48 protein-coding genes and 1 pseudogene (2 of these 49 running past the window's edge) are annotated in these 57,357 nt (G+C 66.7%); 23 read left to right on the plus strand and 26 right to left on the minus strand.

Annotation, left to right across the window (positions count from 1 at the left end; all coding sequences use genetic code 11):
• The 3 genes in view from CXQ91_RS07775 to CXQ91_RS07785 are tightly spaced (at most 45 nt apart) and all read right to left on the minus strand, a layout consistent with a single transcriptional unit that may run on beyond the window.
• Positions 1 to 371, minus strand: the beginning of a protein-coding gene (locus CXQ91_RS07775; protein WP_104173342.1) for a carbohydrate ABC transporter permease. Its footprint begins 547 nt before the window's first position; 371 of the gene's 918 nt are visible here — the first part of the coding sequence; its start codon is at positions 369 to 371; the stop codon falls past the left edge of the window.
• On the minus strand, positions 368 to 1,321 hold the full coding sequence (locus CXQ91_RS07780; RefSeq protein ID WP_104173343.1) for a carbohydrate ABC transporter permease: 954 nt from the start codon (positions 1,319 to 1,321) through the stop codon (positions 368 to 370). Before CXQ91_RS07780 ends, CXQ91_RS07775 begins: the two co-directional genes overlap by 4 nt.
• A 45-nt stretch (positions 1,322 to 1,366) precedes the next feature.
• Positions 1,367 to 2,650 (minus strand): ABC transporter substrate-binding protein, encoded by a 1,284-nt coding sequence (locus CXQ91_RS07785; protein ID WP_104173344.1) that lies wholly within the window; start codon positions 2,648 to 2,650, stop codon positions 1,367 to 1,369.
• A gap of 183 nt (positions 2,651 to 2,833) precedes the next feature.
• Between CXQ91_RS07785 and CXQ91_RS07790 the strand changes: the two genes are divergently transcribed.
• Positions 2,834 to 4,903, plus strand: a complete 2,070-nt coding sequence (locus CXQ91_RS07790) for a beta-galactosidase (RefSeq protein ID WP_104173345.1) — start codon at positions 2,834 to 2,836, stop codon at positions 4,901 to 4,903.
• Positions 4,904 to 5,021: 118 nt separating this feature from the next.
• On the opposite strand, the gene CXQ91_RS07795 is transcribed toward CXQ91_RS07790, so the two are convergent.
• From CXQ91_RS07795 to CXQ91_RS07805, 3 genes are all read right to left on the minus strand, one after another.
• Positions 5,022 to 6,380: an ABC transporter substrate-binding protein gene (locus tag CXQ91_RS07795; RefSeq protein ID WP_104173346.1), complete on the minus strand. Its 1,359-nt coding sequence runs from the start codon at positions 6,378 to 6,380 to the stop codon at positions 5,022 to 5,024.
• 296 nt (positions 6,381 to 6,676) lie between these two features.
• Positions 6,677 to 7,630 carry a carbohydrate ABC transporter permease gene (locus CXQ91_RS07800; protein ID WP_104173347.1) on the minus strand — a complete coding sequence of 318 codons (954 nt, stop codon included), beginning with the start codon at positions 7,628 to 7,630 and terminating at the stop codon, positions 6,677 to 6,679.
• Positions 7,623 to 8,567 (minus strand): carbohydrate ABC transporter permease, encoded by a 945-nt coding sequence (locus tag CXQ91_RS07805; protein ID WP_104173348.1) that lies wholly within the window; start codon positions 8,565 to 8,567, stop codon positions 7,623 to 7,625. Before CXQ91_RS07805 ends, CXQ91_RS07800 begins: the two co-directional genes overlap by 8 nt.
• A 334-nt stretch (positions 8,568 to 8,901) precedes the next feature.
• Here CXQ91_RS07805 and CXQ91_RS07810 point away from each other — a divergent pair, with 334 nt between their 5' ends.
• The 4 genes from CXQ91_RS07810 to CXQ91_RS07825 all read left to right on the plus strand — a co-directional run bounded on the left by CXQ91_RS07810 (position 8,902) and on the right by CXQ91_RS07825 (position 16,153).
• Entirely contained in the window at positions 8,902 to 10,128 is a 1,227-nt protein-coding gene (locus CXQ91_RS07810; protein WP_258073875.1) for an acetylesterase, read from the plus strand.
• Entirely contained in the window at positions 10,125 to 12,263 is a 2,139-nt protein-coding gene (locus CXQ91_RS07815) for a DUF6807 family protein (RefSeq protein WP_104173349.1), read from the plus strand. The genes CXQ91_RS07810 and CXQ91_RS07815 overlap by 4 nt, the downstream gene beginning before the upstream one ends.
• Positions 12,260 to 13,393 carry a Xaa-Pro peptidase family protein gene (locus CXQ91_RS07820; protein WP_104173350.1) on the plus strand — a complete coding sequence of 378 codons (1,134 nt, stop codon included), beginning with the start codon at positions 12,260 to 12,262 and terminating at the stop codon, positions 13,391 to 13,393. The genes CXQ91_RS07815 and CXQ91_RS07820 overlap by 4 nt, the downstream gene beginning before the upstream one ends.
• Positions 13,394 to 13,765: 372 nt before the next feature.
• A complete protein-coding gene (locus CXQ91_RS07825) occupies positions 13,766 to 16,153 on the plus strand; it encodes a bifunctional SulP family inorganic anion transporter/carbonic anhydrase (RefSeq protein WP_104173351.1) in 2,388 nt (795 codons plus the stop codon).
• A gap of 115 nt (positions 16,154 to 16,268) precedes the next feature.
• On the opposite strand, the gene CXQ91_RS07830 is transcribed toward CXQ91_RS07825, so the two are convergent.
• From CXQ91_RS07830 to CXQ91_RS07855, 6 genes are all read right to left on the minus strand, one after another.
• On the minus strand, positions 16,269 to 16,550 hold the full coding sequence (locus CXQ91_RS07830) for a hypothetical protein (protein WP_258073876.1): 282 nt from the start codon (positions 16,548 to 16,550) through the stop codon (positions 16,269 to 16,271).
• A gap of 245 nt (positions 16,551 to 16,795) precedes the next feature.
• Positions 16,796 to 18,247, minus strand: coding sequence for an aldehyde dehydrogenase (NADP(+)) (locus tag CXQ91_RS07835; protein ID WP_104173353.1), 1,452 nt, complete (start codon positions 18,245 to 18,247; stop codon positions 16,796 to 16,798).
• A complete protein-coding gene (locus CXQ91_RS07840) occupies positions 18,244 to 19,374 on the minus strand; it encodes a mandelate racemase/muconate lactonizing enzyme family protein (protein ID WP_104173354.1) in 1,131 nt (376 codons plus the stop codon). Before CXQ91_RS07840 ends, CXQ91_RS07835 begins: the two co-directional genes overlap by 4 nt.
• Entirely contained in the window at positions 19,374 to 20,279 is a 906-nt protein-coding gene (locus CXQ91_RS07845; RefSeq protein WP_104173355.1) for a 5-dehydro-4-deoxyglucarate dehydratase, read from the minus strand. The genes CXQ91_RS07840 and CXQ91_RS07845 overlap by 1 nt, the downstream gene beginning before the upstream one ends.
• Positions 20,276 to 21,253: an NAD(P)-dependent oxidoreductase gene (locus CXQ91_RS07850; protein WP_104173356.1), complete on the minus strand. Its 978-nt coding sequence runs from the start codon at positions 21,251 to 21,253 to the stop codon at positions 20,276 to 20,278. Before CXQ91_RS07850 ends, CXQ91_RS07845 begins: the two co-directional genes overlap by 4 nt.
• 29 nt (positions 21,254 to 21,282) lie before the next feature.
• A complete protein-coding gene (locus CXQ91_RS07855; protein ID WP_104173357.1) occupies positions 21,283 to 22,731 on the minus strand; it encodes a Gfo/Idh/MocA family protein in 1,449 nt (482 codons plus the stop codon).
• Positions 22,732 to 22,910: 179 nt separating this feature from the next.
• On the opposite strand from CXQ91_RS07855, the gene CXQ91_RS07860 reads away from it, so the two are divergent.
• Complete coding sequence (locus CXQ91_RS07860; protein ID WP_104173358.1) at positions 22,911 to 23,945, plus strand: LacI family DNA-binding transcriptional regulator; 1,035 nt, start codon at positions 22,911 to 22,913, stop codon at positions 23,943 to 23,945.
• Here CXQ91_RS07860 and CXQ91_RS07865 read toward each other — a convergent pair.
• Positions 23,942 to 24,532, minus strand: a complete 591-nt coding sequence (locus CXQ91_RS07865) for a TetR/AcrR family transcriptional regulator (RefSeq protein WP_104173359.1) — start codon at positions 24,530 to 24,532, stop codon at positions 23,942 to 23,944. The genes CXQ91_RS07860 and CXQ91_RS07865 overlap by 4 nt on opposite strands.
• Before the next feature lie 109 nt (positions 24,533 to 24,641).
• Here CXQ91_RS07865 and CXQ91_RS07870 point away from each other — a divergent pair, with 109 nt between their 5' ends.
• Complete coding sequence (locus CXQ91_RS07870) at positions 24,642 to 25,925, plus strand: MFS transporter (RefSeq protein WP_104173360.1); 1,284 nt, start codon at positions 24,642 to 24,644, stop codon at positions 25,923 to 25,925.
• On the plus strand, positions 25,926 to 28,424 hold the full coding sequence (locus CXQ91_RS07875; RefSeq protein ID WP_104173361.1) for a beta-glucosidase: 2,499 nt from the start codon (positions 25,926 to 25,928) through the stop codon (positions 28,422 to 28,424).
• A 31-nt stretch (positions 28,425 to 28,455) separates the two neighbouring features.
• On the opposite strand, the gene CXQ91_RS07880 is transcribed toward CXQ91_RS07875, so the two are convergent.
• Positions 28,456 to 29,163, minus strand: a complete 708-nt coding sequence (locus CXQ91_RS07880) for a FadR/GntR family transcriptional regulator (protein ID WP_104173446.1) — start codon at positions 29,161 to 29,163, stop codon at positions 28,456 to 28,458.
• A 120-nt stretch (positions 29,164 to 29,283) separates the two neighbouring features.
• On the opposite strand from CXQ91_RS07880, the gene CXQ91_RS07885 reads away from it, so the two are divergent.
• From CXQ91_RS07885 to CXQ91_RS25720, 3 genes are all read left to right on the plus strand, one after another.
• Positions 29,284 to 30,666 carry an alpha-hydroxy acid oxidase gene (locus CXQ91_RS07885; protein ID WP_104173362.1) on the plus strand — a complete coding sequence of 461 codons (1,383 nt, stop codon included), beginning with the start codon at positions 29,284 to 29,286 and terminating at the stop codon, positions 30,664 to 30,666.
• A 265-nt stretch (positions 30,667 to 30,931) separates the two neighbouring features.
• Entirely contained in the window at positions 30,932 to 31,681 is a 750-nt protein-coding gene (locus CXQ91_RS07890) for a GAF and ANTAR domain-containing protein (RefSeq protein WP_258073877.1), read from the plus strand.
• 114 nt (positions 31,682 to 31,795) lie between these two features.
• Complete coding sequence (locus tag CXQ91_RS25720; protein WP_104173364.1) at positions 31,796 to 32,131, plus strand: YegP family protein; 336 nt, start codon at positions 31,796 to 31,798, stop codon at positions 32,129 to 32,131.
• Positions 32,132 to 32,393: 262 nt separating this feature from the next.
• On the opposite strand, the gene CXQ91_RS07900 is transcribed toward CXQ91_RS25720, so the two are convergent.
• Positions 32,394 to 32,972, minus strand: a complete 579-nt coding sequence (locus tag CXQ91_RS07900; RefSeq protein ID WP_104173365.1) for a helix-turn-helix transcriptional regulator — start codon at positions 32,970 to 32,972, stop codon at positions 32,394 to 32,396.
• A 153-nt stretch (positions 32,973 to 33,125) separates the two neighbouring features.
• Between CXQ91_RS07900 and CXQ91_RS07905 the strand changes: the two genes are divergently transcribed.
• Positions 33,126 to 33,620 carry a hypothetical protein gene (locus tag CXQ91_RS07905; protein ID WP_104173447.1) on the plus strand — a complete coding sequence of 165 codons (495 nt, stop codon included), beginning with the start codon at positions 33,126 to 33,128 and terminating at the stop codon, positions 33,618 to 33,620.
• A gap of 21 nt (positions 33,621 to 33,641) precedes the next feature.
• On the opposite strand, the gene CXQ91_RS07910 is transcribed toward CXQ91_RS07905, so the two are convergent.
• Positions 33,642 to 34,865: an acetoin utilization protein AcuC gene (locus tag CXQ91_RS07910; RefSeq protein WP_104173366.1), complete on the minus strand. Its 1,224-nt coding sequence runs from the start codon at positions 34,863 to 34,865 to the stop codon at positions 33,642 to 33,644.
• A gap of 104 nt (positions 34,866 to 34,969) precedes the next feature.
• On the opposite strand from CXQ91_RS07910, the gene CXQ91_RS07915 reads away from it, so the two are divergent.
• Positions 34,970 to 36,403, plus strand: coding sequence for a TrkH family potassium uptake protein (locus CXQ91_RS07915; RefSeq protein ID WP_104173367.1), 1,434 nt, complete (start codon positions 34,970 to 34,972; stop codon positions 36,401 to 36,403).
• Positions 36,396 to 37,082: a TrkA family potassium uptake protein gene (locus CXQ91_RS07920; protein ID WP_104173368.1), complete on the plus strand. Its 687-nt coding sequence runs from the start codon at positions 36,396 to 36,398 to the stop codon at positions 37,080 to 37,082. The genes CXQ91_RS07915 and CXQ91_RS07920 overlap by 8 nt, the downstream gene beginning before the upstream one ends.
• A gap of 10 nt (positions 37,083 to 37,092) precedes the next feature.
• Here the strand turns inward: CXQ91_RS07920 and proC are convergent, their stop codons facing one another.
• The 8 genes from proC to CXQ91_RS07960 all read right to left on the minus strand — a co-directional run bounded on the left by proC (position 37,093) and on the right by CXQ91_RS07960 (position 46,266).
• The gene (gene proC, locus CXQ91_RS07925; protein WP_104173369.1) at positions 37,093 to 37,926 is read right to left on the minus strand and encodes a pyrroline-5-carboxylate reductase; all 834 of its coding nucleotides are present in this window, start codon (positions 37,924 to 37,926) and stop codon (positions 37,093 to 37,095) included.
• 546 nt (positions 37,927 to 38,472) lie between these two features.
• A complete protein-coding gene (locus CXQ91_RS07930) occupies positions 38,473 to 39,774 on the minus strand; it encodes an RNA polymerase sigma factor (protein ID WP_104173370.1) in 1,302 nt (433 codons plus the stop codon).
• An 18-nt stretch (positions 39,775 to 39,792) separates the two neighbouring features.
• Positions 39,793 to 40,134, minus strand: a complete 342-nt coding sequence (locus CXQ91_RS07935; RefSeq protein ID WP_104173371.1) for a YciI family protein — start codon at positions 40,132 to 40,134, stop codon at positions 39,793 to 39,795.
• Positions 40,135 to 40,256: 122 nt separating this feature from the next.
• Positions 40,257 to 41,093, minus strand: coding sequence for a sugar phosphate isomerase/epimerase (locus CXQ91_RS07940; protein WP_104173372.1), 837 nt, complete (start codon positions 41,091 to 41,093; stop codon positions 40,257 to 40,259).
• 1 nt (position 41,094) lies between these two features.
• The gene (locus CXQ91_RS07945; protein ID WP_104173373.1) at positions 41,095 to 42,138 is read right to left on the minus strand and encodes a Ppx/GppA phosphatase family protein; all 1,044 of its coding nucleotides are present in this window, start codon (positions 42,136 to 42,138) and stop codon (positions 41,095 to 41,097) included.
• Positions 42,139 to 42,219: 81 nt separating this feature from the next.
• Positions 42,220 to 42,669: an SseB family protein gene (locus tag CXQ91_RS07950; RefSeq protein WP_104173374.1), complete on the minus strand. Its 450-nt coding sequence runs from the start codon at positions 42,667 to 42,669 to the stop codon at positions 42,220 to 42,222.
• Positions 42,670 to 42,790: 121 nt separating this feature from the next.
• Positions 42,791 to 45,520, minus strand: coding sequence for a type I DNA topoisomerase (gene topA, locus CXQ91_RS07955; protein WP_104173375.1), 2,730 nt, complete (start codon positions 45,518 to 45,520; stop codon positions 42,791 to 42,793).
• Positions 45,521 to 45,627: 107 nt separating this feature from the next.
• Entirely contained in the window at positions 45,628 to 46,266 is a 639-nt protein-coding gene (locus CXQ91_RS07960; protein ID WP_104173376.1) for a helix-turn-helix transcriptional regulator, read from the minus strand.
• A gap of 190 nt (positions 46,267 to 46,456) precedes the next feature.
• On the opposite strand from CXQ91_RS07960, the pseudogene CXQ91_RS07965 reads away from it, so the two are divergent.
• Positions 46,457 to 47,602 (plus strand): annotated as a pseudogene (locus CXQ91_RS07965) (MFS transporter); the annotation flags it as partial.
• Between the two features lie 198 nt (positions 47,603 to 47,800).
• Here CXQ91_RS07965 and CXQ91_RS25230 read toward each other — a convergent pair.
• Positions 47,801 to 49,450 (minus strand): methyltransferase, encoded by a 1,650-nt coding sequence (locus tag CXQ91_RS25230; protein ID WP_104173378.1) that lies wholly within the window; start codon positions 49,448 to 49,450, stop codon positions 47,801 to 47,803.
• A gap of 91 nt (positions 49,451 to 49,541) precedes the next feature.
• Between CXQ91_RS25230 and CXQ91_RS07975 the strand changes: the two genes are divergently transcribed.
• The 6 genes from CXQ91_RS07975 (at position 49,542) to CXQ91_RS08000 (ending at position 54,770) form a co-directional block, all read left to right on the plus strand.
• Positions 49,542 to 50,753 (plus strand): NYN domain-containing protein, encoded by a 1,212-nt coding sequence (locus CXQ91_RS07975; protein ID WP_181038820.1) that lies wholly within the window; start codon positions 49,542 to 49,544, stop codon positions 50,751 to 50,753.
• A 223-nt stretch (positions 50,754 to 50,976) separates the two neighbouring features.
• Complete coding sequence (locus CXQ91_RS07980; protein WP_104173379.1) at positions 50,977 to 52,134, plus strand: hypothetical protein; 1,158 nt, start codon at positions 50,977 to 50,979, stop codon at positions 52,132 to 52,134.
• Between the two features lie 72 nt (positions 52,135 to 52,206).
• Positions 52,207 to 52,668 carry a hypothetical protein gene (locus tag CXQ91_RS07985; RefSeq protein ID WP_104173380.1) on the plus strand — a complete coding sequence of 154 codons (462 nt, stop codon included), beginning with the start codon at positions 52,207 to 52,209 and terminating at the stop codon, positions 52,666 to 52,668.
• 42 nt (positions 52,669 to 52,710) lie between these two features.
• Entirely contained in the window at positions 52,711 to 53,577 is an 867-nt protein-coding gene (locus tag CXQ91_RS07990) for a hypothetical protein (RefSeq protein WP_146072310.1), read from the plus strand.
• Positions 53,577 to 54,125 (plus strand): hypothetical protein, encoded by a 549-nt coding sequence (locus CXQ91_RS07995; protein WP_104173382.1) that lies wholly within the window; start codon positions 53,577 to 53,579, stop codon positions 54,123 to 54,125. The genes CXQ91_RS07990 and CXQ91_RS07995 overlap by 1 nt, the downstream gene beginning before the upstream one ends.
• Positions 54,126 to 54,230: 105 nt before the next feature.
• Positions 54,231 to 54,770: a hypothetical protein gene (locus CXQ91_RS08000; RefSeq protein WP_258073878.1), complete on the plus strand. Its 540-nt coding sequence runs from the start codon at positions 54,231 to 54,233 to the stop codon at positions 54,768 to 54,770.
• A 15-nt stretch (positions 54,771 to 54,785) separates the two neighbouring features.
• On the opposite strand, the gene CXQ91_RS08005 is transcribed toward CXQ91_RS08000, so the two are convergent.
• Positions 54,786 to 55,679: a rhodanese-related sulfurtransferase gene (locus tag CXQ91_RS08005; protein ID WP_104173383.1), complete on the minus strand. Its 894-nt coding sequence runs from the start codon at positions 55,677 to 55,679 to the stop codon at positions 54,786 to 54,788.
• Between the two features lie 144 nt (positions 55,680 to 55,823).
• Between CXQ91_RS08005 and CXQ91_RS08010 the strand changes: the two genes are divergently transcribed.
• Entirely contained in the window at positions 55,824 to 56,516 is a 693-nt protein-coding gene (locus tag CXQ91_RS08010) for a GNAT family N-acetyltransferase (protein WP_104173384.1), read from the plus strand.
• A 63-nt stretch (positions 56,517 to 56,579) separates the two neighbouring features.
• Positions 56,580 to 57,357 carry the 5' portion of a DEAD/DEAH box helicase gene (locus CXQ91_RS08015; protein ID WP_258073879.1) on the plus strand. Its footprint extends 1,637 nt past the window's final position, so 778 of the gene's 2,415 nt are visible here — the first part of the coding sequence; the start codon lies at positions 56,580 to 56,582; the stop codon falls past the right edge of the window.

The following is a 57,357-nucleotide window of genomic DNA, read 5'->3' on the forward strand; positions in this document are numbered from 1 at the left end:
GCGAACGCATAGGCCGAGACGCTGGCGGAGAGGATGGTGCCCACCACGGCGCCGATGGCCAGGATCAGGGAGTTGGTGAAGAACTGCAGGGTGGACACCCCGCCGATCCCGTCCATGGCGGTGACGAAGTTGTCGAAGCTGAAATTGTTGGACCACAGGGAGGTGTTGGCCCCGCCGATTTCGGAGTTCGGCTTGAAGGACGACGCGACCATCCACAGTGCGGGGTAGAGCACCACACCGGTCAGGGCAAGCGCCACGACGTGGAAAATGGCGCTCTTGATGCGCTTGGCCCCCACGGACTCGGACTTCGGGTTGTACACGGGTGCCGGCGCTTCTGTTGCCGGTTTGGTGGGGGTTGCCATGGTTGTCATTTCGAATCACCGCTGTAGTGGACCCAGGACTTGGAGGTTTTGAAGAAGATGAGGGTGATGATGCCGACGACGATCACCAGGAGCCAGGCCATGGCCGAGGCGTAGCCCATCCGGAAGTCGCTGAAGCCGCGCAGGTAGAGGTAGAGGGTGTAGAAGAGGGTGGAGCCGGCCGGGCCGCCTTCACCGTTGGAGATGATGTAGGCCGAGGCGAAGATCTGGAATGCGTGGATGGTTTCCATCAGCAGGTTGAAGAAGATCACCGGGGAGAGCATCGGCCAGGTGATGTTGAAGAACTTCCGGACCGGGCCCGCACCGTCCATGGACGCTGCTTCGTAGAGATCGGCGGGGATCTGCTTGAGGCCGGCGAGGAAGATCACCATCGGGGCGCCGAACTGCCAGACGGTCAGCAGGATCATCATGGGCATGGTCATGGAGGGGTTGCCCACCCAGCCGCCGAGGTTGATGCCGAAGAAGGACAGGCCCTGGTCCACCGGGCCGGAATCGCCGAACATGGCCTTCCAGACGATCGCGATGGAAACGGACGCGCCGATCAGGGATGGGGCATAGAACGCCGAGCGGTAGAACCCCTGGCCCTTGCGCGCGCTGTTCAGGAGCATGGCCACGGCCAGTGCCGCGGCGAGCTTGAGCGGGGTACCGAAGACCACGTAGGACAGGGTCACGCCGACGGACCCCAGGAACCGTTCGTCCTGGAACAGGGTGGCGTAGTTATCCAGCCCGATCCACTTGGGCGGGTCGAAGAGGTTGTAGTTGGTGAAGGACAGGTAGAGCGAGGAAATCATCGGGCCCACGGTCAGGGCGATGAATCCCAGCAGCCAGGGCAGCAGGAAGGTGTAGCCGGCGCGGGCATCCGCCCCCCGCTGCCGCGACTTGCGCGGCTGCGAGGGAGCGGACGGCGTCGAACGCCTGCTCAGGGTTGGGCTTTGAGTCACGAGTTCAATCCGTCAGTTGTGAACGTCGGGCAGACAATACGCTGCTCAGGCGTTCTGCTTGATGAGGTCTTCGGCTTCCTTGAACCATGCGTCGGCGGCGCCGTCCACGGTGAGTTTGCCGAAGTTCAGGTCCGAGCTGATGCGCTTGAAGGAGGTTTCCAGCGTGCCGAAACCGACGATGGGCGGCTCGGGGGCGTCCTTGAGGTACTTCTCGATGGACTTCTCGTAATCCACAACCAGCTTGTCGGTGCCCTCGAACGTGGTGCCGTCGCGCTGGGTCTTCGACGCCGGAACGCCGCGGGAGGTCTTGAAGATCTGGCCCACCTCGGGGTCATTGACCATGAAGTCGATGAACCGTGCAGCGGCGTCCTTGAACTTGGTCTTGGCGCTGGCAACCATCAGCATGGAGGGCTTGAGGAACAGGCCCAGGTTGTCCTTGTCATCGGAGGGAACCGGAACGAGCTTGAGTTCCTTGGCGCCGCTGTCCCCAAGGTAGGCGGCCATGAAGTTGTCCCAGGTGGATTCGGTGGCTGAGACGTTTGAGCCGAACGGCGACTTCGGGGCGAGCTGGGTGACGCGCTCTTCGGAAACGATGGCGGGAGTGCCGCGGAGGGCCGCTGTCTGGTTCCACCACTTCTTCAGGTCATCCTTGGCGAAGCCGAGCTTGCCGTCCTCGGTGAAGGCTTCGATGTTGTTCTGGCGCAGCCAGATGTTGAACATCCACCAGATGCCGGTGTAGTCCGTGCCGCCGAAAAGAGCGCCGTTGCTCTTTGCTCCGACCTCGGCCAGGAAGGCGTTGTATTCCTTGTAGGTCCAGGTGCCGTCCGGTTCCGCGATTCCGAGTGAGGCGAGTTTGGCGGGGTCGTAGTAAACGGCGAAGGCGTTGGTGCTGGTGGGGATGCCGTAGGTCTTGCCGCGGATCTGGCCGGAGGGCAGGAGGGACTTGTCGAAGGCGTCCGTGTTGATCTTGACCGTGCCGAGGTCCAGGAGCTGGTTGCGCTGGCCATAGTCCCGCAGGTAGGACAGGTCCCACTGCATCACGTCGGGAAGTCCGCCACCGGCTGCCTCCGTGGCACGCTTCTGCCAATAGCCTGCGAAGTCGGTGAAGTTGCCGTTGACCTTAATGTCCGGGTTCTTCGACTCGAACAGGGCGATGGCCTTGCGGGTGCGCTCCGCGCGATCGTCGTTGCCCCACCAGGTGTAGTTGATGGTGACCGGATTCTCCGCCGAACCCGTCTGGGCGGGGGCCGGGGAGCCACACGCCGCCAGCACGGCGGCAGATGCGGTGCCCAGTGCCACGGTGGTGAGGAAATTCCTTCTGTTGATCATAAGAGCCTCCTTGCTCGGTTGTGTAAGCGCGATTCTTTGTGATTCCCTACAACGAGAGTAGTGACTTGGCTTACACACGCTTTCTGAAACGATACAATATCGTCATTCCCACATTTGGGCAAGCGTTTTCCAAACATCTGCTTTCTTGCCGGCAGCTTGCATCAGCAACGACGAAGGAGTCCCATGTCACCCCAGGAAAAATCACCTGCGCCCGCGGTGTGGACCAGCCTCGAAGGCATCGCCTACGGAGGCGACTATAACCCTGAACAGTGGCCGGTCAGTGTCCGGATGGAGGACCTGGAACTGATGAAGGAAGCCGGGGTCACCTTCCTCAGCGTGGGCATCTTCTCCTGGGGGCTGCTGGAGCCTTCGGAAGGCGAATATGACTTCGGCTGGCTGGACGATGTCCTGGACAACCTGGCGGCGGCAGGCATCAAGGTGGCCCTCGCAACCGCTACTGCCGCTCCCCCGGCCTGGCTCGTGCGCAAGCACCCCGAAATCCTTCCGGTTACGGCTGACGGAACCGTGCTGGGGCCGGGCTCACGGCGGCACTACACGCCGTCGTCGGCCGTTTACCGGCGGTACGCCACCGGCATCACGCGGGTCCTGGCAGAGCGTTACAAGGACCACCCGGCACTGGCGTTGTGGCACGTGGACAACGAACTCGGCTGCCACGTTTCGGAGTTCTACGGCGACGAGGACGCGGCTGCCTTCCGCGCATGGCTCGAACGGCGCTACGGGAGCATCGACGCCCTGAACGCGGCGTGGGGGACGGCATTCTGGTCCCAGCATTACGCTTCGTTTGAGGAAATCCTGCCGCCGCGGGTAGCGCCTTCCACGCTGAATCCGGGCCAGCAGCTGGACTTCCAGCGTTTCAATTCCTGGGCGCTCATGGACTACTACGGTGCGCTGCTTGAGGTGCTGCGCGAGGTGACTCCGGGGGTGCCTGCCACCACCAACCTCATGGTTTCGAGCGCCACGAAGTCCATGGACTATTTCGAGTGGGCCCAGGACCTGGACGTGATCGCCAACGACCACTATCTGGTGGCCGCCGATCCGGAACGGCAGATCGAGCTCGCGTTCAGCGCGGATCTCACGCGCGGCGTTGCAGGCGGTGACCCGTGGATCCTGATGGAACACTCGACGTCGGCGGTGAACTGGCAGCCGCGCAACCAGCCCAAGATGCCGGGCGAAATGCTGCGCAATTCCCTGGCGCACGTGGCCCGCGGGGCCGACGCCGTGATGTTCTTCCAGTGGCGGCAGAGCTTCGCCGGTTCGGAGAAATTCCACTCCGCCATGGTCCCCCACGGCGGGCGCGACACCCGTGTCTGGCGCGAGGTGGTGGAGCTGGGTGCCTCCCTGAAGCGGCTGGCGCCCGTGCGCGGGTCGCGGGTTGAGTCCCGGGCGGCCATCGTGTTCGACTACGAGGCCTGGTGGGCCAGCGAAATCGACTCCCACCCGAGCCAGGACGTCAAATACCTGGACCTGATGCGGGCTTTCCACCGTTCGTTGTTCCTGCGCGGGATCTCGGCGGATTTTGTGCACCCCACCGCGTCGCTGGAAGGCTACGGCCTGGTGCTCGTATGCACCCTTTACAACGTCACAGATGCCGCCGCTGCCAACATCGCTTCGGCGGCCCGGGCCGGGGCCACCGTCCTGGTCAGCTACTTCAGCGGGATCGTCGACGAACGGGACCACATCCGGCTCGGCGGTTACCCCGGCGCGTTCCGTGACCTGCTGGGAGTCACCGTGGAGGAATTCCATCCGCTGCTGGCCGGGTCGACCGTGAAGCTCAGCAACGGCCTCAGCGACGGCACCGGCGAAAGTCCCGGCGACGGCTGGGTGGGCTCGGTGTGGAGCGAGCACGTTCGCGTGGTGGGTGCTTCTACGGACGGGCCGGCTGAGGTCCTCGCGACGTTCACTGAATATCCGCTCGACGGCGTTCCCGCCCTGACCCGTCGCCCCGCGGGAGCGGGTTCGGCCTGGTATTTGGCCACGTTCCCGGACCAGGACGGCATCGAAGCACTGGTGGACCGCCTGCTCGCCGAGTCCGGAGTTGCTGCAGCGGCCGAAGCTGACCAGGGGGTCGAATTGACGCGACGCCGCGACGCCGACGGGAGGGGCTTCGTGTTCGCCATCAACCACTCGCGCGCCGATGCCACGGTCCGTGTGGCAGGGGAAGAACTGCTGTCCGGCGAGCGGTTCGCAGGTACGGTTCCGGCCGGAGGCGTGGCGGTAATCGCGGAGGACTAACTACGTCGCCGGACGCTCCACCGCACACGACCGAGGGTTGTCCGCAGATCCTGCCCTACAAGGTCAGGATCTGCGGACAAGCCTAGGATCCGCGGGCTGCTTAGCTTCGAGGGCAGGGCTAGCTGATGGCCGACTTCATTTCATCAACGGCCTTCTTGCCGGCTTCCTCAGTGGACAGCCGGTCGAAGAGCACCTCCGAGGTGTAGCGCTTGACGATCTCCTGGATGGCACCAGCGCCCTTCGGCGGCGGTGCCGGAGCCTCGCCGAGCTCGCCCTTGATCTGGTCAATGAACTTGACCACCTTGATGTCGGCGGGGGTCAGCTTGGGCTCGATTGCTGCCCGGACATCGGAGTTGGGGTACACACCGCGGTCGGCCAGGAGCGCTTCGCCGGCCTTGGTGTTGTTGGCCAGGAAGTCGATGAACTTAGCGGTTTCTTCAGGGTGCTTGGTGCGGGAAGACGCGGACCAGAACTGGGAAGCCTTGTACCAAAGATTGGCGTCGGCCGAGCTACCGGTCTTGGACGGGAACCGCAGTATCTGCAGCTCGCCGCCGGCAGCCTTCTCCAGGGCCGGCAACTGGTTGGACCACCAGAAGGCGAGCCCGTTCTTGCCCGTGGCGAGGCCACTCTGGTCCAGCGGTGCAGCCTCGGCCTCAACCACCTCGGAGGCAGACGGGACAGCCTTCTTCTCGCTGAGCTCCTTCAGGAACGCCCACCACTCGGCGATGTCGCTCGGCTCGAAGCCCAGCTTCCCGTCGTTGGTGTACAGCGACTTGCCGTTCTGCCGGAGCCATACACCGAGCGAGGCTTCATCGGTTCCATAGGCAGCGGCGCCGTACGTACCCTTCGGCGACTTTGCCGTGACCTCGGCGGAGATGCGTTCGAAGTCCTCCCACGTCCATGTGCTGTCATCAGGCATCTCAACGCCTGCAGCCTTGAAGACAGCCGGGTTGGCCAGAATGGTGGCCGCGTTGATCCCGGCGGCAATGCCGGTCAAACCGTCCTCGTTCTTGCCGGCATTGAGGGCGGCTTCATCAAACTTGGACGTGTCGATGTCGTACTTGGAAAGATCCAGGAGGGCGCCGCGGCTGGAGTACTCCGTGATGTACTTTTCGTCCATCTGGATGATGTCCGGGGCGTCGTTGGCCGCAACCTGGGTGGCCAACTTGTCCCAGTAACCGCTCCAGTCGCCAAACTCGGGCTTGATCTTGATGTTCGGATTCTCGGCTTCGAAGGCAGCAATCGCGGCCTGTGTCAGCTGTGCACGCTTGTCGCCTCCCCACCAGGAGAAGCGGAGTTCAACTTTGCCGTCGGCACTCTGCGGAGCGGCTCCCCCACCGCAGGCACTGAGGGCCAGGACGACGGCGGCAGCTGCGGCGACCGCGCCGATGCGGCGCAGCCCCCGCCGGGACTGGGCGGACTTTGCCCCTGCTGCGCCACGACTGGCGGCTGAGGCAGGGCGGGAAAATAGCGGCACTGGATTCTCCGATCTTCTTTGATCTTGAAAGCTGATTGGGTTCGAAGGCTGAAAGACTTGAAAGCTGGTGAGAAAACGCTTTCTCATATCTGAGAATACAAGCAAGGAACTTGTAATACAAGATGTTTCACATGCCAATTTCGGCACCTGGCCCAAGGGGTTGGGGCGGAGGGGCAACGAACACCCATCCACCCCAGGAACAGCCAGAAACTGCTAAGGACTGCTAAGAACTGCCGGGCTGTCAGGCATGAGCCCCGCCCAAGCACCCGGCCCGTCCCGCTGCGGAACAGCAGCGCCTATTTGATGCCCGTGGTCGCGATGCCCTTGATGAGGAAGCGCTGGCCGAAGAGGAACACCAGGAACACCGGCAGCAGCGACACAATGGACATCGCGAAGAGCGAGCCCCAGCTTGTCGCGGACTGCGAGTCCACAAACGCTCGCAGTGCCACCGGGACGGTGAACATCTCGGGATCCGTCAGGTAGATCAGGGCCCCGAAGAAGTCGTTCCAGGTCCAGATGAACGTGAAGATGGTGGTGGTGGCCAGGGCCGGGACCATCAGCGGCAGGATGACCTGCAGGAAGATGCGCGGGTGGCCGGCGCCGTCGATCCGTGCGGCTTCATCCAGTTCCTTCGGAATGCCGCGGATGAACTGCACCATGAGGAACACGAAGAACGCATCCGTTGCCAGGAGCTTGGGCACAATCAGCGGCCAGAAGGTGTTCACCCAGCCGATCTGCGAGAACAGGATGTACTGCGGCACGATGATCACGTGGAACGGCAGCATGATGGTCAGCAGCATGATGCCGAAGAACAGCCTCTTGCCGCTGAACTGCAGCCGCGCGAAGGCGTAGGCGGCCATGGAGCAGGAGATCAGGTTGCCCAGGATGGAGCCGATCACCACCACCGCGGAGTTGAGCATGTAGTGCCCGAAGGGGTGGGTCAGCGCGGACCAGCCGTCGACATAATTGCCCATCTCCAGGCTGTTCAGCCAGAGCCCGGGTTCGCGGAAGATCAGGTCGTTGGGCCGCAGCGATGAAACCACCATCCACAGCAGCGGGTAGATCATGACGCCGCCGGCAATGATCAGCACCGCATGCTTGGCCAACGCCTTGATCCGCGCGCCGCGGCTGAAGGCCAGCGTTCCCCGGGATTCGCGTTTCCTGCTGCCGCCCCTGGGGCTCTTGCCCCTCGTTTTCCCTTCGGAGGACGGCAGTTTCTCCGGAGCCGGCAAGGTCTTTAGTTCAGTCATCGTAGAACACCCAATACTTTGAAGCGATGAAGTTGATGGCCGTGAAAGCGCCGATGATCACCAACAGGAACCAGGCCATCGCCGAGGCGTACCCCATGTCGAACTGGCCGAATCCCTTCTGGTAGAGGTAAAGCGTGAAGAACATCGTGGAGTCGGACGGTCCGCCGTTGCCTCCCGAGACGATGAACGCCTGGGTGAAGGACTGGAAGGATCCGATGATCTGCAGGACGAGGTTGAAGAAGATGATCGGGCTCAGCATCGGCAAGGTGATCCGCCAGAACTTCTGCAGGGTGGTGGCTCCGTCAACCTCGGCCGCCTCGTAATACATGTTGGGAATCTGGCGCAGGCCCGCAAGGAAGATGATCATGGGGCTGCCGAACGTCCAGACATGGAGCAGGATGATGGAGCCAAGCGAGGTGGACGGGTCCGAGATCCAGCCCGGTCCGGTGACCCCGAACATGGCCAGCACCTGGTTCACCAGGCCGGAGGTTCCGAAGATCTGCTTCCAGAGGATGGCGACGGCAACCGAGCCGCCGAGCAGGGACGGCAAGTAGAAGATGGACCGGTAGAACGGCAGGCCGCGGAGGCCTTTGTCCAGCACCAGCGCAATCAGCAGCGCGACCGCCAGCTGCATCGGAACCCCGACCAGCACGTACGTGAAGGTCACGCGCAGTGAATTGTGCAGCCGTGCATCGCCCAGCATGCGGGTGAAGTTATCCAGCCCCACCCATTCCGGCGGCTGCAGCAGGTTGTAGTCCGTGAAGGACAGGTAGAGGGACATGATCATGGGGCCAACAGTGATGGCCACGAGACCGATCAGCCATGGCAACAGGAAGATGTAGGCTGCCTTGTTGTCACGGCGGTTAGCGCGTTTCTCCTCGGGAGTAGCCGGCCCTTTGCGCCGGCCTATGGAGGACAGTTCGCTGATGGCGCTCATTGCGTCCCCCTCGGTTGACGGGCGCCTGCCGGCGTCCCCGGGTAATGCTGTGCGGCCATGTGGTCTCCTTTGGTCATCGTGGCCTTCCACGGCGTGCTGGTGTGAAGTGCTCTAGCCCTCCCGGGCCGTGCCAAACAGTTCCGGCACCACCCGCCTGCCTGGCTTCCGGACTGACCGGGCCAACAGCGGCTTTGTACCAAAGTAAACGCTTTCTTGACCGCTGTACAGCCTTTTGCTAATTTTTGAGAAAGCGTTTTCTGAAATTCGGCCAATTCCGGATCAGAGCAGCTGCGAGAGGCAGGACGATGATGTTTGCACCCGGCAGGACGCGCCGATGAATCCGGGCACCATGGATGCTGCGCCTCGGCCCAGCGCAATTGGCGGTTTCGAAAACTGGCCTTCCTACCTGTGGTCGCATCCGCGCCACATCGCGGAGACTCCCGCGGGGCAGGCGCTGGCAGACGCCCTCGGTGTCCCGTCCGCTCCGGCGAACTCCGGCGCCGGCGCTGCGCCGGAGTCAGCTGCGCCGGAGTCAGTTGCCTTCGAGTCGGAGGAGACGCACGACGGCGTCACTACTTCACGGGTCAGCTGGCAGTTGGGGTTCGGTCCCCGCACGCGTGCCTGGTTCCTGCGCCCGGCTGGCGCGTCCGGTCCGTTGCCGGGAGTCCTGGCCCTCCACTGCCATGCCGGCATCAAGTCCGGCGGCGCCGAACGCCTCGTGGATGCACAGCTCGTGAACCGATACTCCGCCAATCGCGGCCTGCAAACATCGACCCTCCAGCAGAAGCTCTACGGCGGCCGCCCCTTTGCCACCTGGCTGGCATCCCAGGGCTTCGCGGTCCTGGCCCACGACGCCTTCTCCTGGGGCAGCCGCCGCTTCGACCTGGGCACGCCCCCGTGGCGGACAGCCGCCGTCGTCGAGGGCCGCAAGGCACTCTGGCGGGAGGCCGGCGTCGTACCTTCTGAAGCGGACCTCTACGACGCCGCCGCGGCGGCGCACGAGGACACTGTTGCAAAAGCAGCCGGCCTCCTGGGCACGAGCTTCGCCGGAATGGTGGCGCACGACGACCTCGCGGCCCTCCGCGTCCTTGCGGGGCTTCCGGGCGTGGACGCCGGCCGGCTGGGCAGCATCGGTTTCTCCGGAGGAGGCGGCCGCTCGCTGATGCTGGCCGCGCTCAGCCCGCTCGTCCGCAGTTTCGTGGTCACGTGCATGATGACCACGTACCGCTCGCTGGTCCCGTCGTACCTGGATGCCCACTCCTGGCTCCTCCAGACCCCCGGCCTATCGCGGCTGGGCGACTATCCCGAGCTCGCGGCGCGCTCGACGGCGGACCGCTTCCTGGTGCAGTACGCACTCGCCGACGAGCTGTTCCCAGAAAACGGAATGCGCGACGCCGATGCCCTGCTGGGCGCGCAGCATGCGTCCGGCCGCTACACCGGCAGCTTCTGGCCGGGCGGACACGCTTTCACCACGGACATGCAGGAGGAAGCCGCCGGTTTCCTCCTCGCATCCCTTTCCCCAGCTCACCGGGTCTTCGCCCGCCAGAACGGACACTCATGACAGCCGACATTTTCAGCTCCGCCGCGACCAGCCAGCGGCCGGGGCCATCCACCGGGGCCCCGGATGCCGCCCTCCCGCCGCGGGTCGCCCTCGTGGGCGCCCACGGCTATGGGGCCCGCCACCTGGACAACCTGGCCCGGCTTGCCGCGCTCAACCTCGTGGAGCTCGTCTCAGTGGCGGACCCCCGGCCGCCGGTGAAGGACACCCTGCCTGACGGCGTGGCGACGTTCCCGTCCCTGGAGGAACTCCTGGCCGCCGGACCGGCGCCGGAGGTCGTCATCCTGGCCACTCCCATCCAGACCCACGCGCCGCTGGCCCTCGCCGCACTCGCCGCCGGGGCTGACGTCTACGTTGAGAAACCGCCCATGGCGTCCCTGGCCCAGTTCGACACCGTGCTCGCCGCCGCCCAACATGCGGGCCGGCTGGTCCAGGTGGGCTTCCAAAGCCTCGGGTCCCATGCCCTGCCGGCCCTGGACCGGTTCGTGGCGTCCGGTGAGATCGGCGAGGTCCGCGGTGTCAGCGCCGTCGGCACGTGGGTGCGCACCAAGGGATACTTCAAACGCTCGCGCTGGGCGGGCAAACGCAGCCTGGACGGGACCGACGTCGTGGACGGTGTCGCCACCAATGCACTGGCGCATGCCGTTGCCACCGGGCTGCGGATCGCCGGTGCGGCACTGGCCGCCGACGTCGTATCCGTTGAAACGGACCTTTACCGGGCCAACGCGACCGAAAGCGACGACACGTCGGTGATCCGCGTGCGGACTGCCGGCGGCACCGTCCTGCTGTGCGCCCTGACGCTGTGCGCCGACGAACAGACGGCGCCGTCAGTCACGGTCCACGGCACCCTCGGGCGGGCCGAATTCTTCTACACCGAGGACCGGCTGGCAGTCACCACGCCCGACGGCGAGCGCACCGAGGTGTTCGGCCGCGCCGACCTGCTCGAAAACCTGCTCGTTGCCCGCCGGCCCCCTGGCCCGGAACACGGACTGCTGAGTCCGCTGGCCGGCAACGGGGCCTTCATGAAGGTGCTGGAAGCCATCCGGACGGCGGAGCCGCCGCGCGCGATTGGCGCCGGGCACGTGACCTGGGAAGGCGAGGGCGACGACGCCCATCCCGTGGTCGCCGGCATCCGCCAGCTGGTGCGCAGGGCGGCGGCGGCGCAGGCCACGTTCGCCGAACTCGGCGTGCCCTGGGCCCGTGACCTGCCCCGTGAACTGCCCGATGACCTGCCCGCGGCCGGGGCAGCGGCTGCCGGCGCCCAAGCTCCGTTCACGGTGAACGGGAAAGTGGTGGCGAGGCCTGCAGACGGCAGCCGGATAGCACCCACGTCATCGCCCCGACCGTACCTCCATCCGGTCAGCACCCTGGCCGGCACCGTGGTGACGGACCACCTGCCCGAGGACCATGTGTGGCACCTTGGCGCGGGGGTGGCAATCCAGGACGTGGGCGGCGTCAATTTCTGGGGCGGACGCACGTACACCCGCGATTCCGGCGCCTACGTCTGGCGGAAGGATCACGGACGGATCGTCACGCTTGCGGTGGAACACGAGGGCAGTTGGCGGACCGAATTCCTGGGCTGGCTGGCACCGGACGGGTCTGCCCTCCTCAATGAACGGCGGACCTGGAGCTGGGCCGCCATCGATGCCTGCACATGGCGGCTCACCCTCGACTTCGAACTCACCCCATCCGGCCCGGACCCGGTCAAACTCGGCAGCCCGGGCTCGAACGGCCGGCCGCAGGGCGGCTACGGCGGCTTCTTCTGGCGCCTGCCCGCCGTCGGCGGGGCCGCGGTGTGGACCGCGTCCGCGGACGGGGAGGACGCCGTGCACGGCACGGCCCCCTCCCCGGCGGCGCCCTGGCTGGCCTGGTCCGGAACCTTCAGGAGCGGAGAGTCCGACGGCGGCCCGGCCACTTTGGTCTTCCTGTCCGGGACTGGCGCAGGGCAGCCCCGCGATCCCTGGTTCGTCCGCGCGGCCGGGTATCCCGGCGTCGGACTGTCCCTGGCGTGGGAGCAGGCAGCAACAGCCAGCCACGCCAGCCCGCTTCATCGAACCGTCACGGTCCTCGTGGCCGATGGCCTCCTGTCCACCGGCGATATCGAACAGCTCATCACTACATTGGGGGAATCCAAATGAACACCGCTACCCAGCAGACACAGCAGGATCCGGGCGGCACCAACGCCGCAGCAGCAGAAGGAGCCGCCCCGGGGAACCCGGCCGACCGCGCCGTGAAACGGCGGCGCGTCCTGGACATCCTGGATGCCGCGGGCGCGGATTCGCTCCTGCTCACCACCAACACGGCACTGACCTGGTACCTGGACGGCAGCCGGGTCCACATCAGCCTCGCCGGCGACCCCATCGCGGCCATGCTGGTTGACCGCGACGGCGACCAGCTGGTCACGTTCAACAACGAGGCGGCCCGGATCGCCGCGGAGGAGCTGCCCGATGGCGTCGCCCTCCACACCGTGCCCTGGCACGGACAGCTGCATGCCGCCGCAGCAATGCTCGCCCCCGGCGGGAAACCGCTGGCGGAAGCCGATGTCGCCGCCGAGCTCAGGGCTGCCCGCCAGGAGTTCCTGCCGGGCGAAAGCGCCCGGTACGCCAGACTCTGCGCCGAGGCGGCTGCTGCGATGACCGACGTCCTGTCCGAGGCCACGCCGGAGAGCACGGAGTTCGATGTGGCCTCGGCCCTGGCCGCACGGATCGTGGCGATGGGAGCCGAACCGCTGGTCCTTCTTTGCAACGGCGCCAGCCGCAGCGACTTCCGGCATCCGCTGCCTACCCACGCCCCGCTCGGACGGCGGGCCATGGCCGTGATGTGCGCGCGGCGCAACGGGCTGGTGGCCAACGTGACCCGCTGGGTGCGGTTCGACGCCGGGACGCCGGCGGAACGCGACGCCGAAGCCCGGATTGCCGCCGTGGAGGCGGACATCTTTGACGCCACGGTTCCCGGTGCCCGGCTGGACGGCATCTTCGCGGAAATCCAGGAAGCGTACTCCCGGCACGGCTTCGGCGCAGGCCAGTGGACCCTCCACCACCAGGGCGGCCCGGCCGGGTATGCAGGCCGCGATCCCCGGGCCACGCCCGCCACCGACGACACCGTGGTCCGCAACCAGACGTTCACCTGGAACCCCTCGGGTCCGAAGGTGAAGATCGAGGACACGGTGCAGCTGACGGAGTCGGGGATCACCGCCCTCACGGTGGATCATCGCTGGCCAGCCGCCGTCGTGAATGGCATCGCGCGGCCGCTGACGCTTCAGCTGTGAGCGCTCGCTTCCCAGCACCCGCACAGCATTGCACAGGCCCAAACTCCTGCCGCAATACGGAGTCACTGGTATAGACCGGTAGGTGCTTTCGGGAGGAATCCACAGAAAGTTTTCCGCCTTGGATGCCGATTCGATGCCCCATCGATTGGATTTGACTTGAAACCCAAGTCGGATTCGGTGGGGCCCCGCCCGGCTCCCGGCCATGGGGAAATTGATGGCATCGCGTTCCCCTGCAACCGGTTTGTTGAGCCTCCGTTACGTTGCCTGGAGCGGTTTTTTCGCGTGTTTTTTCTCACCATCAGTTCCCTTGCGGGCTGAACCGGGGCGTCAATAGCGTGGCACGGGACCGCGACGAACCAGCGAAGGACAGCAATGCCATCAGCACCCGCCAAGACGGACCCGCCTGCCCCGACTGACCAGAAGCCTGCCGAACAGGAGCCTGCAAATGTCCGGCAAGGCACGCCTGCACCGCCTGGCCCCAAGAGCCTCCGGACATTCCTGACAGCGGGACTCCGTTGGGACCTGCCGGCATCACTGGTGGTGTTCCTGGTGGCGGTCCCGCTTTCGCTAGGTATTGCGGCCGCCTCCGGCGCGCCGGTCATGGCCGGCCTGATTGCGGCTGCCGTGGGCGGGATCATTGCCGGCAGCCTTGGCGGTTCACCGCTGCAGGTCAGCGGGCCGGCCGCCGGCCTGACGGTCATCGTTGCCGGCCTGATCGAACAGTTCGGCTGGCCGGCCACCTGCGCCATCACCGCCGCGGCCGGCGTGCTCCAGGCGCTGCTTGGCCTGGCCAGGGTAGGCCGCGTTGCGCTGGCCATCGCACCCGTTGTGGTTCATGCCATGCTCGCCGGCATCGGCATCACCATCGTGCTGCAGCAGCTGCACGTGATGCTCGGCTCGGACTCCGCCAGCTCCGCCTGGGAAAACATCACGGCCTTCCCGGCCAGCATTTTCGCCGCCGACATCGCAGCGGCAGTCCTTGGCGCTGTGGTCATTGCCCTGCTGCTCGGGTGGAAGCATCTTCCCGCCGCTGTCCGCAAGGTTCCCGCGCCCCTCGTTGCAGTCATCGCCGCCACGGCTCTCTCCCTGCCGTTCAACGTGGACCGGATCAGCTTCGACGGTTCCTTGCTTGGCGCCCTGTCGTTTCCGGAGCTCCCTGACGGGAACTGGACGGCGGTTGTCATTGGCGTGGTGACCATCGCACTGATTGCCAGTGTTGAATCCCTGCTCTCGGCTGTGGCAGTGGACAAGATGCACCACGGCCAGCGGACGGACTTCAACCGCGAGCTCCTGGGCCAGGGCGCAGCAAATGTGACTTCCGGGATGCTGGGCGGCCTGCCCGTCACCGGAGTGATTGTCCGCAGCGCCACCAACCTTGAGGCGGGTGCCCGGACGCGCAAGTCGGCCGTGCTGCACGGCGTCTGGGTGCTGGTCTTCTCGCTGCTGCTGGCCGGCCTGATCCAGCTCATTCCCCAGGCTGTCCTCGCAGGCCTGCTGATCGTGATCGGCTCCCGTCTGGTCAGGACGGCCGACATCAAGACTGCCCGCCGGACCGGAGACCTGACCGTCTACGGTGTGACGTTGTTCTGCGTGGTGTTCGTCAACCTGCTCGCCGGCGTCCTGACCGGCCTGGTCCTTGCCATAGCCCTGGTTGTCTGGCGTGTGGCGCGGGCCAGCATCCATGCGGAGCACGTCGGGACCGACGGCGGGAACCGCTGGCGCGTTGTCATCGACGGATCGTGCAGCTTCCTCTCGCTCCCGCGCTTGAGCGCCGTGCTGGCCTCGGTCCCGGCCGGTGCGCACGTCACGGTTGAACTGGAGGTGGATTTCCTCGACCATCCTGTCCACGACACCATTGATTCCTGGCGCAACAGGCATGTGGGCAACGGTGGCACGGTGGTCATCGAGGAAAGCGGCACCGCCACGCTGCACGATGCCCAGGCCGGTCCGCCGAGCCGCGGCAGTTCCCGTTCTGCCCTTCGGAGCGGATTCGCCCCGTGGCGCAGCTGGCAGCGCCGCCTCCTGCCGGGGCACACGGCCGCGGGGCCGGAAGTACCCGCGCCGCTACGCTCGGTGCTCACCGGGGTGGACAACTACCACCGGCGGAACGCCCACCTGGTGCGTCCGCACGTGCAGGAGCTGTCCTCGTTCCAGGACCCGGGCACCCTGTTCGTTGCCTGCTCGGATTCCCGCGTGGTGCCGAACCTGATCACCAGCAGCGGTCCCGGCGACCTCTTCACCGTCCGGAACGTGGGCAACGTGGTGGGCGACACAGGCCGCGACGCGTCCATTGAGGCGGCCCTGGAATTTGCCCTCAGCGAGCTGTCCGTGGAGTCGATCGTGGTCTGCGGGCACTCTGGCTGCGGTGCCATGACGGCGCTGTGGGCCGATCCGGACAGTGCCGGCGCCGCGGCTGCGTCCGATTGTAGTGCTGCGTCCGGTTCCGGCGTGGCACCCGGGCCGCGGGGCGCCATCGACGTCTGGCTCGACCACGCACGGCCAAGCCTGGCCGCCTTCCGCGACGGGCATCCGGTCCAGGCGGCCGCAGCCGATGCGGGATACGGCGCCGTCGACCAGTTGGCGATGGTGAACGTTGCAGTCCAGCTGGACAGGCTCGGGCGCCACCCCGGCCTTCAGGAAGCCTTGCAGGCCGAACGCGTGCACGTCGTGGGTCTCTTCTATGACATCTCCACGGCGCGGGTCCTGCAGATCACGCCGGAGGGCATCACCCACCTCGACCCCGCCACACTCAAGCACTAGGCAGTCAACCGCCCGGCGGGCAACAGCCCGGCGGGCAACAGCCCGGCGGTCACCCGCAAGGCGGAGCCGCTCAGCGGCCCCTTCTCCTCGGCCTGTCGCAGCCTCACGGCACGCCTCAGGCCGAGGAGAACCACACGACGTGCGGTTCCCGTCGGGACACCCGGGTAACCGGGGCAGCCCGCTCACCGCGGACCGCCCGCTCAGTCCGGGCGGCTTCAACGTGGGCGGTTTCAGCCCGCACAGTGTCAGCCCGGACATTTTCAGCCCGCACGGCCTCAGCCGGGATGATCTTTTCCACCCTGACGATCTCCAGGGCCTCCACGTCCAGCAGCTTGCGCGCCCCCGTCCGTGAGTCCACGATCCAGAACAGGTCCATGGACGGAATCGTCTCTGTCACGCGTCCCCGGTGGAACAGCCGGCCCTTGTGCCAGGCCTCAATTTCCTCCCCGGCCGACAACTCCGAACATGTCCGGACGTTTGATTTCCCGCCTGCATCCACAACGAGCCCCTCCCCTGGCGCTGAATGTGCTGCGACCAGCGCTTCAACTACGGCTGGTCATCAACTGAGATCAGCATCCTCCAGCAAGATTGCAGCAACGTTTCCGAAGGGTGATTTTCCTGTGTCGCTTGCGCGCAGCCAGATCAGGGCAGCACCAGAACGCCGTCAACGCGGCGCGGGATGCCCAGCGGGTTGGCTTCCCGCAGGGCAGGATGCAGCACAGACTCCGGGGCGTCCTGGTAGGCCACCGGACGCTGGAAGCGGCGGACCGCCGTCGCCCCCACCGAGGTGAACAGCGACGTGGTGGCCGGGTACGGGCCTCCGTGCTGCTGGGCCCAGTTCACCGCCACGCCGGTGGGCCAGCCGTCGAACAGCACGCGTCCGGCGAGGCCGGCAAGCTGCTCCACCAGCCCCGAAACGTCCTCGCCTGGCTGCGCATGGACGGTGGCGGTCAGGCTGCCGGGCACCAGGGCCAGGACGGCTGAGAGTTCCTCCTGGTCCGCGTATTCGATAAGCAGCGTGGTGGGGCCGAAGCACTCCTCCAGCAGTTTCTCCGGGGTTTCCAGGACGTTGGCTGCGGAGGTGGAAAACACCACCGGTGCGGCGCCGTCGCGGGTGGCGTCCTGGTCCGCCGTGCCGCTGACGATGGTCACGTCGGGCAGCGAAGCCACGCTCCGCAGGCCGTCGGGGTAGGCGTCCGCAATGCGCTCCGTCAGCATGGGCGCGGCGCCCTTGCCCTTGGCCGCCTCCGCAAGTTCGGCTGCAAAGCCGGTGCCTGCCGGAATGAAGACCAGGCCCGGCTTGGTGCAGAACTGGCCGGCGCCGAGCGTGAAGGAACCTGCGAGGCCAGCGGCCAGCTCACCGGTACGGGCCTGCAACGCCTCTGCAGTGATCACCACGGGGTTGAGGCTGCCGAGCTCGCCGTAGAACGGGATGGGTTCGGGCCGGGAGACTGCAAGGTCGAACAGCGCGCGGCCGCCGGGAATGGACCCGGTGAAGCCCACGGCCTTGATGGCCGGGTCCTGGACCAGGGCGGTGCCGGCCTCACGGCCGCTGATCAGGGCAAACAGGCCTTCGGGGGCGCCGGCCGCGGCCAGTGCCTCGGTGACGATTTCCGCCGTCCGCTCGGAGAGCCTGAGGTGGCCGGAGTGAGCCTTCACTATGACGGAACAGCCCACCGCGAGCGCCGACGCTGTATCGCCGCCGGCTACGGAGAAGGCGAACGGGAAGTTGGAAGCCGAGAAGACAGCCACGGGCCCGATCGGCTTCAGCAGCCGCCGCAGGTCCGGCTTGGGCGGCATGGCCGATGGATCGGCGTGGTCGATCACCGCTTCGAGGTAGGAACCTTCGGTGATCACCGTGGCGAAGAGCCGCAGCTGTCCGGTGGTGCGCGCCACCTCACCGGTGAGCCGTGCCGTACCCAGCCGGGTTTCCGAATCGGCGATGGCCACCAGTTCTGTCACGTTGGCGTCCAGCGCGTCGGCGACGGCGTGGAGCCAGCCTGCACGGTCGGCGTCCGACGCGGCCGCGGCGGCTTTTGCCGCCCGGGTGGCGGCTGCCGTCAGGGCGGTGAGTTCGAGGGTTGCTGTTGTCACAGTGACTTCCTGTTCTGGTTGTCGGCGGATGGCCCGCTGAAGGCGAATCCCAGTCCTGCCCGGCCGGCGAGGGTGAGCCTGCTGTTGCAGACCCGCACGGGCGACGGCGCATCGAGCACACCCAGCTGTTCGAAGGAGGCGTCTTCGACGTCTTCGACGAGGGTGGGTTCGGCCATGGTCAGCGCGAGCTGGCCGGAGAGCTCCGGCAGCAGGTGCGGCATGACCCTGATGCTGTGGGTGCGGGCGAGTTCCACGATGCGGCGGAAGGGTGTGATGCCGCCGACGCGGATGATGTTGGGCTGGATGATGTCCACCGCTCCCGCCTCGATGAAATCGCGGAAGCGGTAGATGTTGTGCAGGTTTTCGCCCAGTGCGATGGGCACGGGTGAGTGCTGACTCAGCCTGCGGTAGGCCCAGAGGTCGTCCGCCCGGAGGGGTTCCTCGAGCCAGTCCAGGCCGAACTCCGCCAGCACGTCCAAGGCACGGAATGTGGTGGGCAGGTCCCAGCGCTGGTTGGCGTCGATCATGAGCTTCCGGTCCGGCCCCAAAACCTGCCGGACGGCGGCAACACGTTCCGCGTCTTCCCGGATGTCCGGCTTGCCCACCTTGATCTTGACGGCGTTGTGCCCGGCCGCCACCCAGCGTTCCACCTGCGCCACCAGCTCCTCGAGGGAATAGTGCAGGTTCACGCCGGAGCCGTACACCTCCACCGAATCCTGGCGCTGGCCCAGCAGCCCCGTCACCGAAGTGCCTGCCCGGCGGGCCTGCAGGTCCCACAGCGCAAGGTCCACGCCGGCCATGGCAATGGTGGTCAGTCCCCCGCCGCCGGCCTCGTGCAGCCGCTTCCACAGCTGGTCCCACACCGTTTCGGGGTTCGCTGCGAGCCCGGGGATGAAGGGCGCGATGTCGAAGTCCAGGAGGGCCTTGACCGCCTGCGGGCCGATGGTGGGGGTCCAGGAGAACCCGTACCCCGTGCCGCCGTCGTCCGTGTGGATCTCGGTGGCGATCACGTGGTTTTCCGGTGCCTCCGCGCCCCAGCTGCGCAGCAGCGGAACCGTCAGGAGGCGGGCGGACAGACCCGTGATGAGCGGCGCCGTCCGGACCGCTTCGGCGACGGGCGCACTCATTAGCGGCCGGCCAGCTCGTAGCCCTTGGCCAGGATGGCCTTGAGCTGGACCAGCTGCTCTTCGGTGGGGTCGACCAGCGGTGCGCGGACCGGGCCCACCGGCAGGCCGCCCAGCCGGAGTCCGGCCTTGATCAGGGAGACGCCGAACCCCGGGGTCTGGTCGCGGAGCCGGACCAGCGGGGCGTAGAAGCCGTCCAGCAGGGCGTGCCGGCGGTCCTCGTCACCGCTGGTGTAGGCGTCGTAGTAGGCCTTGGCGATTTCGGGCGCCATGGCGAAGGCCGCCGAGGAGTAGAGCGGGATGCCCAGGCCGCGGTAGGCGCCCTGGGTCAGTTCCGCGGTGAGCAGGCCGTTGAAGAGCAGGAAGTCCTCGCGGCCGGTGGCGTTGATGGCGCTGACGATTTCCTGAGCGAGGCCCACGTCGCCCAGGCCGTCCTTGAAGCCGATCACCTTGGGGTTGGCGGCCAGGCGGGTCATGGAGGCGGCCGTGTATTTGGCGTTCCCGCGGTGGTAGACGATCACGGGCAGGCTGCTGGCCGCGGCCACGGCCTCGATGTACGCCACCAGGCCGTCGGTGGGGCCGGTGACGAGGTACGGCGGGAGGACCAGCAGGGCGTCGGCTCCGGCTTCCTCGGCCACCCGGGCAGCGGCAAGCGCATGGCCCAGCGGCCCGCCGGCACCGGCAACCACCGGCACCTGGCCCGCTACCGCCTCGACGGCGGCAGTCACCACTGTGCGCACCTCGTCAATGCTCAGGGCATGGAATTCGCCGGTGCCGCAGGCCGGGAACACTCCGCCCGGACCGTGCGGCAGGCGGGACGTGATGTGCTCTTTGAGGACTTGCACATCCACGTCCCCTTGCGGTGTGAAGGGTGTGACGGGGAAGAACAGTACGCCGTCGAATTTCATGGGGTCTCCTGGGATCCTGTGCCGGCCGCGACCAGCGCGGCGGGGTTCTCATCGTTGAGGGGCAGTACATCGTTCGGCCCGGACAGCTCGGTACGCCAGCTCCGCGTGGGTTCCCAGCCGAGCAGTTCGCGGGCCTTGGTGATCGAAAATGCCGGGCTGGTGCCTGTGAGTCCGGCGGCAAGCTCCGCACTGCCGGGCAGGAATTGCGGCATCAGTTCGGCAAGGGGTGCTGTGGCCAGTGCGTCGGCGGCTCCCACGAAGAAGGTCTGGCCGTTGGGAATGGTGTCCATCTTGGCCAGCAGCAGGTCCAGGAAGTCCGCCACGTCGCGCGCATCCACGTAGTTGAAGAGTGCCGGTGCGGACAGGGCCGGATCGGCCAGCCGTTCGCGGACGGTGTGGCCCTGCTGGGTGGGCGCGCCCGCCCATTCCTCCGGAGAGATCACGTAGCAGGGACGGAAGGCCGCGTACCGGATGGCGTCCCCCTGGGCGGCGGCGAACATCTGCACGGTCTGTTCGGCGATGAGCTTGGACAGTGCATAGGCGTTCCAGGGCCGGGGTGTGGTTTCCTCGTCCACCGGGAAGCTATCCGGCAGCCAGCCCGCAGGCGAACCGTAGCCCAGCACCGTTGGGCTGCTTGCCGTGATGATCTTGCCGATGCGCAGTTCCGTCGCCGCGCTGATGACGGCGTACGCCAGCCTCGTGTTGGTGCTGAGGATGACGTCTTCCGGGGCGCTGAACGGTACGGCGATCGCCGCAAGGTGGACGACGGCGTCGGGCGCTGTATCCCGAAGGAGGCGTACCGCCTCTCCCGGCGCCAGGAGGTCGGCAGTGCGCTGCTCGACGCCGTCGGGCAGCTGGGCGGCGGGAACGGCGTCACGGTCCACGGAGATGACCTGGTGGCCTGCGCCGGCGAGGCCGGCAACAACGCTGCGTCCCAGCCGGCCGGAGCCGCCGGTGACAAAAATCCTGCTCATATTGGTTCCTTTAGGATTCAGGCCGCAGGCTAGGCGCCGCGGCGAAGATCGACGCCGAGTCCCAGGTCCGCGGTGCGGACCGGCAGCCCGGATTCCAGGGAGGCGTTGCCCGCGATGCCGACGGACACGGAGCGAAGCCCGTCCAGGTAGCCGGAGGGCCGGCCCAGGGGATCGTCGCCGGGGCCGTTGAACAGATCGGACAGGAGGAGTTCGTCGCCGCCGCCGTGGCCGCCTTCGCCGTTGACGATGGGCACCTCGTAGGCCGGCTCCCAGTGCCGCTGGACCACCAGGCGTTCGCCGTTGCGGCGGACCGCGTCCTCTTCTTCGACCGGCGTCGCAGAAGGGTCAACCACGGTCTTCTTGTCGGTGCTGTTCAGGACGGCGGCGCGCTCCACGACTTCAAGCTCCGCCCGGCCTTCGGTGCCGTTGACAGCTACGCGGTAGCCTTCCCACGGGCTGTGGGCGTTGAGTGAGTAGCTAAGGCGCGGCCCGCCCTGGTACTCCACCACCAGCGCCAGGTTGTCCTCGATGGTGATACCGGCCGTGAAGACGTCCTGGTCGCGGCGGTAGCCGTCGAAGTGTTCGTTGTCCAGGAAGAGTGCCTTGAGGCGTTCGTCGTCGCGGAGGTCAAGGGTGAAGGGATCCTTCTCCGCGCCGGCGGGGGCATCGGCGCTGGGCGTGCCGCGCTCGGGGCGGGGACCCAGGCCGCGTTCGGCGGCGTTTTTGTCGCCATAGAACTTCAGGCCACCGGAGGCGAAGACGCGCTCGGGGACGTCGTTGATCCACCAGTTGACCAGGTCGAAGTGATGGGATGCCTTGTGGATCATCAAACCGCCGGAGTTCTTCTTTTCGCGGTGCCAGCGGCGGAAGTAGTCCGCGCCGTGGACGGTGTCCAGGACCCAGCTGAAGTCGATCGAGGTGACCTTCCCGATCACGCCGCTCTGGATGATTTCCTTCAGGGCGCTGTTGCGCGGGGAGTACCGGTAATTGAAGGTGACCACCACGTTCCGGCCGGTCTCTTCCACGGCCTTGGTGATGCGGCGGCAGCCTTCGGCGTCGATGGTCAGCGGCTTTTCAACGACGACGTCGGCCCCCGCCTCGAGCGCCTCCACGATGTAGTCGGCGTGCGTGTAGTCGGGCGTGGTCACCACGACGCGGTCAATATCGTTGTCGCGGATGAAGGCGGTGAGACCGGCGGGGTCAAACGCCGCAACGGGACCGGGTGCCCCCAGTTCCTGGATGAGCCTCTGGTAGAACTCCACCCGGCCGGGGTTGACGTCGGAGAAGGCCACGAGTTCGGCGGTGTCCGAGTGCTTGCCGAAGATTGCCCGGATGTACATTTCGGAACGGCCACCCGTGCCGATCAGGACGATCCGCGCCTTGCGGACAGGGCTGGCGGAGCGAGCGGCTGCGTCGGCAGTAGCGTCGTCGGCTGCGACGGCGCTGCCTGGATTGACGGTGTTGGCTGTGTTGCCCATTGCGGTGTAACCCTTTCGGAAGGCAGGAACCCTGGCCGCTTGACGGCCGGTAGCGGTGCGGTGAGAATAATGAGAAAGCGTTTTCTCAGAGCGTTATAAGCTTTGTATCAAGACTCTGGCGGTCACGTCAACCATCACCCGGACTGGGGAGGAGTCGGAGAAGCCCGGAAAGGGGCCACATGGGCAGGAGAGCCACCACCCGGCGAATCGGCATTGCCGACGTCGCACTCAAGGCTGGCGTTTCACACGCGACGGTGTCGCGTGTGATGAACGGCAACTTCACCGTTGACGCCACCATCGCCGCCCGGGTCCGGGCAGCAGCCACCGAGCTGAACTACCAGCCGAACCCGGTGGGCCGCAGCCTGGCGCTGGGCAAGACCGACACCATCGGCATTGTGGTGCCGGACCTCTCCAACCCCACGTTCCAGGCGATCCTCCGCGGCCTCAGCATGGCCGCCGCCCAGGACGGCTACCGCGTCCTGATCGCCGATTCCTCCGAGGTTTCCAGCGAGGAGGCCATCCTCGCCGGCGAGGCGCGCCGCCGGTGCGACGGCCTGGTGCTGTGCGCGCCGCGCATGAGCGATGCCGAACTGGAAGAGCTGGCGCCGTCACTGCAGCCCATGGTGCTGATCAACCGCACCACCGACGCCCACGCCCCCAGCCTGATGGTGGACTACGGCCAGGGCATCCAGGAACTCGCGGAACACCTCGTGGGCCTGGGCCACACGCGGCTCGCCTTTCTGGCCGGTCCCGAGCGGAGCGCGTCGAACGGCCTGCGCCTCCTGGGGCTGGAAAAGTTCAAGGCCGGGCACCCGGAGATTGACCTGCAGATGCTCGAGGGCGGCTCCAACTTCGAGGTGGGGCACCAGTCAGTGGATGCGGTCCTTGCGAGCGGAGCCACCGGCGTCCTGGCCTTCAACGACCTTGTGGCCATGGGCCTGCTGAGCGGACTCCACGAGCGCGGCATCCGGGTCCCGGAGGACATCTCAGTGACCGGCTTCGACGATATCCCGTTCGCCCGCTACACCACGCCCACGCTCACCACGGCAGCGGTCCCCATCACCGAACTGGGCCAGCAGGCGTGGCACCGGATGCGGGACCTGATTCGCAACGTCCCCTCCGACGCAGCCCCCGAAGGTCCCACGGTATTCCAGCCACGCCTGGAAGGCCGCAGCAGCACGGGACCGGCCAGCGCGGAGCGCCGCGGAGGCTAGCCGGCGGGCGGAGCCAGCAAGACGTCGACGATCGTCGTCAGGCCATCCGCCATGTCCACACTCTTGTCATAGAGCCACTGCAGCTGCAGGCCGTCGAAGGCCGCCACCACCAGCCTGGCGAGCATCGTGGCGGACACGTCCGTGCGCACTTCGCCCGCGTCCTGGCGCCGGGCGATGTCCTGGGCAAGCTCCTCCACCACCTGGGCATAGCGCTCCTGGAAATAGGGGTGGGAATCATGCCCCGGGTCATTTGCGGTGGCTGACGCCACGGCGTAGAGCGTAGTAAGCCCCGGCTCCTGGCGGTTCCGCTCGGCGATCGGCGCCAAAAGCCGGAGGCCCACTCCCGCCTCGTCACTGGTGGCCAGGCCGCGCCGGTCCCGCTCGGCAAGGACCGCCGTCAACAGCTCCTGCTTGCCCCGGAAATAGTGGAACAGTGTTGCTTCCTTCACGCCGACCAGCTCGGCAACCCGTTTGAGCGCCGTTCCCTCGAAGCCTTCCGTGGCAAAAACGTCAGTGGCCGTCTGGATTATCTGCTCGCGGCGCTCCGCCCCTTTTGCATAAGGGCCGCGGGTCTTGGTCGGTGACATTGAGCCAGTGTATTTCACTTTGTTCTTTAAAAATCTAGTCAGACTTGGTTTTTGTCGCTACCATCATTGTCAGGACCCAACGGAGGGTCACTTTTCGTCAGGAGGCAATGTGGCCGTCAAGACCATTACCCAGGATTCCGCTGCTTCTCCGGCCAGCGGAACTCCACACAGCAGTAACTCAAAGAGCAGCACTCCCCGCGCCTATGTCATCGGCATGCCCATCGCGAGTGCAGGCCTGTGGATGGCCGTACTGGCACCGGCCCTCGTGGTGCTGGCCATCAAGGTCTCCGAGATCACCACGCCGGACACCCGGGCAGGGGCACTGAGCCTCGTGGCCGGCGTCGGCGCCATGGTGGCCCTGCTTGCCAACCCGTTCTTTGGCAGGCTCAGCGACCGCACCACGTCGCGGTTCGGCATGCGCAAGCCCTGGATCGTCGGCGGCTCCCTGGTGGGGCTGGCATCGCTCTTCCTGCTGGGCTCCGCCACCGACGTCGCCACCGTGCTCATTGCGTGGGTGATCGCCCAGCTCGGCTTCAACGCCGCGCTCGCGGCACTCGTGGCAACGCTCCCCGACCAGGCCGCTCCGGCCGAGCGCGGGCGCCTGTCCGGGCTGATCGGCATGACCCTGCCCGTGGGCCTGGTCGCAGCGGCCTTCTTCGCGCAACTGTTCGACAACGCCCTGCAGATGGCTGTGGTCCCCGGCGTTGTGGGAACCGCCGTCGCGATTGCCTTTGCCTTCACCTTCAAGGACCGGGTCCTGACGGAAAAGCCAGCCCCGCTGAACCTCAAGGAGATCCTGGGTTCGTTCTACTTCAACCCCCGCACCTATCCCGGACTGGGCTGGGCCTGGCTCACCAAATTCATGGTCTACATCGGCTACTGCGCAGGGCTGCTCTACCTCCCGTACTTCTTCACGGACCACCTTCACGTAGCGGAAACTGACGTCACCAGCCTGGTGTTCCAGGCCACCCTGGTCAGCTCCGCCGGCACGGTCGCCACCAGCCTTGCCGGCGGCTGGATCAGCGACCGCATCGGCAAGCGCAAAGGAATGGTCATCGCCTCGGCGCTGATCATGATGGTGGGCCTGATCGTCATTGCCACCAGCAGCACCACCGACCAGGTCCTCGTGGGCCAGGCGATCGCCGGACTCGGCCTCGGCTGCTTCGGTGCCGTGGACGTCGCCCTCATCGCAGACCTCCTGCCTGGCAGCCAGTCAGAGAACGCCAAGACCTTCGGCGTCTTCAACATCGCCCAGGCGCTGCCCCAGTCCCTGGTGCCCGCCGTTGCCTTCCCGGTCATCGCCTTCGGCGGTTACCCCGCCCTGTTCCTCGGCGGCGCAGCCGTCGGCATCATCGGCGCTGTCCTCGTCATCCGCATCAAAGGAGTCAAGTAAATGAACCCCGCACTGTCACCGGCCGTTTCGGTCCCGGCCTCGGATTCCCCCGACGCCGAGGCACGGATCCGCGAACTCGCCCGAAGCCTTACCCTCGAGCAGCAGGTCCAGATGCTGACCGGCGCGGACGTCTGGGCCACGCACTCCATTCCTGAAATCGGGCTGAGCCGCGTGGTGATGTCAGACGGACCTTCCGGCGTCCGCGGCGAAGACTTCGACGAGCGCCACGACTCCATCTCCCTGCCGTCGTCGTCCGCCCTGTCCGCCACCTGGAGCGTCGAAACGGCGCGCCGGTACGGCCAGGTCCTGGGACAGGAAGCGCGCCGCAAGGGCGTGCACGCCGTCCTGGGCCCCACCATCAACCTGCACCGCTCCCCGCTGGGCGGCCGCCACTTCGAATGCATGAGCGAGGACCCGCGGCTCACGGCAACCATGGCCGCCGGGTACGTCGCCGGCGTGCAGTCCATGGGCGTCGGCGCCACGCCCAAGCACTACCTGGCCAACGAGGCCGAAACGGACCGGTTCACCGCGGACTCCGTGGTGGCCGAGCGTCCCCTGCGCGAGCTCTACCTGGCGGCCTTCGAGGACGCCATCACGGAGTCCCGCGCGTGGCTGGTGATGAGCTCCTACAACTCCATCAACGGCACCACGGCCAGTGAGAACAAGCTGCTCGAAACCCCGCTGTCCACGGAATGGGGCTTTGACGGCGTGGTGGTTTCGGACTGGACCGGAGTCAGGTCCGTGGACGCGGCCAACGCACACCAGGACCTTGAAATGCCCGGCCCGGTGGGCCACTGGGGCCCCAAGCTGCTGGCCGCCGTGAACGACGGCCGGGTCAGCCGGGACGCCATCCTCGAGAAGGTCACGCGCATCCTGCGGCTGGCAGCCCGCGTGGGTTCCCTCGAGGGATTCACGCCTGCCGTGACGGAACTTCCCGCCCAACTGAACGGTGCCGCCGTCGCCCGTGAAGTGGCTGTCCGCGGCGCAGTGCTCGTCCGCAACGAAGGCGGCCTCCTGCCGCTGGACGCCACCAGGCTCAGCAGCGTAGCGGTGATCGGCCACAACGCCGAGGAAGCGCGCACCCAGGGCGGCGGCAGCGCCACCGTGATGCCCAAATACACCGTCTCGCCGCTCGAAGGGCTGCGGAAGGCACTGCCCGACGACGTCGACGTCGCCTATGTGCGTGGCGCCAAGGTGGCCGAGGGGCTGCAGGCGTTTCCCCGCAACTCGCTCCGCAACCCGGTGTCCGGCGTCGCCGGCATCCGGGTCACGTTCCTCGCCGGGGACGGCTCGGAGATTTCCGGCGAGGACCGGCTTGCGTCGCACCTGATCTGGTTCGGCGTGGGGATTCCCGACGGCGCCGCAGCCATCCGGATGCAGGCCGACTGGACTGCCGGGACGGCGGGCGTCCACCACTTGGGCGTCGGGACTGTGGGGCAGATCCGGCTCGCTCTCGACGGCGCGGAGGTGTTCAACAGCGAGCTCGAGGACGACACAGACGTCCTCGGCGCCGCCCTGTTCGATCCGCCCAAGACGGTCCACGCCATTGAAACCGCGGCTGGCCAGAGCGTGCGGATCGAGGCCGAATACCAGCTGCCGAAGGAGCAGGTCATCCCGTTTACCGCCATCCTGCTGGGTGAGGAAACCGTGGTGGCCGATCCGCAGGCGGAGATCGACGCCGCCGTCGAAGCCGCCCGGGCAGCCGACGTGGCAGTGGTCGTGGTGGGCACCAATGCGGCCATCGAGTCCGAAGGATTCGACCGCAAGGACCTGGACCTTCCCGGCCGGCAGAACCAGCTGGTGGAGGCTGTGGCCGCGGTGAACCCGCGCACGGTGGTGGTGGTGAACTCCGGTTCGCCGGTGCTCATGCCGTGGCTGGACAAGGTGGGCGCCGTGCTGCTCGGCTGGTTCGGCGGCCAGGAATTCGGCACCGCTATCGCCGACATCCTGCTGGGCGCCGAGGAACCGGGCGGCCGCCTGCCCACCACCTGGCCGGCCGCGCTGGCGGATGTGCCCATCCTCAACACCACGCCGGTTGACGGCAAGGTGGTCTATTCCGAGGGAATCCACGTCGGCTACCGGGCCTGGCTCAAGCAGCAGGCTGCCGGCGGAGCCGCCCCGGCCCTGCCGTTCGGTTTCGGACTGAGCTACACCACCTTCGAGCTGGGCACCGCCCACGCACCGCAGTCGGTTCCGGCCGGGCAGGACGCTGTGGTGCATGTTCCGGTCCGCAACACCGGCACGCGCACAGGCCGCGAAGTGGTCCAGGTGTACCTTGACCGCCCGGAGTCGGCTGTGGAGCGCCCGGTCCGCTGGCTCGCCGGCTATGCCGGAACGCACCTTGCACCGGCCGGAACGGACAGCGTTGAGGTGCGCATACCGGCGAAGGCCTTCGGGCATTACGACGGCGGGTGGCAGGTCGAGCAGGGCACGTTCCGCCTGCTGGTGGGCCGGCACGCGGCTGACGATTTCCAGGTGCTGGAGATCGAACTGCGCTGACTTTCCTTGCGCTGACTCCCCTTCCCAGGGGCTAAGGCCGGGTTGGGTCCGATTCCTTCGGGCCCAGCCCGGCTTCTTTGTAGTACCCCTCGATGTGGGCTGCCACAAGCCCGGCTGCCGTGCCGCCGTCGTGCTGGTGGATGGCTGCCAGGATTTCGCGGTGTTCCACGCGGAGGCGGGCGGCGGTGGCCTCCCAGTCGGGAAGGTTGGCCGTGAGCTTGCCGGCATAGCTTTGGATGGCCTCCCGCAGCGAGCCCATCATGGCACTGACCACGGCGTTCCCGGCGGCTTCGGCGAGGGCCAGGTGGAAGCGGACGTCGAGCGCCAGGAATTCGTCCGTGTCCGGGCACGCCTCCATTTTTTCCAGCAGCGCGGCGGCCTCCGCCAGCGCCGGGGAGTCCGTGCGCGCCCGGGCCACTGCCCAGGATTCCAGCAGTACGCGCGTCTGGACGATGTCCGCCACCGGGAGGTGCGAGGTGGCCACATGCAGGCGCAGCGCCGAGCCGAGCGCCGCCGTCGGGTCCGCGATGACCACGGTGCCGGCTTCGGGACCGGACCCCACGCCCGCGCGCACGACTCCCATGGCCTCCAGGATCCGGATCGCTTCGCGCACGGAGGTGCGCGAGACCTGCAGTTGTTCGGCGAGCGTCCGCTCCGCCGGGAGCCGTCCGCCCAGGGCCAACTCGCCGCTGGACAGCTGGTTCTCGATCCATTGCAGGACCAATTGATGGGTACGCATGCGCCAATGGTACTTGATGTGGTTGGACCACATCCTTTAGAGTGTGGTTAGACCACAGAAACCATCCTGTCCAGCACCATCCTGTCCAGAGCTACCAAGCCCGATGCCCCGGAGGCAGCAATGACGCACACCATCCAGCCCAGCAACCCGGAAACCACGTCGGCCCCCGACGCGACCGACGTGCCCGGCACCGGCTCAGCCCCCGCTGGCCCCGGCGCCTCCGTAGCCGGCGCCTCTGTAACGGGCGCAGTGAACCGGGCGGAAGCGGCGGTCCCCGCCGCGCTCAAGCGGCGCGTGCCGAAGTACTCGGACCTCGCCCCGCTGATGCAGTTCAAGAAGCCGGAGTTCAGCCGCGCCGCAAAGCTCCAGCGTGCCAGCACCATCTGGGAGCTGCGGGACATGGCCAAGCGCCGCACCCCGCAGGCGCCCTTCGACTACACCGACGGCGCTGCGGAAGCCGAAATCACCCTTCGCCGTGCCCGCGAGGCCTTTCTGGACATCGAGTTCCGGCCGGGGATCCTCCGGAACGTCTCCAGTATCGACCTGAGCACCGACATCCTGGGCAAGCCGTCGCGGCTGCCCGTCGGCATTGCACCCACCGGTTTCACCCGCATGATGCAGTCCGAAGGTGAGTACGCCGGCTCCCAGGCCGCCGAGGCCGCCGGGATTCCGTACACGCTCTCCACCATGGGCACGGCGTCCATCGAGGACGTCGCCGAGGCCGCGCCCAACGGACGCAACTGGTTCCAGCTGTACCTGTGGACAGACCGTGACCGCTCCCTCGAACTGATCGAGCGCGCCGCCAGGGCAGGCAACGACACCCTGATGGTCACGGTGGACACCGCCGTCGCCGGTGCCCGCCTCCGGGACGTCCGCAATGGCATGACCATCCCGCCGGCACTGACCCTGAAGACCGTGCTGGACGCGTCCTACCGTCCGGCCTGGTGGTTCAACTTCCTCACCCACGAGCCGCTGACGTTCGCGTCGCTCTCGCGGTACACCGGCACGGTGGCGGACCTGATCAACTCCATGTTCGATCCCACACTCACGTTCGAGGACCTGGACTGGCTGCGTGAAACGTGGAAGGGCAAGCTGGTGGTCAAGGGCATCCAGACAGTTGACGACGCCCGCAAGGTGGTGGACCACGGCGCCGACGGCGTGGTGCTCTCCAACCACGGCGGACGCCAGCTGGACCGCGCCCCCATCCCGTTCCACCTGCTGCCCGAGGTCAAGGAAGCCTTCACCAAGGACAACTCCGGCGCCGCGATCATGCTGGACACCGGCATCATGAGCGGTGCTGACATCATCGCAGCCCTTGCCCTGGGCGCCGACTTCACACTGATCGGCCGTGCCTACCTGTACGGCCTCATGGCCGGCGGCCGGGCCGGTGTGGACCGCGCCATCCAGATCCTGGAGAAGGACATGGCCCGCACCATGGCCCTGCTGGGCGTCAGCAAGCTGTCCGAGCTCACCCCGGACCACGTGCGGATCCTCGGCAAGTAGGCCGGCCCCGCCGCCGCACGCCCATCCCAACTAAGTAGCAGCAGGTGTCGTTTTGAGCGCTCAGAACGACACCTGCTGCTACTTACTTGGGGATCGGGGCCGTGGCTGTTCACCGGGAACCAGCCGAGCTCGTTCGAAGGATGTGGCCTACGCTATAAATATCTAGATCTTTACAGCGCTATCTGCATCGGCAGCATCGGCGGATGTCGTGCCTGAAAACGGGGCGCTGTCGAATCACACGGAGCAGCGGAGGCCAGCGATGGGCGTGAACCGACCAGAAGTAAGCAATACCAGGCAAGGAAACGGCCGTGTCAGCTCCGAGCTGGCTGCCCAGCTCAGTGACCTCGCACGGGAGCTGCAGCAGGACGATGATGTCCACGCCGTCCTGTCCGGCATCGTCCAGGCTGCACTTGACCTGATCCCGGGTACCGCGTACGCCTCCATTAGCCTCGTTACGGGCCGGAAAAAAGTTGATTCCGAAGTCGCCTCGGGAGACCTGGCCCGCCAAGTCGATGCCCTGCAAAGCTCCACCGGGCAAGGGCCCTGCCTGGACGCGGCTTACCGGGACCGCGTGGTTCGTGTTCCAGACCTCAGCCGGGAGGACCGCTGGCCCGAATTCTCCCGGGGCGCCGTGAAGCTCGGGGCACGGAGCATGCTTTCGTTCCAGTTGTTCGTTGAAGGTGATCGGCTCGGCGCGCTGAACCTCTACGGCGCCGACCCGAATGCCTTCGACGACGAATCCGAGCAGATCGGCCTACTGGTTGCCGCGCACGCGGCCGTTGCTTTCGCGGACTCCCAGAAAATCAATCAGCTTGGCGAAGCGCTGCTTTCCCGGCAACTGATCGGCCAGGCTGAAGGCATCCTGATGGAGCGATACAAGCTCACAGCGGAACAGGCCTTCCTCCTCCTTACCCGTGCCAGCTCCAGATCCAACATCAAACTCCGCGATATTGCCGAACACCTTGCCAGCAGCGGGGAACTTATCGCGCCGAGGTTCTCTGCTGCCGAGAGCTGAGCGGCCGCGACGGCGCAGCCATCTTCTGTCGCCTGGTAAATCCAGGCGCTGTCTTGTGGCGTATAGTCAGACAAGGTCAAGACGCGGCCATTGGAACCTCATTGTGGAGCTACCATGCCGAAGTTTTCCCAGGGCCTGCCTGCCGCCGCCAAAGGCGCACACGTGTATCGGGGCCGGCCACTTGTCCCGGCGCCAGCAGGGCCCGACGCCGTTCCCGTCGATGAAATTCCTTGGCGCTCAACGCCCGGTACGTTTGAGATTGTCCGCGCCAACGGAGGAGGGTTCCTCTTACGGCTCGTTGATGGGAACGGGACGGTGCTTGCCTTCTCCCGAACTTATCCCGACATTTCCGCCGCGGTGAAAGGTGTCGAGGCGGTGCGGGAAGGCGCTGCCACGTCCTACATTTCGGACCAGACAGCCCGGTCTCCGGTGCCGACCCGATTCGGATGACGCCGGGTCCGTGAGCGGGGGGCAAGCCCAACTTCGTATAACCACGACGTCTGCCTGCCTAAGACACCAATCCCCCGACGCCTTGCGTAGCGCTAGCTGACATAACCGCCGACACGGGATCCCGTGTCCGGTGGCTGCCGATCACCATTGGGGGGACCGGCAGTCAATCGGAGACTCGCAGCCGCCCCACCCAACTAGGTAGCAGCAGATGTCGTTTTGAGCGCTCAGAACGACACCTGCTGCTACCTACTTGGGTATTGGGCTACTTCTTGCGTCCGAACTTTGGCAGGTTCGCAATGAGGTCGGCGGCCTTCGTGGCGGCACGGCCCACGGTGCGGCCGATCTGCTGCGGCACAGAGTCATCCCCGGCCGTGGCCACCGGAATCGCAACGGCCGGGCTCAGCTGCCCGCCCGCGGAGGCTCCGGACACTTCCGCGGCGGCGGGGCGGGCCGTCCCTGCGCTGGCCGGCACCGGCGACGGCGCCGCGGCCACGGGTTCGGCGGCCTGCTCCGTTTTTTCCTCCAGGATCCGCGCGGACGGTGAGCTTGCGGCCGGTGCGCTTGCGACGGCGGCCCGCGGCCCGACGTCGAACGTCTCCAGCCAGCTGGCCACACCGGCAAGCGGTTTGGGATTCAGCGCGTAGTAGCGCTTCTGGCCCTGGGCACGCATGCTGACGAGGTCGGCCTCGCGGAGTACTTTCAAATGCTTGGAAATGGTGGGCTGGCTGGCGTCCAGTTCCTCAACCAGCTCGCCCACTGCTTTGTCCCCCGAGCGGAGGGATACCAGAATGTCACGCCGGGTTGCCTCAGCAATGACGGCAAATACGTCGTCTGTCACCATGTGATCCACCCTAGCGACATATACGCCGGATGGCATCCACTATTTCGCCCCGCGCACGGGCCATTGCCCCGTACCGGCCACGGTGCTAGAACGGACTCACGGTTGCCCCGGGCTGTCCGGCTGCGGCCGCACAAACATGAGGGGTGGGTGGCCATGGATTTCCTGCGCCAGCAGCTGTTCAACATCATCGCTTTTGTGTTTTTGGGCCTGTTCGTGGCGGTCTGGACCTCCGTGCTGCTGCGCGTCGGGTTCTGGGTTCCGGACGGCAGGACTGTGGCGCCGCCGTTGAACGGCGCCCTGGTCACCGCCGCAGGTGTGCTGGCCACATCACTGAGCTCACTGACGGCGTCGGCCCTGGGGTTCACCATCGCCGAGGTCCGCCGCGACGAGGAAGTCCGCCGTGATCTCCAGCCCGGCGACGCCGACGCCGGCGTTGCCTTCAACCCGGCCGAAGTCACGGCCCGGCTGTCCCCGCGGATCGTGGCGGCGGTAGTGGTTTACCTGGCGGTGGGGCTGCTGGTCCTGCTGCTGTGGCTGGTCAAGGGAACCGCGTCCACGGACCTGATCGGCGCCTTCGCGCTGTCCCTGCTGGGCTGGCTCATCGGAGCCGCCGGAGTGGTGTTCCAGACGGAAAAGCCGGTCACCTAGCCGGCGCAGCCGAAGCACACGCTAGTCGAACCAGGGATCCAGGCCGTAGAGCGGGAACAGTTCCTTGCGCGTGGCCATCACCGTACGGTCCACCTCGTCATTGGGATCGAAGCCGACCTCCCACGAACGCCACCACAGATCCACGTCGTCGCCCATGAGCTCGGGCGCGGACACACCGTATTTGGCTCCGTACTTGTCCTGGACGTACTCCCGCCAATCCTCGGGAACCGGAGTGCGGAGCGGGACCGGCCGGCCGGCGGCGATTGCAATCAGGTGGCTCCAGGAGCGCGGCACCACGGTGATCACGTTGTAGCCGCCTCCGCCCGTGGCAATCCACCGGTTGCCGCAGTAGCGGGCAGCAAGGTTCCCGACGGCGGTGGCGGCTTCGCGCTGGCCGTCCACGCTGATGTTGAGGTGCGTGAGGGGATCCAGCCGGTGCGAGTCGCAGCCGTGCTGGCTCACGATGACCTCGGGTTCAAAGGCACCGATCAGCTGCGGCACCACGGCATGGAAGGCCCGCAGCCAGCCGGCGTCGCCCGTCCCTGAAGGAAGGGCCACGTTGACTGCGCTGCCTTGGGCGTTGGGGCCGCCGATCTCGTTGGCGAAGCCCGTGCCGGGGAACAGCGTCAGCCCGGTCTCGTGCAGGGAAATGGTGAGGACCCGGGGATCATCCCAGAAGATGCTCTGCGTCCCGTCGCCGTGGTGGGCGTCGACGTCGATATATGCCACACGCTGCACACCGCCGTCGAGCAGCTTCTGGATCGCCAGGGCGGCGTCGTTGTAGATGCAAAAGCCGCTGGCGCGGTCCCGGGCCGCGTGATGCATGCCCCCGCCGAAATTGACTGCCCGCACGGCACTGCCGTCCAGGATCGCACCGGCCGCCAGCAGCGAACCGCCGGCAAGCCGGGCACTGGCCTCGTGCATCCCGGCGAAAGCGGGGTCGTCCTCCGTGCCGAGGCCGCGCTCCAGGTCGGGGACGTCCGGGTTCAAGCTGACGCGCCGGACCGCCGCCACGAACTCGGGGCTGTGAACGGTGCACAGTTCGTCGTCGCCAGCCACGTCCGGGGCCGCCACGGTGACGTGCGCCAGGTCCAGCAGGCCCAGGCTTTGGGCCAGACGGGCGGTGAGCTCCATGCGTTCGGGGGCCATCGGGTGTCCGTGGCCGAAGTTGTAGGCGGTCATGGCCATGTCCCACACCACCGTCGTTGGCAGTGCGGGCTGAGCGAGTCCGGGCAGGAATGTCATCAAGGACAGGCTACCTGAGCCCGGTGGCAGAAATTCCCGGTCATCGCGCGGAATATAGTGGTTTACTACTGAAGGAAGCAGTTTCAACCGAGGAAAAGCCGCACATGACGCAAAGCCAGCCGAGGTCCAAGAGCCCGGCTAACTGGCATCCCGGCATGCCGGAGCGGGAGGGCCTGTGGATCTTCACAGGCATCCGCGACTTCATCGACAACATCGCCAACACCTCACCCGCGCGGCTGGCACTGACTGCGTTCGGAGTTGTCATCCTTGTGTTCACGGGACTCCTGTCCCTGCCGGCGTCGTCCGCCACGGGCGACTTCACTCCCCTGCACCAGGCCCTGTTCACCGCGGTGTCCGCTGTCTGCGTCACCGGCCTGACTGTGGTGTCCACCGCCGTGCACTGGTCCTTCTTCGGTCAGCTGGTCATCCTGATCGGCATTTTCGTGGGCGGCCTGGGCACCCTGACCCTGGCCTCGCTGCTGGCGCTGATGGTCAGCAAGAAGCTCGGCGTGCGCGGCAAGCTGATCGCCCAGGAAGCCATGAACAACGCCGGCCGGCTCGGCGAGGTGGGTACCCTGCTGCGGATCGTCATCACCACGTCCGTGGTCATTGAGGCAGTCCTGGCGCTGGCTCTGGTCCCCCGGTTCCTGACGCTGGGCGAAAGCTTCGGGCAGTCTGTGTGGCACGGCGTCTTTTACGCCATCTCGTCCTTCAACAACGCCGGATTCACGCCGCACTCGGACGGAATTGTCCCCTACGAAACCGACCTGTGGATCCTCATTCCGCTGATGCTCGGCGTGTTCTTCGGCAGCCTGGGCTTCCCCGTGGTGATGGTGCTGCAGCAGAACGGGCTGAACTGGAAGAAATGGAACCTGCACACCAAGCTGACCATCCAGGTATCATTCATCCTGCTGGCTGCCGGAACCGTGCTGTGGGGGCTGATGGAGTGGGAAAACATGCGGACCATCGGTTCCATGGACGTCGGCGACAAAATCACGCACTCGCTCTTCGCCTCCGTCATGACCCGGTCCGGCGGCTTCAACCTGGTGGACCAGAACCACATGGAATCCACCACCATGCTCCTCACGGATGCGCTGATGTTCGCCGGCGGCGGTTCGGCGTCAACTGCCGGCGGCATCAAGGTGACCACCATCGCCGTGATGTTCCTGGCCATCGTGGCCGAAGCCCGCGGCGACGCCGACGTGAAGGTCTACGGCCGCACCATCCCGCAGGGAACCATGCGGGTTGCCATCTCGGTGATCGTCGCCGGCGCAACCCTGGTTTCCGTTTCAGCCTTCACGCTCCTGCACATCAGTGGCGCGCCCCTGGACCGGGTGCTGTTCGAGACCATCTCAGCCTTCGCCACCGTGGGCCTCAGCACCAACCTCAGTGCCGAGCTGCCGCCGTCGGGCGTTTATGTCCTGTCCGCGCTGATGTTTGCGGGCCGCGTCGGCACCGTAACCCTTGCCGCTGCCCTGGCGTTGCGCCAGCGCAGCCAGCTGTACCACTACCCGGAAGAGAGGCCCATCATTGGCTGATCCGTCAGGCGCCACCCATCGCCCCGCCCACAATGCCCCCGTTCTGGTGATCGGGCTGGGCCGTTTCGGCTCATCGACCGCCGAACAGCTGGTCAAGCAGGGCCGTGAGGTGCTGGCCATCGAGCGTGACCGCAACCTGGTGCAGAAGTGGGCCCCGGTGCTCACCCACGTGGTCGAGGCCGATGCCACCAACATCGATGCCCTGCGCCAGCTCGGCGCGCAGGAGTTCAGCTCCGCCGTCTGCGGCGTGGGCACCTCGATCGAGTCCTCGGTGCTGATCACCGTGAACCTGGTGGACCTCGGCATCGAACACCTCTGGGTCAAGGCGATCACGCCATCGCACGGCAAGATCCTGACCAGGATCGGCGCCAACCACGTGATCTATCCGGAGGCCGACGCCGGCGTCCGGGCCGCGCACCTGGTCTCCGGCCGGATGCTGGACTTCATCGAGTTCGACGACGACTTTGCGATCGTCAAGATGTACCCGCCGCGCGAAACCGTGGGCTTCACCCTGGACGAGTCCAAGGTCCGGTCCAAGTACGGCGTCACCATTGTTGGCGTGAAATCGCCCGGCGAGGACTTCACCTACGCCCGGCCGGAAACCAAGGTGTCCTCCCGGGACATGCTGATCGTGTCCGGCCACGTGGACCTGCTCGAGAGGTTCGCCGCCCGGCCGTAGCCGGCCCCGCTTACCCGAGCTGGGTCGTGATCTCGGCCGCGCGGGCCGCTGCGGCGCGGGCGCCGTCGGCGATGATCGCGGGCATGCCGCGGTCGTCAAACGTGGCAATGGCGCGTTCAGTGGTGCCGTTCGGGCTGGTCACGGCCTTGCGCAGCGCGGAAGGGTCCGCCCCGGGCTCTGCCAGCATGAAGCCGGCGCCCGCCACTGTTTCGCGTGCCAGCAGCAGGGACAAGTCGGGATCCAATCCGAGTTCGACTCCCGCGGCAGCCATCGCCTCAGCAAGGTAGAACGCGTAGGCCGGGCCCGAGCCGCTGATGGCGGACAAGGCATCCACCTGGTCCTCTGGCACCTCCACCACAGTCCCGGCGCCCTTGAGGACGTCCTTGGCCAGCTGCAGCTGTTCGGCCGAGCAGTTGGTTCCGGGCGATACGGACACGACGCCGCGGCCCAGTTTGGCGGGAGTGTTCGGCATGGCTCGGATCACCGGCTGGCCGGCGGGCAGCGCGGCCTCCAGTTGCGCGATGGACACCGCAGCTGCCACGCTGATCACGATGGTCTTCGGGGACAGCGAATCGCTGATCTCCCGGGCCAGGTCGGTGATGCCCACGGGCTTAACGCCAAGAATCACGACGGCGGAGCCGGTGGCGGCCTGCTTGTTGTTGTCCGGCTCCTCTTCGCCTGCGATGGCGGTAATGCCATGGTGGCGCTGGGCAAGTTCGGCAGCACGCTCCGCGCGCCGGACAGTCGCCACGACGTCCGCCGGGTCCGTTCCGGCCTCCAGCATGCCGCTCATGACGGCCTCGTTCATGGATCCACAGCCAAGGAATGCGATTCGGTTGCTCATTGGTCCATCATTGCAGTTCGGTGCTGGTTGTCGCATCCGGAGTCTATGGGCCGGACCCCTGGCCGCAGCCGGCGGGGCCGCGGGAAACTCATTCACAGGTGGCTCACATGCTCGCCGCAGCTTCCTCACAAAGTGGGCCCCTAACGTAGTGCTTACCTCATTGAGGGTGCGAGTGATGAGGCAAGCATGGGGATGTTTGCCCGGCACCGGTGGTCCACAGCAGGTTTCCCCCATTTTCCTGCCAGGGCCGCCGGTGCTTTCTCTTTTAACCGCCGCATACTCGCCTGACCGGCGTCCCCGCTATCATCAGGGTTCTTCCCTGGCTACCGGCGCTGTCGCGCATTGCCAGCCTACGCACAGGGAAAATTGCTGAAACACCCATTCTGCGTCTGTAACTTGGAAAGTGCCTCATAGGTGCGAGTGATGACAGCCGGTTCCACGGAACCGGCGCGGCGCCGGGCGGTTGCGGAAGGGTTCCCCCAATTCCTTCGGCAGGACCGCCCGGTGTTTTCGCTTTAACCGGCGATTCCGCTCCAAACCAAGGTTTCAGTCCCCTTCGGGCAGCCCCAGGAGCCGGCCCTCAAGGAACCTGCGCTCAGCGGCATTTCCTGCCAGCCCCAGGGCGTCACGGTACGCCGCGCCGGCTTCCCGGAAGCGGCCCAGGCGCCGGAGCAGGTCCGCCCGCACGGCGTGGAAAAGCCCGTAGCCGGCCAAATCCAGCCCGTCCACCAGCCCGAGTGCCGCCGCGGGGCCGCGCACTTCGGCAACGGCCACCGCGCGGTTGAGGGCCACCACGGGACCGGGTGCCAACTGCAGCAGCTGATCGTACAGCGTCAGGATCTGGCCCCAGTCCGTCGCTTCGGCTGACGGGGAGTCACTGTGGACCGCGTTGATGGCGGCCTGGACCTGGTACGGTCCCGGCCGGTTCCGGCGCAGGCACTGCCGCACAATGTCCTGGCCTTCGGTGATGAGCTCCTTGTCCCACAGCGTCCGGTTCTGGTCCGGCAACAGCACCAGGCCGCCGTCGGCCGTCATCCTGGCCGCGCGCCGCGACTCAATCAGCAGCATCAGCGCTAGAAGCCCCTGGGCTTCGGGTTCATCCGGCATGAGCGAAACAAGGAGCCGGGCCAGGCGGACAGCCTCCGCGCAGAGATCGTCCCGGATCAGCGCCTCGCCGGAGCTCGCGCTGTAGCCCTCATTGAAGATGAGGTAGACGACGGCGAGCACGGCCGTCAGCCGCTCCGGCAGTTCCGCGCCGCGGGGCACCCGGTACGGAATCCGGGCGTCGCGGATTTTCGCCTTCGCCCGGACCAGCCGCTGGGCCATGGTTGCTTCGGGAACCATAAAGGACCGGGCAATCTCAGCGGTGGTCAGTCCGCCAAGGAGCCTCAGCGTCAGTGCCACGCGGGCCGGCATTCCGAGGGCCGGGTGGCAGCACGTGAAGATCAGCCGCAGTGTGTCATCGCGCATCTCCGCCTCCTCCGCCAACTCATCCAGCAGCAGGTCCTGGGGCGCCATGCCGGAGGCCTCCCCTGTCCGGGAGTGCAGGAGGGCGGCCTGGGCATACTTGTCCTCACCGGCAGCGTCCCTGCGCAGCCGGTCGATGGCCCGGTTCCGGGCAGTGGTGATGATCCACCCTGCCGTGCTGGGCGGGATGCCGGCGGACGGCCAGCGCTGCACGGCCGCGGTGAAGGCCTCCTGGACGGCGTCCTCGGCGATGTCGATGCTGCCGAAAACCCGGACCAGGACTGCCACGGCGCGGCCGTACTCCCTTCGGTAGATACGGGCTATCGACTCCGTAGTATCCCCCGCAGCAGAATCCCCCGACGCGGAACCGGGCCCGGTCATCCGGATGCGTCCGAATCCCTAGTGCTGGAAGGGGCGCACTTCGACGGGCAAGGTGAGGGCCTTGGCCAGTCTGCGTCCCCAGTCCAGCGCGGCGTCCAGGTCCTCGACGTCAATGATGGTGAATCCCCCGAGGTGCTCCTTGCCTTCGGTGAACGGGCCATCCGTGATGAGCACTTCGTCGCCCTTCGGCCGCAGCACTGTGGCGGTATCCGCGGGATGGAGCCCGGCGGCGAACACCCAGGCACCGGTTGCCTTCATTTCCTGGTTCAGGGTATCCAGGTCGCGCATGATCGGCTCCAGGAACTCCGCCGAGGGAGCGGGACCGTCGGGCTGGTAGATGCTGAGCAGGTACTGTGACATTTGGTTTTCCTCCTTGAGGATTCGGCCGGCCCTTTACCGGCCTCTCACCTTCTATACGAACGGCTCCCGTCCGTATCGACACCGCCCGTGGCACCCGTGCATATTTTCTTTCGAAGGCCTGCCTAGGCGTCCCTTGCACCGACCAGCGGAAGGCTCAGGTGCTGCCGGGCAAACCTCAGGGTTTCGTTCAGCCACTGTTCCCGCTCCCCCGCGAACTTCGCCCGTCGGGTGGAGATCTCGGCCACCACCACGCCGTCGAAACCGCTGCCGGCCAGGTGCTGCAGCGCCTCGGCGCAGCCCTGGTTGCCGCGTCCGGGAATGAGGTGCTCGTCCCGGCCGGAGCCGGATCCGTCCGTCAGGTGGATGTGCCGGAGCTTGCTGCCAAGGGCCTTGATCGCCTCAACACTGTTGGCCCCCGCAGTGGCGGCGTGCGAGAAGTCCCACGTGACGTCGTCGTAATCCTGGCCCAAGGGGTCCCAGTGCGGCAGGTAGGCAACCGTCTCCCGGCCCCGCACACGCCACGGGTACATGTTTTCCACGGCGATCCGCACCTGGTACATGTCGGCGAGCTGGCGTATGCCGGCGGGGAAATTCTCCGCGTAGTTGCTCTGCCAGCGGAACGGTGGATGAACCACCACGGTGCCGCAGCCCACTTCACGGGCCATCCGGCAGGACATCTCGATCTTGTTCCAGGCCGATCCCCACACCTTCTGCGTCAGCAGCAGTGTCGGCGCGTGGATGGAGACGATCGGCTGCCGGTAGCGGTGGCTGAGCTCCAGGAGGGAATGCGGGCTCTGGCTGGTGGCATTGTTGGTGACCATCACTTCCACGCCGTCAAAGCTTAGGTCCTGCGCCACGGCGAAAGCATCGTGCACGCTCAGCGGGTAGACGGAGGCGCTGGACAGCGCCACCGGGATCACGCGGTTTTCTTCAGCGGAAAGTTCGACGCCGTTGCTCATCTCAGTCGGCCCTCCCGCCGGAGGCTGCAGCGGAGGCTGCGGCGGGAGCGGGGGCGGGGGCGGTGGCCGCCGCAACCGGCGGCAGCGCGACGTGGGCCGCCGGCTCCAGCGGTCCCTCAAAAATCAACTGGTCCAGCCTGCGCAGGATGAGTCCTTCCCGCAGCGCCCACGGGCAGATCTTGACCTTCTTGAATTCGAAGAGTTCCAGGGCCGCCTCAGCCACGAGCGCTCCGGCGAGGAGCTGGTTGGCGCGGGCTTCGGAAACGCCCGGGAGGTGCAGCCTGTCCTCCGTCTTCATGGCCGAAATCCGCTGAGCCCAGAGGCCAAGGTCCGTGGCGCCCAGTTCGCGCTTGACGTACGGTCCGGCCGCGCTCGGGGCTGCACCGGCGATCCGGGCCAGCGAACGGAAGGTCTTGGACGTCCCCGCCACCACGTTCGCCCTACCCAGCTCGTTGAAGCTTCGGACTGCAGGCTTGAGGGTTGCGCGGATGTAGCGCCGGAGTTCCTTGACGCTCTTCGCGGAAGGCGGGTCCTCGTGCAGCCAGTCCCGGGTCAGGCGGCTCGCTCCCAGCGGTACGGACGTCGCCAGCTCCGGCAGCTCGTCCTGGCCAAACGCCATTTCGAAGGAGCCGCCGCCGATGTCAAGGTTCAGGATGGGTCCGGCACCCCAGCCGTACCAGCGCCGGACGGCAAAGAAGGTCATGGACGCTTCCTCGCTGCCGGTGAGCTCCTGGAGCGTCACGGTGGTTTCGTGCTTGACCCGGGCCAGAACGGCGGGCCCGTTGGTGGCCTCGCGGATGGCGGATGTACAGAACGCCAGCAGGTCCTGGGCTTTGTGTTTGGCCGCAAACTCCCACGCTTCGAGGACGAATTCGATGAGCTCGTGCTGGCCGGCGTCGTTGATGTTTCCCTCGGCGTCGAGGAACTGCACCAGTGAGAGCGGACGTTTATGCGAGGCGAAGGGCACCGGGCGCGCGCCGGGATGCGCATCAACCAGGAGCAGGTGGACAGTGTTCGAACCGATGTCGAGGACGCCTAGACGCATTCTGCCATTATTCACCGATAGCAAGCCGCCGGCGCAAATGCGTCGGCGGCTTGCTTGTCCGGGTCGGGATTACAGCGGCTGTTACTCGGCTGCTGCTTCGGCGGTACCGTCGGAAGGCTGGTCCGCGCGCTTGAAGTCGCGGCGGATGTTCGCCACGCCCTCGGGATCGATTTCAAAGCCGAAGGCGCTGCCGGGGTTGATGACCATACCGAGCTCTTCGCCAAGGTTGCCGATGATGGCGGCTCCCTGGGTGCCCAGGACGTTGGGGGCTGCGTCGAGGAACTGCTGGTCAACACGGCTCGGGTGCGAGAACACGGCCAGTACGGGCTTTCCCTCGGCGTTGGACAGTACCAGCGGCTCGACCTGCGCGTCTTCGCCTTCGAGCGCATCGGAGCTGATGATGTAGACCTCGTTGTTGAGGAAGGACAGGATGACGTCCACCGGGTTGGCATCCGGGTGGTCACCTGTGGCGAGCTTCTCCTCGAGGTCGTTCAGGGGCTGGATTTCCGCGGGTGCAGGCTGTTCAGTCATGCATCTACTCGACCACGTTTGCCGGGCGCGGCGCAAACGCGAATTCGCCGGTCAGCTGCGGATTCGCCGGAACTCCGGCGAATCCGCACCCTTCCGGCGAATTCAGCGAGCAGGGGAATTGCTACTTCTTGGCGGCGGCCTTCTTTTTTGCCGGTGCCTTGCGGGCCGTGGCGGGACGCTTGGCCGGGCCCTTGGCGCGCTTCTCCGCCAGGAGTTCCACGGCCTGTTCCCGGGTCAGTTCCTCGAGCGACGTGGCACGGGGAACGGTGATGTTGGTGATGCCGTCGGTGATGTACGGGCCGAAGCGGCCTTCCTTCACCACGATGTTCTTCTCCGAAACAGGGTCCGGACCGAACTCGGCCAGCGGCGGGACGGAGGCGCGGGCACCACGCTGCTTGGGCTGCGAGTAGATCTCCAGCGCCTGCTCCAGCGTGATCGTGAAGATCTCCTCTTCGGAACCGATGGAGCGTGAGTCCGTGCCCTTCTTCAGGTACGGGCCAAAGCGGCCGTTCTGGACCGTGATCGGGTTCCCCTCGGCATCCTGTCCCAGGACCCGCGGAAGGCTCATGAGCTGCATCGCCTCATCGAGGGTGATGGAGTCAACGGTCATGGATGCGAACAGCGAACCGGTACGTGGCTTGACCTTGACGGGCTTCTTCGCCGGTTTCGGCTTGCCGTTCTTGTAGTACTCCACCGGCTGGTTGGCCAGCTGCTCCTCCGTCATCTCCGGAATGATCTCCGTGACGTAGGCGCCGTAGCGGCCGTTCTTGGCCACAACGGTGTGCCCGGTATGCGGATCCTCGCCAAGAACGCGTTCTTCGGGAGCCGCGGTTTCCATCAGCTCTTTGGCTTTGGCGGCCGTCAGCTCATCCGGGGCCAGGTCCTCGGGGACGTTGGCGCGGGCGGATTCAACAACCTCACCGGTCTTCGGGTCCACCGTGGGGATAGAGCTTTCGAGGTACGGTCCGAACTTGCCGACGCGCAGCGTGATTCCCTCGGCAATGGGCACCGAGTTGATCTCCCGGGCGTCGATTTCGCCGAGATTGTTCACGATGCTCAACAGCCCGGGATCGGCGTCCTCGCCGTAGTAGAAGTGCTTGAGCCAGGCGGCGCCCACGGCCTGGCCGTTGGCGATCTTGTCGAGGTCGCCTTCCATGTCGGCCGTGAACTCGTAGTCCACGTAATCATGGAAGTGCTGTTCGAGCAGCCGGATCACGGAGAACGCGATCCAGCTGGGGACCAGCGCGGAGCCCTGCTTACGCACATAGCCGCGGTCCTGGATGGTGGAGATGGTGGAGGCATACGTGGACGGGCGTCCGATGCCCTTCTTTTCCAGCTCCGCTGTCAGGGAGGCTTCCGTGTAACGCGGCGGCGGCGAAGTCTCGTGGCCCACGGCGATGATGTCCGCGGCGGTGACGGAATCGCCCTTGGCCACGTTGGGCAGGCGGCGGGCTTCTTCGGAGTCGTCATCCCCGCGGCTTTCGTCCTTGCCTTCTTCGTAGGCGGCGAGGAAGCCGGGGAAGGTGATGACGGTACCGGAGGCCGAGAACTCAGCGTCCCGGCCGTCCACAGCCACCGCGCCGAGGCGGATGGTGGCGGTGGAACCCTTGGCGTCACCCATCTGGGAGGCGACGGTGCGCTTCCAGATGAGCTCGTACAGGCGGAACTCGTCGCCGGAGAGCTGCTTGGCGACCTGGGCGGGGGTGCGGAAGGAGTCACCGGCGGGGCGGATGGCCTCGTGGGCTTCCTGTGCGTTCGCAGCCTTGCCGGTGTACACGCGGGGCGACGCCGGGATGTACTCCGGGCCGTACAGCTCGGAGGCCTGGCGGCGGGCTGCCGTCACGGCTTCGTCACTCAGCGCGGACGAGTCCGTACGCATATAGGTGATGTAGCCGTTTTCGTAGAGGCGCTGGGCCACCTGCATGGTGCTCTTGGAGGAGAACCGCAGCTTGCGGCCTGCTTCCTGCTGCAGCGTGGAGGTGGTGAACGGAGCGGCCGGCCGGCGGGTGTACGGCTTGGTGTCGACGGAGCGGACACGGAATTCTGCATCCTGCAGTCCCGACGCCAGGGACGTGGCGAGTTCCTCGTTCAGGTGCGCAACATTGCGCGAGGTGAGTTCGCCGTCGTCGTTGAAGTCACGGCCGCTGGCCACCTTGGCGCCGTCAACGGCAGCCAGCTTCGCTTTGAAGGAGCCGGACTCGGCGCCGAACTGGCCGGTGAGGTCCCAGTAGGACGCGGACTTGAACGCCATGCGTTCCCGTTCGCGGTCCACCACCATGCGGGTGACCACGGACTGGACCCGGCCGGCGGACAGGCCGCGGGCCACCTTGCGCCAGAGAACGGGGGAAATTTCGTAACCGTACAGGCGGTCCAGCACGCGGCGGGTTTCCTGGGCGTCCACGAGGTCCTGGTCGACATCGCGCAGGTTGCCCATGGCGCGCTGGATGGCTTCCTTGGTGATTTCGCCGAACGTCATCCGGTACACGGGGACCTTGGGCTTGAGCACTTCCAGCAGGTGCCACGCGATGGCCTCGCCCTCGCGGTCCCCATCGGTTGCGAGATAAAGAGCGTCAGCGTCTTTGAGCTGGGCCTTGAGTTCGGCAACCTTTTTCTTCTTGTCCGGGGACACCACGTAGTACGGCTTGAAGTCGTTTTCGATGTCGACGGCGAACTTGCCGATGGAGGTTTTCTTGAGCTCGGCGGGGAGTTCCGAAGGCTGCGGCAGATCGCGGATGTGACCGATGGAGGCCTCAACGATGAAGCCCTCGCCCAAGTACTTGGCGATGGTCTTGCTCTTGGCCGGAGACTCCACAATCACGAGTTTCTTGCCGGTTTTGGCCTTGCTTGGCACGGTGCTCCTACAGAAAAAGGTTGGCTCGGGCAGATGAGCCCATACTCGCCTAGTTCACCATATTTTGCAGGATGATGCGCATTCAGGTGGAAAACGGGTGCCGGGAATCACTTACGGTCGTCCGGAATCAGGGACCACATTGTGGCCATGCGTTCGGCCCCTTCGGGGACCCGGTCCGGATCGTCAAGCTCGTATTCCTTGAGCAATCCAAAGACCTTCGCCGTCAGTTCCGAGCGCTGCGCCGGGGTCAGGTACAGGAGGTCGGTGGACAGCACCACGAGGCCCGGGGATTCGGCCGGTTCACTCTTTTGCCGGCGCTCGTCCCTGACCTTGGCGTAGGCGTTGACCCTGCGCCGGAAGGCGTCCAGTTCCAGATCCAGGACGGCAAACTCCGGGCTGGCTACTCCCCCGCCGGAATTGATCGTGAAATCCGTCCCGGCAGCCCGCCACCGCCGTTCGCGCGCATCGCCTGCGGTGGCGGCGGGCTCCACGATCCCCCACTTCAATAGCGCTCGCAGGTGGTAGCTCATGGCGCTCGGCGTCAGGCCCGTCTGGGCGGCAAGCTCCGTGGCCGTCCGGCTGACCTGCGTGGAATACAGCTCCGAGATCACTTCCAGCCGTGCCGCGTGGGCAAGCGCGCGGATGGCCTTGGGATCGGTGATCTCCACCTTCTTCTCCGGCCGTACCCTGCGTTTGGCGCCCTCTTGCGCGGCTGGCTCCGCCGCCGCTGGAGTTTCTGCATTCACACCTCCATTCTACCGAGCATGCGGCAACTCTGAAAGAAACGCTTGACATTCCCACGCGGCGGGGAGTAGCTTCGCGGACATGGGGGACTCGTCCGGGCCATCGCCTGCCTTATTACGCGCAAATTCACCGCTCTGGCGAAACCGGGATTTCCTGTTGGCAAGCAGCGCCCGCTTCATGGCTGCCGCCGGTATGGGGGCCGTCGTTGTCAGCGTAATGCTGCACCTACAGGCGACTGACGCGTCCGGCACCATTCCCCTGGCTGGTTCCTGGCTGGTGGCCGCCTACCTGCTGTGTTCGGCCCTCCCGCTGGTGGTCCTCGCCCCGTGGGCCGGCAGGCTGGCGGACACACGGGATTCCCGGACACTCGCGACGGCGACATCCGCCGGCAGCGCCGCCGCCGTGGCAGGCATGGGCCTGAGCATGCACTACCTGGAGAATTACATTCCCGCGGTCTTCGCGCTCACTCTCGTGCTCAACGTCTGCCAGGCGGTGGCCGGCCCCACGTGGCAGGCGCTGTTGCCCCGGATCGTCGGTGAGGAGCGGACACCCCGCGCCGTCGGCACCATGCAGGCCACCATCATGATCGCGGGGATGGCCGGACCCGCGGCGGGAGGGCTGCTGAGCGGATGGGGCGGCTCGGTACTGGTCTTTTCCGTGGCGAGCGCCTGCTACGTCGCCATGGGGCTGGGCGCCGTCCTGATCCGGACGCGCAGGGGGACCGCAGCGGACCTCGCTGGCCGGAACCGGCCCGCTTTGCTGGACGGGCTCCGGCTTATCCGACGGGACAGCCTGGTGTGGGCCCTGGTGATCGGTGCGCTGTTTTTCATTGCCGTAGGGGAAGCGACCAACGTCCTTGAAGTGTTCCTGGTCCGGGGCGAGATGGGCGCCTCCGAAACGCAGTACGGCCTGCTCGTTGCCGCTTTTGCCCTGGGAATGTCTGCCGGGGCCGCCCTCGCCGGCCTGATCAAAACGCCTCCGGTGCGGCTCCGCGTCCTGCTGGGGTCCATGGCGCTGACGTCCGCGGTGCTGGCCTGCATCGGGCTGGTGCCGAACGTGGGCATTATGTTTGTTGCCTACACCGGGATGGGGGTTTCCTGCGGTGTCCTCAACGCGTGCTTCGGGGCGATCGTAATCCTCCGTATCCCCGAGGAGGGCCGGGGGCAGGCGATGTCCATGATCGGAGGACTGACCCGGGCCGTCACCATTGCGGCTTTGGCTCTCGGCGGGCTCCTGGGCGCGCTGCTGCCGGTCCGGTCCGGCTTCCTGCTGATCGGCGGAACCGGCGCAGTTGTTTCCCTGGTCATCGCCATAACCGTGCTGTGGCGTTTCGGTTCAGAGGACCTGGCAGCGGCCCGCCCGGATGCTGCCGACCAGCGTGCTGCGGACCAAACTGGTGCCGGCACGGATGACCCGGACGGCCCCGCCCCCACCGGCGCTGCCCCCACGGGCCGGGCGGTTTCCGGCCAGGCGGCCGGCCCAGCCGTGTCCGCCCGGGCGGCCGGCCCCGCCGTGTCCGGCCGGGCGGGCCATGGTTCAGGCCGGCAGCAGGAATCCGTCGCGGACCAGGTTCCGCACCTCGGCGAGAAGCCCGTCCCGGAACGCGTCGCCGTCAAACCCTTCTCCCCCGCCCAGCAGCGCTTCAAGGGCGCCGATGATCTGCCCGACGGACAGATCGCCGTCGCACGCTGAAACGAAGCCTGCGAGCGCGGTGCTCAACAGGTTGGTGCGGCGGAGCCCGGCGCCTTGGCGCAGCAGGATCACACCGGGGTGTTCGGCTCCGGGGCGCTGGTGGCGCTCCTCAGTGACGTCCTCTGCCACCAGCAGGTGCGCGGCAGCCACTTCGTTGACTGCCAGCCAGTCGGCCCGCTCCACAGCTGCGCCCAGGTGGGGGCCGACGGGCTGTTCGATGGGATAGGTAATCTCCTCGAAGCGGCTGATGACCGGCCGGGCGCCGGCAGCTGGTCGCCGCAGGTAGATCATGCCGAACCCGATCCCCTCCACGTTCCGCGAGGCGAAGTCGTCCAGGTAGGCGGCGTAGGCGTCCTGGTAGTGCTGGCGGTCCCGGGCTTCGGAGGCATCCTGCAGCCAGGTCTCGGCGTACTGTTCCGGCCCCACCAGTTCGCGCTGGATGAACCATGCATCCACGTCCGGGCCGGCCCAGCTTTGCGGCCGTTCCTGCCACGATGTTCCCGCTACCGCCTCCCAGTTGCCCAAAAGCTGGGCTGTTCCGGCCGGGGCGAGGACCGACGGCAGTGCCCTGACCAGCGACGCTACGATGTCGTCCCCCGGCATGCCGCCGTCGCGGTAGGTGAACTGGTCCGCGGCAGCCTCGCCGAGGCTCCGGGGCGTGATGACGAACGGCGGGTTGGAGACCACGAGGTCGAAGGTTTCGCCGGCCACCGGTTCCAGCAACGAACCCAGCCGGAGGCTGACCCGCGATTCCGGGCTGGCCGGGTCGATTCGCAGCGCCTCGGCGTTCAGGAGCAGGTTGAAACGGGTAAAGGCCAGTGCCCGGGCAGAGATGTCCGTGGCTGTGACGTGCTCCGCGTGGTGCAGCAGGTGGAAGGACTGGATGCCGCAGCCGGTGCCCAGGTCCAGGGCCCTCACCACCGGCCGGCGGATCGTGGTCCGCACCAGGGTGGTGGACGCCTGCCCGATCCCCAGCACATGGTCGTGCCGGAGGACGCCGGGCTGCTGGTGCGCCGCGAGGTCGCTGGCCACCCAGAGATCCGCGCCGCCGCCGTCGGTGTGCGTGGCGGCATCGCCGCTCCAGCCGTACGGCCGCAGATCTGCCTTCGCCCGGACAGCTCCCGTGCCGGGACCCGGGCCGACCTCCGCTGTCGCGGAAGGTTCAACGAGCCCCAGCGCCAGGAGACCCTCCGTCCGGATCCCCGGGAGGGCGGCGTCGAGCACTTCCGCGTCCTGGGGCACCGCCAGCAGCCACAGGCGTACGACGGCGGCAAGCGCCGCGGCGTGCCGGTCACCCTTCCCGGCGGCTTCGGTGACAATCAACGCCGGAATGAGCTGATCGCGGCCGAGGGCGGCATTGGCTGACTCGCCGAGCAGTCCTGCCACACCATCCACGGTGTACCCGGCGCCGCGCAGGTCCGTGGCGAGGGCCGACAGCAGCTCCGGGAGGTCGCTGCGCGGGGCGTCGGGTGTGTTGCCGGCCGTGAAGTGCATAGCTGTTTCAGTCACCGTGCAAGTCTATGGTTCCGGCGGCCTCCTCCGGCCTGCGGCCGGATTGTGGGCAGCACCACTTATGCTTCTGAGCATGAGCCGCAAAAGTGTGATCTTCGTTGACGCAGGATTCCTCCTGGCCACAGGCGGGCTGCGGGTCACCGGGAACTCACTGCGCTCTGCGTTTTCCGTCCAATACAAGAGCCTGGTGGACGGAATCCAGGGTTTCGTGAGCGAGCGCGATAGCCGGGACCTGCTGAGGATGTACTGGTATGACGCCGCCAAGGACGGCCTGTTCAGCGACGAACACAAGAGGATCGGCCTGCTTCCGGGCGTCAAGGTTCGGCTGGGGCGCATGTCCTACAACGGCGAGCAAAAAGGCGTGGACCTCAAGCTCGGGCTGGATCTGGTGGGTGTCGCCCGGAACCGCTCGGCCGACGTCGCCTACCTGCTGTCCGGCGACGACGACCTGGCCGAAGCCGTGGAAGCAGCCCAGGACCTCGGCATGAAGGTGGTGCTGCTGGGAATCGAGAACCAGGGCCACCGCCTGGGAGTCACCGCGGTGGCAGAGCACCTGGCGTTGCAGGTTGACGACATCGCCACGCTGCCGCAGTCACTCCTGGACCGCTGCTTTGCGAAGTCCGCGCCGATGACGGCTTGGGCCATCGCGGAACCGTCCGAGGCAACGGCCGACGCCGCTGACCGGGTCGGGGCTGTTGCGGCGGCTGCTGAAGTTCCCGCGGAGGCGGACGTGGCGGCGTACGCGGCCGCCCCGGTTGCTGGCAGCGCCTCAGTCAACGGACAGCGTTCAGTTCCGGGGCCCCGCCCGGTTCCGCGTCCGGGAGCCCTTCCCGGTACGGCAGGCGCAGGTGGGGGTTCGGGTACGTCCGTGGCGGCCTCCGGCCAGGCAAGTCCGGGCCCTGCTGGTCCGTCCGGCAGGCCGGTGCCCACGCCGGGTCCACGGCGCGTGCTGCCTGATGCGCGGCCGGCGCCGGCGGCCGGTGCTGTTCGCCGTGAACCGGTGTATTCGACCGAAACCGGCGCCCCCGCGGCCCAAAGCCCCTGGTTCGATCTCGTGGAAAGCGCCGAAGCTGTCGCTGTCAGCCTTGCGGACAACTGGCACGGCAGCGTCACCCAGCGCGAACTCAACGAACTCCTCGCCGAGCGTCCACTGCTGCCGCCGACCATTGACCGGGTGCTGATCAAGGACTGCGCCGCGAAGATCGGTGAAGCCAAGACGGACCTCCAGGACATCCGCAAGGCCATCAGGGCGGCATTCTGGCGCCGCCTGGATGAGCTCGTGTAGTAGCACCGTCATGGCCGGCCCGTACGGCCGGAGGTTGCGGATCCGGTGTGTGCGGGGGCACCATGGTCCCATGCATCTGCAGCAACGATTTATCAGCCCTCGGCCGCTTTCCGGCCGCACGGGCTTCTTGTTGCGCGCATAATTGCGGTTGCCGGGGTCCGTCCGGTGCAGCGGCTGAGGGTGATTACTCCCCTACCGCAAGCTGCCAGCAAAGGATCCCCCCGTGAAGAACTATCTCTCCCTGACTGAACTCAATTCCGCCCTCACCTTGCGTGACCTTACGGAACCCACCGCCGGTGCCCACGCCATGCAACTGCTGCTGGCAGACGTGGTGTCAGCACTCGAACGGCTCTGGAGCATCCCCTCGGAAGCCCACCGGCTGAACCCGCTCGTGGCCACCGCCGACAACTACGACAGGCTGGGCTACTCGCCTGCCGACGTCACCCGGGACTCACGGCATTCGCGCCATGTCAGTCCCACAGTGATGCTCCGCAGCCACACTTCGGCGGGAATCCCGGCACTCCTCGACTCCCTCCGCGGCGAGCAGGGCCATTACGACAGGCTGCACGTGCTGCCCGGACTGGTTTACCGCCGGGACGCCGTGGACCGGACGCACGTCGGTGCGCCGCACCAGGTTGACCTGTGGCGCCTCAAAGCGCGCGGGCTGCTGGGGCCGGCCGATCTCCAGTCGATGATGGCGGCGGTCGTCGAGGCCGTGCTGCCCGCGGCGGACCATCCGGGGGTGCAGTGGCGGTCAACGCCGTCCACGCACAGCTATACGGCCGCCGGCCGGCAGCTGGACGTGCTGGTCACGCTGCCGGACGGCAGGAACGAATGGCTGGAACTCGCCGAGTGCGGCCTGGTGGCTGCACCGGTCCTGCGCAGCTCCGGGCTTGATCCGCGGAGGTGGGCCGGCCTTGCCCTGGGGATGGGACTGGACAGGGCAGTCATGCTGCGCAAAGGCATCGACGACATCCGGCTGCTCCGCTCGGAGAACCCGGAGATCCGGGCGCAGCTGCTGGACCTTGCCCGCTACCGGCCGGTTTCACTCATGCCTGCCGTCCGCCGGGACCTTTCCCTGGTGCTGGCCGACCCTGCCGAGGCCGACGTCGAGCTGCTCGGCGACCGGGCCCGCGGCGCCCTCGGGACGGACGCCAACGTCCTTGCAGCCCTGGAGATCAAAGCGGTGACGACGACGGCGGAGCTGCCGCCGGCCGCCGTCGACCGCCTCCGCATGGCCCCGGGAGACGTTAACGTCCTGCTCCGGCTGGTGCTCCAGCCGCTCGACCGGACGCTGACCGGTGGGGAGGCCAACCGGCTGCGGGACCGCGTCTATGTTGCCCTGCACCGGGGAAAAGTGCAGGAACTGATCGCCGGCTAAGCAATGCTCGAATGGCGTCCAGAGCCTCGGTAGGCGTCCGCACCGGCCCGTTTCAACGGGTAAGTTGGAGGTATGCTTTCACGTTCATCCGGGCCGCAACGGCTGACTGCACTAAGGCGCGTCGCCGGCACGGCGGTTGCCGGCGCCTGCATCGTGGCAGCCGCCTCGGCCTGCTCCCCGGCCGTCTCCATCGAGAACGCCGACGTCCCGGCGTGGAAGTCCACGGCGCTGCCGGCGGCCAGCGGAACCGTGCTTGAGGATGCCGGCAAGATCCTCAACCGCGAGCCGCTGGTCAAGGACGCGGCCGACGTTCCGGCAGGGGCGTACACCCTGACAATGACGTGCGACGGCGGGGGCAAGGCCTTCTTTACCGTGACGTCGGGCGGCACCAAGATTGCCGACGCCGGGGCCGCCTGCAACGGCAGCCGCGAGCGGGCCAAAATCACCGTGCCCGCTGCCGGGACCGTGCAGATCAGCACGTCCAGCGTGGATGCTCCGCTCCTCTACGCGTACCATCTGGCGGCAGGAAGCTAGCTGTGACTTGCGCCGCCGGCGACGGTGCGTATGCTCAGGGACATGTCAGCTCTTTGGGGGAAGCCGATAATACGCGTCGCCGCGGTGCTGCCGGCTCTGTGCCTGCTCGCCGGCGGCATAAGCAGCTGCGAATACAACACTGACGCTGATGTGCCCAGGGACGCAGCGTCCGGCCCGCCGTCAAACGCCAGCCCGGACAACCGGGTCACGCCGCCCAGCCCGCAGGACCCGCAGGACAATATCGACGCGCTGGCTGAAGTTCTGGGACCCCCGGACGGGAGCGGGCTGCCCTACGCCTCAGGGGGTGCGGCCTCGTGGACCGAGGAAGTCCCCACCGGCGAATACTTCCTGACGGCGGCCTGCGTCGCGGCGCCGGGCGCCGAACTGGTGGTGCGCGTGGGGAACGCCGAGCCGGAACGCACGTCTTTCCGGTGCGGAATGGGCAAAGTGATCTACCTGGACCACAAGGGCGGCAGGATCAGCGCTGAAGTTGTGCCGCCGGCCGACTCGCCGTACGTCTTCACGGGCGTCAAGCTGGATCCGGATCAGGCGCCCCGCGACCCCTCTGCCGCCGAAACAACGGCCTGGGCGGCCGGGGAACTCGGACCTGAGCAGGCCGGTGAGTTCCGGGGCTATCCGTGGGACGGCAAGTGGCATCACTCCGGTCCCGTTGACGTGCCCGGCATGCTGACGTTCACGTTCGTCTGCGAGGGCCCGGCCACCGTCGACGTCACCGTTCTCCGGCCTAGGGGTGAGGATCTGTTCCAGGGCAGCGGCCTTCCCTGCGGCAGACCGGTTCCCGCAGATATTCAGGTGGGTCCGGAGGGTGTCATGGTGATGGTGGACTCGAACAACTACCCCGTCCAGGCCGCGTACAGCCTGCTGCCGGCTGCCGGAAGCGGGCAGTAGTGGCGGTCCGGGCGCCAAAACGCGCGGTGTTCCTGGTCGCCGCCCTGCTCGCCGCGGGCCTGGCCGGGTGCGAATACGCGGACGACGTCGGGCCGGCCCCTTCAGCCGGCGGCCGGACAGGCAGCGGCGTGGCTCCTACGGTGCCGCTGTCGTCCGCGGGCCCGGCACTTATGGCTGAAATGGACCGCAATATGGCGGCCGTCGAACTGCTGCTGGCGGACGTTCCGGTGGGCGCGGGCGGAGCCGCCGGAGGTATCAGCGGCCGATCCGGCGCCGGCGGCGGTTTCGCGTACAACGGGGTTCTGACCAGGGCGGGCACGTATACCGTCGTTGCCGTCTGCGTGGGGGCAGCCGAGGCCCAGCTTGCGGTGCTGTCCCGCGGAACCTCCGAAGGCTCGTACGCCATCGACGTCCCGTGCGGTGAGCCTGTCACCCAGCAGCTGGAACTGGGAACTGGACCGGTCACCGCCCACCTTGTGAGTCCGGACGAGGAGCGGATATACAAAGCAGCAGTGGGAGCCGTACGAATTTCGGACCCTGCACCCTGACGCCCGCAAAGGGCCGGAAGGGCAGGATCCACCGCCTCGATGTGGCACTGCGACGGCGTCCGGCAGGCTCTGGCTTGAGTGTGGCGGCAGGCCTAGAGTCAGAGTATGCACACCGTGCAGGCACCCCGGGTGCCACGGCGGACGGCCGCGGCGGCCGCCGTCGTGCTTTCCGGTGTGCTGGCCACCGGGACGGCGCTGAGCGGCTGCGAGTACGTGTACGACGACGGCCGCGGGCCGTTGCCGAGCGCGACGGCGCCGCCGTTCACGGACGCGGCGCTCCCGCAGGACCCCCGGCGGAACCTGCCGGTGTCCGGGGCGGAACTTGACGCCTGGGTGGAGCAGGTCCTCCCCGATACGGCCGGGCAGGTTTTCCACACGGGTTTCGGCCTGCTGCGGGCGGCCACCACACGCCAGGAGAGCACCGGGCATCTGCCAAGCGGGACGTACGCGCTGACGCTGGCCTGCAAGAGCCCGCGAAGGGTGTCCTTCACCGTGCGCGACGGTGAGTTTGCGCTGGTGGACCTGAGCCTGCGCTGCGGAACATCAAGGGTGAACGTGATCCACGTGTCCGAGGACTCCGTCCTCAGCGTGGAAGTGGCCGCGCAGTCTGCCGCGAACTTCGCCTACCGGGTGAGCCGGATCTGAAATCCGGCATCAGGGCTAAGCTGCACAGCCCTCAGGGCAGCGCAGGGTCTCCGGGCTGGAGGCGCAATCCGCGCAGTAAAGCGTGAGTGTGCGGCAGCTGAGGTTGGAGCAGTTCTCGAATTTGCTGGTGGGGGCTGAACAGCGCACACACTCACCGATGGTCTTGGCGTCCTCGCTGAATTCGAGGTGCATGCGCTTGTCGAAGACGTAGAGCGAGCCCTCCCAGAGGCCCTGGTCCTTGAACGTCTCGCCGTAGCGGACAATCCCGCCGTCGAGTTGGTAGACCTCCTTGAACCCGCGGTTCACCATGAGGCTGGACAGCACTTCGCAGCGGATCCCGCCGGTGCAGTATGTGACCACCGGTTTGTCCTTGAGGGAGTCGTACTTGCCGGAATCGAGTTCCCTGATGAAGTCGTGCGTCGTGGCCACGTCCGGAACAATCGCATCCTTGAACTTGCCGATCTGCGCTTCGAACGCGTTGCGGCCGTCGAAGAACACCACGTCCTCGCCGCTCTCCTTCTTGGCGTCCACGAGCTGGTGGAGCTCTTCGGGCTTGAGATGCGTTCCTCCGCCCACAACGCCGCCGGCGTCCACCTTGAGTTCGCCGGGGGCGCCGAAGGAGACGATCTCGTCACGCACCTTGACGCTGAGCCGCGGGAAGTCCTCCGCGCCGCCGTCGGACCACTTGATGTCGATGCCGTGAAAGCCTTTGTACTCGCGTGTGGTCTTCACGTACTGCTTGACGGCGTTCAGCTCGCCGCCAACGGTCGCGTTGATGCCGTCCTTGGAGATGAGGATGCGTCCGGTCAGGCCCAGCTTCTCGCAAAGGGCGCGCTGCCACAGGCGCACGGCATCGGGGTCGGCGATCGGGGTAAAGCCGTAAAAGAGGACAATTCTGTTTAGAGCCACGTTTTAAGGGTACTTGCTGCCCTCAAACCCGGAACCGGCACCGTTCCGCAACCGGTGCGTCCCTCCGGTCACAATTCCATAAGCAAGCCCAGTTCCCGGACCCTACCCCTGTTGCTGGCGGCAGGGCTGGAATACTCTCATCACATGAGTCCAGACGCCATGGTTGAAGACATCACCCGTCTCGTGGAAATCTGGGTGACCGGATGGGCCGGTTGCCGGGGCTACGAGACGCGAACGGAAGGCCGCTTCCCGGCCGCGCTGCGCGCTGACACCACCAAGGAATGGGAATACTTCGCCCACGATCCCTCGGACACCGAATTCGCCGAGCTTGCGGCAAAGACGGCTGAAGCGCCGGCCAGGATCCTCACCATCCTCACCAATGACGTCGCCCGGTACACCTACCTGGCCGAGCAACAGGGCCTGAACGTCACCTCCGCATCCCAGACCATGATGATCGTGGACATGGAGACGCAGGACTCCGAAGATCCCTGGCTGTCGGACGATGATCTGAAGCTGACCACGTTCAGGGAGGACGGCGTCCATCATGCCGTGGTGCACGCCGGCGAATCGGTGGCTGTCAGCGGCCGCGTATTCGTGGTGGGTCACACGGCCGTTTTCGACAAGATCGTCACCGACCCGGCCTATCAGCGGCGCGGGCTGGGGAGCTTCATCATGAAGGCCCTGGCGGCGCAGGCATTCGAGCACGATGTGGAAAACGGCCTGTTGCTGGCGTCGCTGGACGGGCAAAAGCTGTACTCGCACCTGGGCTGGAAGACCCTTTGCCACGTACTGATGCTGTCCGCGTCGGACGAAGGCTCTGACCTCTCGGTCGGCTGACACCCCTTCACCATCGGCATTGTTGATGCCGGGCGATTTGAGCCCGGATGAAACAATATTGAGGTGAACCCCCATGACTCCCTGATTCCGCTGCTGGGCCGTGGCCCGGACCCGGAACAGCTGCGTCATGTACGCATCATTCCCGCCCGCCCGGCCGTGAACGAGCCGTGGCCGGAATGGACCCACCCCGATCTCATCAAGGCCTACGGTTCCCTGGGAATCCATGAGCCGTACCGTCACCAAATCCAGGCGGCGAACTTTGCCCACGGTGGCGAGCACGTAGTCATCGCCACGGGTACCGCCTCCGGTAAGTCCCTGGCCTACCAGCTGCCTGCGCTGGACGCGATCCACCGTTCGGAGCTGCGCGTACTTTCCGAGCCGGGAAAGATCCACGACGACGGCGCCGTGGCCCTTTACCTCTCCCCCACCAAGGCCCTGGCCGCCGATCAGCTCGCTGCCATCCGCTCACTGAAGCTCCCGACGGTCCGGGCGGAAACGTACGACGGCGACACCGACCCGGCGTCACGGCGCTGGATCCGGGACCACGCCAACGTGATCCTGGCCAACCCCGACATGCTGCACTTCGGCATCCTGCCCAACCACGCCTGGTGGGCCAGCTTCTTCCGCCGGCTCAAGTACGTCATTGTGGACGAGGCCCACAGCTACCGCGGCGTATTTGGCTCCCACGTGGCCAACCTGATGCGTCGCCTGCGGCGCATCTGCGCGTATTACAGCGCCAACACCTCCCAGCCGGGCCCGGTGTTCATCGCGGCCTCGGCAACGGCCTCCGAACCCGACACGTCCTTCGGCCGGCTCATCGGCGCGCCGGTCCGGGCCGTGT

Origin of the sequence: Arthrobacter sp. Y81, assembly GCF_002929335.1 — a bacterium.
GTDB lineage: Bacteria > Actinomycetota > Actinomycetes > Actinomycetales > Micrococcaceae > Arthrobacter.

Coding starts and splice junctions, on each gene's coding strand:
- CXQ91_RS07840 (WP_104173354.1), bottom strand. CDS start 19,374: ATGAGTGCGCCCGTCGCCGAAGCGGTCCGGACGGCGCCGCTCATCACG.
- CXQ91_RS07930 (WP_104173370.1), bottom strand. CDS start 39,774: ATGACCGGGCCCGGTTCCGCGTCGGGGGATTCTGCTGCGGGGGATACT.
- CXQ91_RS07990 (WP_146072310.1), top strand. CDS start 52,711: ATGTCAGCTCTTTGGGGGAAGCCGATAATACGCGTCGCCGCGGTGCTG.
- CXQ91_RS07875 (WP_104173361.1), top strand. CDS start 25,926: ATGAACCCCGCACTGTCACCGGCCGTTTCGGTCCCGGCCTCGGATTCC.
- CXQ91_RS07825 (WP_104173351.1), top strand. CDS start 13,766: ATGCCATCAGCACCCGCCAAGACGGACCCGCCTGCCCCGACTGACCAG.
- CXQ91_RS07900 (WP_104173365.1), bottom strand. CDS start 32,972: ATGGTGACAGACGACGTATTTGCCGTCATTGCTGAGGCAACCCGGCGT.
- CXQ91_RS07815 (WP_104173349.1), top strand. CDS start 10,125: ATGACAGCCGACATTTTCAGCTCCGCCGCGACCAGCCAGCGGCCGGGG.
- CXQ91_RS07915 (WP_104173367.1), top strand. CDS start 34,970: ATGACGCAAAGCCAGCCGAGGTCCAAGAGCCCGGCTAACTGGCATCCC.
- CXQ91_RS07805 (WP_104173348.1), bottom strand. CDS start 8,567: ATGAGCGCCATCAGCGAACTGTCCTCCATAGGCCGGCGCAAAGGGCCG.
- CXQ91_RS07880 (WP_104173446.1), bottom strand. CDS start 29,163: ATGCGTACCCATCAATTGGTCCTGCAATGGATCGAGAACCAGCTGTCC.
- CXQ91_RS07850 (WP_104173356.1), bottom strand. CDS start 21,253: ATGAGCAGGATTTTTGTCACCGGCGGCTCCGGCCGGCTGGGACGCAGC.
- CXQ91_RS08000 (WP_258073878.1), top strand. CDS start 54,231: ATGCACACCGTGCAGGCACCCCGGGTGCCACGGCGGACGGCCGCGGCG.
- CXQ91_RS07860 (WP_104173358.1), top strand. CDS start 22,911: ATGGGCAGGAGAGCCACCACCCGGCGAATCGGCATTGCCGACGTCGCA.
- CXQ91_RS07820 (WP_104173350.1), top strand. CDS start 12,260: ATGAACACCGCTACCCAGCAGACACAGCAGGATCCGGGCGGCACCAAC.
- CXQ91_RS07845 (WP_104173355.1), bottom strand. CDS start 20,279: ATGAAATTCGACGGCGTACTGTTCTTCCCCGTCACACCCTTCACACCG.
- CXQ91_RS07885 (WP_104173362.1), top strand. CDS start 29,284: ATGACGCACACCATCCAGCCCAGCAACCCGGAAACCACGTCGGCCCCC.
- proC (WP_104173369.1), bottom strand. CDS start 37,926: ATGAGCAACCGAATCGCATTCCTTGGCTGTGGATCCATGAACGAGGCC.
- CXQ91_RS07950 (WP_104173374.1), bottom strand. CDS start 42,669: ATGACTGAACAGCCTGCACCCGCGGAAATCCAGCCCCTGAACGACCTC.
- CXQ91_RS07975 (WP_181038820.1), top strand. CDS start 49,542: ATGAGCCGCAAAAGTGTGATCTTCGTTGACGCAGGATTCCTCCTGGCC.
- CXQ91_RS07855 (WP_104173357.1), bottom strand. CDS start 22,731: ATGGGCAACACAGCCAACACCGTCAATCCAGGCAGCGCCGTCGCAGCC.
- CXQ91_RS07790 (WP_104173345.1), top strand. CDS start 2,834: ATGTCACCCCAGGAAAAATCACCTGCGCCCGCGGTGTGGACCAGCCTC.
- CXQ91_RS07785 (WP_104173344.1), bottom strand. CDS start 2,650: ATGATCAACAGAAGGAATTTCCTCACCACCGTGGCACTGGGCACCGCA.
- CXQ91_RS07935 (WP_104173371.1), bottom strand. CDS start 40,134: ATGTCACAGTACCTGCTCAGCATCTACCAGCCCGACGGTCCCGCTCCC.
- CXQ91_RS07865 (WP_104173359.1), bottom strand. CDS start 24,532: ATGTCACCGACCAAGACCCGCGGCCCTTATGCAAAAGGGGCGGAGCGC.
- CXQ91_RS25230 (WP_104173378.1), bottom strand. CDS start 49,450: ATGCACTTCACGGCCGGCAACACACCCGACGCCCCGCGCAGCGACCTC.
- CXQ91_RS07910 (WP_104173366.1), bottom strand. CDS start 34,865: ATGACATTCCTGCCCGGACTCGCTCAGCCCGCACTGCCAACGACGGTG.
- CXQ91_RS07800 (WP_104173347.1), bottom strand. CDS start 7,630: ATGACTGAACTAAAGACCTTGCCGGCTCCGGAGAAACTGCCGTCCTCC.
- CXQ91_RS08010 (WP_104173384.1), top strand. CDS start 55,824: ATGAGTCCAGACGCCATGGTTGAAGACATCACCCGTCTCGTGGAAATC.
- CXQ91_RS07905 (WP_104173447.1), top strand. CDS start 33,126: ATGGATTTCCTGCGCCAGCAGCTGTTCAACATCATCGCTTTTGTGTTT.
- CXQ91_RS07945 (WP_104173373.1), bottom strand. CDS start 42,138: ATGCGTCTAGGCGTCCTCGACATCGGTTCGAACACTGTCCACCTGCTC.
- CXQ91_RS07940 (WP_104173372.1), bottom strand. CDS start 41,093: ATGAGCAACGGCGTCGAACTTTCCGCTGAAGAAAACCGCGTGATCCCG.
- CXQ91_RS07810 (WP_258073875.1), top strand. CDS start 8,902: ATGAATCCGGGCACCATGGATGCTGCGCCTCGGCCCAGCGCAATTGGC.
- CXQ91_RS25720 (WP_104173364.1), top strand. CDS start 31,796: ATGCCGAAGTTTTCCCAGGGCCTGCCTGCCGCCGCCAAAGGCGCACAC.
- CXQ91_RS07985 (WP_104173380.1), top strand. CDS start 52,207: ATGCTTTCACGTTCATCCGGGCCGCAACGGCTGACTGCACTAAGGCGC.